At 50.8% G+C, this 57,671-nt stretch carries 48 protein-coding genes; 30 read left to right on the top strand and 18 right to left on the bottom strand.

Annotation, left to right across the window (positions count from 1 at the left end):
* From DZK30_RS24700 to DZK30_RS24690, 3 genes are read left to right on the top strand one after another with little or no spacing between them, the layout of a single operon-like run.
* On the top strand, positions 1-705 hold the full coding sequence (locus DZK30_RS24700) for a hypothetical protein (protein WP_118976880.1): 705 nt from the start codon (positions 1-3) through the stop codon (positions 703-705).
* Positions 702-1,379, top strand: coding sequence for an SIR2 family NAD-dependent protein deacylase (locus DZK30_RS24695; RefSeq protein WP_118976879.1), 678 nt, complete (start codon positions 702-704; stop codon positions 1,377-1,379). The genes DZK30_RS24700 and DZK30_RS24695 overlap by 4 nt, the downstream gene beginning before the upstream one ends.
* A gap of 49 nt (positions 1,380-1,428) precedes the next feature.
* On the top strand, positions 1,429-2,424 hold the full coding sequence (locus DZK30_RS24690; RefSeq protein WP_118976878.1) for an ion channel: 996 nt from the start codon (positions 1,429-1,431) through the stop codon (positions 2,422-2,424).
* Here the strand turns inward: DZK30_RS24690 and DZK30_RS24685 are convergent.
* The 3 genes from DZK30_RS24685 to msrB form a co-directional block, all read right to left on the bottom strand.
* On the bottom strand, positions 2,421-3,029 hold the full coding sequence (locus DZK30_RS24685) for a ribonuclease HII (RefSeq protein WP_118976933.1): 609 nt from the start codon (positions 3,027-3,029) through the stop codon (positions 2,421-2,423). The two genes, DZK30_RS24690 and DZK30_RS24685, sit on opposite strands and share 4 nt — an antisense overlap.
* Before the next feature lie 322 nt (positions 3,030-3,351).
* Entirely contained in the window at positions 3,352-4,422 is a 1,071-nt protein-coding gene (locus DZK30_RS24680; RefSeq protein WP_118976877.1) for a DUF4421 domain-containing protein, read from the bottom strand.
* A gap of 34 nt (positions 4,423-4,456) precedes the next feature.
* Positions 4,457-4,906 carry a peptide-methionine (R)-S-oxide reductase MsrB gene (gene msrB / locus DZK30_RS24675; RefSeq protein WP_240432991.1) on the bottom strand — a complete coding sequence of 150 codons (450 nt, stop codon included), beginning with the start codon at positions 4,904-4,906 and terminating at the stop codon, positions 4,457-4,459.
* Between the two features lie 109 nt (positions 4,907-5,015).
* Here msrB and DZK30_RS24670 point away from each other — a divergent pair, with 109 nt between their 5' ends.
* Complete coding sequence (locus DZK30_RS24670) at positions 5,016-5,744, top strand: porin family protein (protein ID WP_118976876.1); 729 nt, start codon at positions 5,016-5,018, stop codon at positions 5,742-5,744.
* 109 nt (positions 5,745-5,853) lie between these two features.
* Positions 5,854-6,945, top strand: a complete 1,092-nt coding sequence (locus DZK30_RS24665; protein ID WP_240432990.1) for a COX15/CtaA family protein — start codon at positions 5,854-5,856, stop codon at positions 6,943-6,945.
* A 26-nt stretch (positions 6,946-6,971) separates the two neighbouring features.
* On the opposite strand, the gene DZK30_RS24660 is transcribed toward DZK30_RS24665, so the two are convergent.
* The 3 genes from DZK30_RS24660 to DZK30_RS24650 form a co-directional block, all read right to left on the bottom strand.
* Positions 6,972-9,497, bottom strand: coding sequence for a TonB-dependent receptor (locus DZK30_RS24660; protein ID WP_162903444.1), 2,526 nt, complete (start codon positions 9,495-9,497; stop codon positions 6,972-6,974).
* A gap of 136 nt (positions 9,498-9,633) precedes the next feature.
* On the bottom strand, positions 9,634-10,623 hold the full coding sequence (locus tag DZK30_RS24655) for a FecR family protein (protein WP_118976873.1): 990 nt from the start codon (positions 10,621-10,623) through the stop codon (positions 9,634-9,636).
* 79 nt (positions 10,624-10,702) lie between these two features.
* Positions 10,703-11,296 carry an RNA polymerase sigma-70 factor gene (locus DZK30_RS24650; RefSeq protein ID WP_162903443.1) on the bottom strand — a complete coding sequence of 198 codons (594 nt, stop codon included), beginning with the start codon at positions 11,294-11,296 and terminating at the stop codon, positions 10,703-10,705.
* 217 nt (positions 11,297-11,513) lie between these two features.
* Here DZK30_RS24650 and DZK30_RS24645 point away from each other — a divergent pair, with 217 nt between their 5' ends.
* The gene (locus DZK30_RS24645; protein ID WP_118976871.1) at positions 11,514-14,582 is read left to right on the top strand and encodes a gliding motility-associated C-terminal domain-containing protein; all 3,069 of its coding nucleotides are present in this window, start codon (positions 11,514-11,516) and stop codon (positions 14,580-14,582) included.
* Positions 14,583-14,704: 122 nt separating this feature from the next.
* Here the strand turns inward: DZK30_RS24645 and DZK30_RS24640 are convergent, their stop codons facing one another.
* From DZK30_RS24640 to DZK30_RS24625, 4 genes are all read right to left on the bottom strand, one after another.
* Positions 14,705-15,355, bottom strand: coding sequence for a response regulator transcription factor (locus DZK30_RS24640; RefSeq protein WP_118976870.1), 651 nt, complete (start codon positions 15,353-15,355; stop codon positions 14,705-14,707).
* A gap of 22 nt (positions 15,356-15,377) precedes the next feature.
* Positions 15,378-16,154 (bottom strand): sensor histidine kinase, encoded by a 777-nt coding sequence (locus DZK30_RS24635; RefSeq protein ID WP_162903442.1) that lies wholly within the window; start codon positions 16,152-16,154, stop codon positions 15,378-15,380.
* A 3-nt stretch (positions 16,155-16,157) separates the two neighbouring features.
* Positions 16,158-16,664: a hypothetical protein gene (locus tag DZK30_RS24630; RefSeq protein WP_162903441.1), complete on the bottom strand. Its 507-nt coding sequence runs from the start codon at positions 16,662-16,664 to the stop codon at positions 16,158-16,160.
* Between the two features lie 105 nt (positions 16,665-16,769).
* Positions 16,770-17,264, bottom strand: coding sequence for a hypothetical protein (locus DZK30_RS24625; protein ID WP_118976867.1), 495 nt, complete (start codon positions 17,262-17,264; stop codon positions 16,770-16,772).
* Between the two features lie 294 nt (positions 17,265-17,558).
* Here DZK30_RS24625 and DZK30_RS24620 point away from each other — a divergent pair, with 294 nt between their 5' ends.
* From DZK30_RS24620 to DZK30_RS24590, 6 genes are all read left to right on the top strand, one after another.
* Complete coding sequence (locus DZK30_RS24620) at positions 17,559-20,024, top strand: hypothetical protein (RefSeq protein WP_118976866.1); 2,466 nt, start codon at positions 17,559-17,561, stop codon at positions 20,022-20,024.
* A gap of 106 nt (positions 20,025-20,130) precedes the next feature.
* Positions 20,131-20,877 (top strand): hypothetical protein, encoded by a 747-nt coding sequence (locus DZK30_RS24615; protein ID WP_118976865.1) that lies wholly within the window; start codon positions 20,131-20,133, stop codon positions 20,875-20,877.
* Positions 20,878-20,982: 105 nt separating this feature from the next.
* Positions 20,983-22,968: a patatin-like phospholipase family protein gene (locus tag DZK30_RS24610; RefSeq protein ID WP_162903440.1), complete on the top strand. Its 1,986-nt coding sequence runs from the start codon at positions 20,983-20,985 to the stop codon at positions 22,966-22,968.
* The gene (locus DZK30_RS24605) at positions 22,965-23,549 is read left to right on the top strand and encodes a hypothetical protein (protein ID WP_118976863.1); all 585 of its coding nucleotides are present in this window, start codon (positions 22,965-22,967) and stop codon (positions 23,547-23,549) included. Before DZK30_RS24610 ends, DZK30_RS24605 begins: the two co-directional genes overlap by 4 nt.
* 84 nt (positions 23,550-23,633) lie before the next feature.
* Positions 23,634-29,072, top strand: coding sequence for an alpha-2-macroglobulin family protein (locus DZK30_RS24600; RefSeq protein WP_118976862.1), 5,439 nt, complete (start codon positions 23,634-23,636; stop codon positions 29,070-29,072).
* Positions 29,073-29,248: 176 nt separating this feature from the next.
* Positions 29,249-29,824, top strand: coding sequence for a methyltransferase family protein (locus DZK30_RS24590; RefSeq protein ID WP_118976860.1), 576 nt, complete (start codon positions 29,249-29,251; stop codon positions 29,822-29,824).
* Positions 29,825-29,841: 17 nt separating this feature from the next.
* On the opposite strand, the gene DZK30_RS24585 is transcribed toward DZK30_RS24590, so the two are convergent.
* The gene (locus DZK30_RS24585) at positions 29,842-31,311 is read right to left on the bottom strand and encodes an acyl-CoA synthetase (RefSeq protein ID WP_118976859.1); all 1,470 of its coding nucleotides are present in this window, start codon (positions 31,309-31,311) and stop codon (positions 29,842-29,844) included.
* Positions 31,312-31,486: 175 nt separating this feature from the next.
* Here DZK30_RS24585 and DZK30_RS24580 point away from each other — a divergent pair, with 175 nt between their 5' ends.
* The 7 genes from DZK30_RS24580 to DZK30_RS24555 all read left to right on the top strand — a co-directional run bounded on the left by DZK30_RS24580 (position 31,487) and on the right by DZK30_RS24555 (position 37,608).
* Complete coding sequence (locus DZK30_RS24580) at positions 31,487-31,999, top strand: DUF1573 domain-containing protein (protein WP_118976858.1); 513 nt, start codon at positions 31,487-31,489, stop codon at positions 31,997-31,999.
* Between the two features lie 108 nt (positions 32,000-32,107).
* Positions 32,108-32,506: a DUF1573 domain-containing protein gene (locus tag DZK30_RS24575; RefSeq protein ID WP_118976857.1), complete on the top strand. Its 399-nt coding sequence runs from the start codon at positions 32,108-32,110 to the stop codon at positions 32,504-32,506.
* Positions 32,507-32,647: 141 nt separating this feature from the next.
* Positions 32,648-33,937 carry a phosphopyruvate hydratase gene (gene eno / locus DZK30_RS24570; RefSeq protein ID WP_118976856.1) on the top strand — a complete coding sequence of 430 codons (1,290 nt, stop codon included), beginning with the start codon at positions 32,648-32,650 and terminating at the stop codon, positions 33,935-33,937.
* A gap of 449 nt (positions 33,938-34,386) precedes the next feature.
* A complete protein-coding gene (locus tag DZK30_RS24565) occupies positions 34,387-35,655 on the top strand; it encodes a ligand-binding sensor domain-containing protein (protein WP_162903439.1) in 1,269 nt (422 codons plus the stop codon).
* Between the two features lie 322 nt (positions 35,656-35,977).
* Positions 35,978-36,190 carry a class I lanthipeptide gene (locus DZK30_RS24560; protein ID WP_118976854.1) on the top strand — a complete coding sequence of 71 codons (213 nt, stop codon included), beginning with the start codon at positions 35,978-35,980 and terminating at the stop codon, positions 36,188-36,190.
* 149 nt (positions 36,191-36,339) lie between these two features.
* Complete coding sequence (locus DZK30_RS26180; RefSeq protein ID WP_162903438.1) at positions 36,340-36,600, top strand: hypothetical protein; 261 nt, start codon at positions 36,340-36,342, stop codon at positions 36,598-36,600.
* A gap of 138 nt (positions 36,601-36,738) precedes the next feature.
* Positions 36,739-37,608, top strand: coding sequence for an SH3 domain-containing protein (locus DZK30_RS24555; protein ID WP_118976853.1), 870 nt, complete (start codon positions 36,739-36,741; stop codon positions 37,606-37,608).
* Positions 37,609-37,840: 232 nt separating this feature from the next.
* Here the strand turns inward: DZK30_RS24555 and DZK30_RS24550 are convergent, their stop codons facing one another.
* Positions 37,841-40,834, bottom strand: a complete 2,994-nt coding sequence (locus DZK30_RS24550) for a T9SS type A sorting domain-containing protein (RefSeq protein ID WP_118976852.1) — start codon at positions 40,832-40,834, stop codon at positions 37,841-37,843.
* A gap of 227 nt (positions 40,835-41,061) precedes the next feature.
* On the opposite strand from DZK30_RS24550, the gene DZK30_RS24545 reads away from it, so the two are divergent.
* The gene (locus DZK30_RS24545; protein ID WP_118976851.1) at positions 41,062-43,584 is read left to right on the top strand and encodes an XrtN system VIT domain-containing protein; all 2,523 of its coding nucleotides are present in this window, start codon (positions 41,062-41,064) and stop codon (positions 43,582-43,584) included.
* On the top strand, positions 43,569-44,912 hold the full coding sequence (gene xrtN / locus DZK30_RS24540) for an exosortase N (RefSeq protein WP_118976850.1): 1,344 nt from the start codon (positions 43,569-43,571) through the stop codon (positions 44,910-44,912). Before DZK30_RS24545 ends, xrtN begins: the two co-directional genes overlap by 16 nt.
* A gap of 8 nt (positions 44,913-44,920) precedes the next feature.
* Here xrtN and DZK30_RS24535 read toward each other — a convergent pair whose 3' ends face one another.
* Positions 44,921-47,980 (bottom strand): glycosyltransferase family 117 protein, encoded by a 3,060-nt coding sequence (locus tag DZK30_RS24535; RefSeq protein ID WP_162903437.1) that lies wholly within the window; start codon positions 47,978-47,980, stop codon positions 44,921-44,923.
* A 138-nt stretch (positions 47,981-48,118) separates the two neighbouring features.
* On the opposite strand from DZK30_RS24535, the gene DZK30_RS24530 reads away from it, so the two are divergent.
* Together DZK30_RS24530 and DZK30_RS24525 are read left to right on the top strand one after the other, a co-directional pair.
* Complete coding sequence (locus tag DZK30_RS24530) at positions 48,119-49,486, top strand: sensor histidine kinase (RefSeq protein ID WP_118976848.1); 1,368 nt, start codon at positions 48,119-48,121, stop codon at positions 49,484-49,486.
* A gap of 13 nt (positions 49,487-49,499) precedes the next feature.
* Positions 49,500-50,192, top strand: coding sequence for a response regulator transcription factor (locus DZK30_RS24525; protein WP_118976847.1), 693 nt, complete (start codon positions 49,500-49,502; stop codon positions 50,190-50,192).
* Positions 50,193-50,312: 120 nt separating this feature from the next.
* Here DZK30_RS24525 and DZK30_RS24520 read toward each other — a convergent pair whose 3' ends face one another.
* Positions 50,313-50,789, bottom strand: a complete 477-nt coding sequence (locus DZK30_RS24520) for a DinB family protein (protein WP_118976846.1) — start codon at positions 50,787-50,789, stop codon at positions 50,313-50,315.
* A 65-nt stretch (positions 50,790-50,854) separates the two neighbouring features.
* Here DZK30_RS24520 and DZK30_RS24515 point away from each other — a divergent pair, with 65 nt between their 5' ends.
* From DZK30_RS24515 to DZK30_RS24495, 5 genes are read left to right on the top strand one after another with little or no spacing between them, the layout of a single operon-like run.
* Positions 50,855-51,427, top strand: a complete 573-nt coding sequence (locus DZK30_RS24515) for an NUDIX domain-containing protein (protein WP_118976845.1) — start codon at positions 50,855-50,857, stop codon at positions 51,425-51,427.
* A gap of 25 nt (positions 51,428-51,452) precedes the next feature.
* On the top strand, positions 51,453-51,827 hold the full coding sequence (locus DZK30_RS24510) for a VOC family protein (RefSeq protein WP_118976844.1): 375 nt from the start codon (positions 51,453-51,455) through the stop codon (positions 51,825-51,827).
* Between the two features lie 32 nt (positions 51,828-51,859).
* Positions 51,860-52,693 carry a hypothetical protein gene (locus DZK30_RS24505; protein WP_118976843.1) on the top strand — a complete coding sequence of 278 codons (834 nt, stop codon included), beginning with the start codon at positions 51,860-51,862 and terminating at the stop codon, positions 52,691-52,693.
* 60 nt (positions 52,694-52,753) lie between these two features.
* A complete protein-coding gene (locus tag DZK30_RS24500; protein ID WP_118976842.1) occupies positions 52,754-53,659 on the top strand; it encodes a DnaJ C-terminal domain-containing protein in 906 nt (301 codons plus the stop codon).
* An 11-nt stretch (positions 53,660-53,670) separates the two neighbouring features.
* A complete protein-coding gene (locus DZK30_RS24495) occupies positions 53,671-53,967 on the top strand; it encodes a chaperone modulator CbpM (RefSeq protein ID WP_118976841.1) in 297 nt (98 codons plus the stop codon).
* Here DZK30_RS24495 and DZK30_RS24490 read toward each other — a convergent pair.
* From DZK30_RS24490 to DZK30_RS24475, 4 genes are all read right to left on the bottom strand, one after another.
* Positions 53,964-54,308: a TfoX/Sxy family protein gene (locus DZK30_RS24490; RefSeq protein ID WP_118976840.1), complete on the bottom strand. Its 345-nt coding sequence runs from the start codon at positions 54,306-54,308 to the stop codon at positions 53,964-53,966. The two genes, DZK30_RS24495 and DZK30_RS24490, sit on opposite strands and share 4 nt — an antisense overlap.
* Before the next feature lie 21 nt (positions 54,309-54,329).
* Positions 54,330-54,836, bottom strand: a complete 507-nt coding sequence (locus DZK30_RS24485; protein ID WP_118976839.1) for a 2'-5' RNA ligase family protein — start codon at positions 54,834-54,836, stop codon at positions 54,330-54,332.
* 97 nt (positions 54,837-54,933) lie between these two features.
* Positions 54,934-55,530 carry a GTP cyclohydrolase I FolE gene (gene folE, locus DZK30_RS24480; protein WP_118976838.1) on the bottom strand — a complete coding sequence of 199 codons (597 nt, stop codon included), beginning with the start codon at positions 55,528-55,530 and terminating at the stop codon, positions 54,934-54,936.
* 33 nt (positions 55,531-55,563) lie between these two features.
* Positions 55,564-55,974, bottom strand: a complete 411-nt coding sequence (locus DZK30_RS24475; RefSeq protein ID WP_118976837.1) for a 6-pyruvoyl trahydropterin synthase family protein — start codon at positions 55,972-55,974, stop codon at positions 55,564-55,566.
* A gap of 105 nt (positions 55,975-56,079) precedes the next feature.
* Here DZK30_RS24475 and mqnB point away from each other — a divergent pair, with 105 nt between their 5' ends.
* Positions 56,080-56,751: a futalosine hydrolase gene (mqnB, locus tag DZK30_RS24470; RefSeq protein WP_118976836.1), complete on the top strand. Its 672-nt coding sequence runs from the start codon at positions 56,080-56,082 to the stop codon at positions 56,749-56,751.
* A 21-nt stretch (positions 56,752-56,772) separates the two neighbouring features.
* A complete protein-coding gene (locus DZK30_RS24465; RefSeq protein ID WP_118976835.1) occupies positions 56,773-57,195 on the top strand; it encodes a putative signal transducing protein in 423 nt (140 codons plus the stop codon).
* The last annotated feature ends 476 nt before the right edge of the window (positions 57,196-57,671 follow it).

Raw genomic sequence — 57,671 nt, 5'->3', positions numbered from 1 at the left:
ATGGACGAAATGATCGTATTCAGCACCTATCCCACACTGGAAGCGGCGGAGCAGGCCGCAATGCTGCTGCGGAACAATGGCATCACAGCTGAAGCAAAGCATGAGATGAGGTCGCTTGACAGCAATTATCTCGGGCAGCAGTTCGGCGACCCTTACCTGCTTTACCTGCCGGGCAAGGATTTTGACCGGGCGCGTACGATCCTGGAAGATCATACGGTGGTTGATCCCGGTGAAGTCGATCCTGGTTACCAACTGCTGACATTCAGCGACGACGAGCTCATCGATGTTATGATGAACAAGGAAGAGTGGGGTATCTATAACTACAAATTGGCGGCAGCCTTGCTGAAACGCCGTAATGTACCGATACCGGAAGCTCAGATCGGGATCGCCGAAGCCGAACAGCTGCGGGAAAAAGAAAAAGCGGTCTCATCCGGCTTATCGCTGTTGTTGCTCGGCTATAGCTCCCTGCTCTCGGGTGCCGCCCTGGCCTTGGTCAGGCATCCGGCATTTACACTGTTGCCAGGTGGCCTGGCCCTGTTTGTAGGCTGGATACTCAGCTATACAAAACGCACACTATCCAATGGCGTACAGGTACATTATTATAAACCCGCGGCCCGCCTGCATGGATTGATCCTGTTCTGGGGCGCATTGGGTTTTGCGGTCATACGTTACCTCATCTTATGGATACAATATAGCGGAACATGAAACAAAAAATAGTAGTTCTTACCGGCGCCGGCATCAGCGCCGAAAGCGGTTTGAGGACCTTCAGAGACAGCAATGGCTTATGGGAAAATTACCGGGTGCAGGATGTGGCTACGCCCGGGGCCTGGAAAAAGGATATGGACCTGGTGCTGCGCTTTTACAACGAGCGTCGCAGAGATGTACTGGCTGCCCAACCCAATGCGGCGCACCTTGGTCTTGCCGCACTGGAGACAAAATACGAAGTGCATATCGTTACCCAGAATATCGACGATCTGCACGAGCGGGCAGGTAGCAGCAATGTACTGCACCTGCATGGGGAAATACTGACCATGCGCAGCGAGAAAGACCCTTCCATTATTTACGAAATACGTTCCGACATACAACGTGGCGATCTCGCGCCGGATGGCGCGCAGCTGCGGCCCAATATCGTATGGTTCGAGGAAGAGGTGCCTATGATCAATCATGCCATCCCGCTGATGCAGAAGGCCGATATCTTTGTGCTTGTAGGCTCCTCGTTGGCCGTATACCCGGCGGCCGGCCTGCTACAATTTGTAAGTCCCGCTGCACCCAGGTATGTGCTCGACAAAGCGATCCCCGATGTGCAGCACCCCAACATTGTTCCGATCGAAAAACCGGCAACAGAAGGCATAACAGACCTGCTGCAGTTACTGATGTAGCTTTAGTCATCGGTTATGCTTATTTTGAAAAGCTTTTAAACGATAATCCATGAATACCCATAAGCAGGTAAAACGCCCGAAGGAGGTGAACAACTCGGGATTCAGCGGCAACAGCAGCGCCGAAGGAAAGCGGCTGCTGAATAAGGATGGCAGCGCCAACCTGAGCAAAACGGGTATCCCGTTTTACCAGCGGTTCAGTATCTACCATACCTTGCTTAAAATGAGCCGGATGAAATTCCTGATCGTGGTTTTTCTTTTTTATACCACAGTCAATCTTTTCTTTGCCGGCATCTACATGCTTATCGGTACTGATAAACTTTCGGGAGGGCCGGACAATCATCGTTTCATTGACAACTTCCTTCACTCGTTCTTTTTTAGCTCACAAACGCTGACTACCGTGGGCTATGGTCATGTGGCGCCGGTAGGTGTGGTGGCCAATTGCATCGCCTCGATTGAATCTTTCCTGGGTATCATGACCTTTGCGCTGGTAACGGGTATGTTCTATGCCCGCTTTTCCCGTCCCAAGGCCTATATCCGCTTCAGCGACAACTTTATCGTGTCGCCCTACCAGGAAGGAAGGGCCATTATGTTCCGGCTGGCGACTTATAAGAACAATGACCTTACCGATGTCAGCGCCGAAGTGACAGCAGCAGTGCATCATATGGAAAACGGGAAACGGATAACGCGGTTCTATCCCCTGAAGCTGGAGATCAGCCGCATCAACTCCCTTGCCATCAGCTGGACCTGTGTGCATTATATGAATGAGGAGAGTCCCTTCTGGCAAATGAGAGAGGAAGATATGATGGCACGTTCGATAGAGCTGCTGGTAACCATCAAAGGATTTGATGATCATTTCTCCAATACAGTGCAGCAGCGTACCTCTTATGCCAATGAAGAGCTGGTATACGGCGCGCGTTTCGTGCCCATGTATGAGCGCTCCGAATCCGGTGGGCACACAGAAGTTATGCTGGACAGGATCGGCAGTTTTACGCGGCACTCCTTTGTGGAGGAGCCCGACCGGCAGCCGACGGACGAAGCCGGTTAGCCCTCTTCTGTTACAAAGTCCTTTTTGCCCGGCCTTATCTGGAAGGTAAGGCGATGATAAGGCGTATGCCCCAGCTCTCTTACTTTTTGCTTATGATAGGGAGTGGGATAGCCCTTGTTCTCTTTCCAGTTGTAAGGAACAAAAGCGTCGTGCAGGTCGCTCATATAGGCATCCCGGTGTGTCTTTGCAAGAATACTGGCCGCCGCGATGCTGGCATATTTGCCGTCGCCCTTGATCACGCATTCATGAGGGATGCCGAAGTAGGGTGTAAAGCGGTTACCATCGATCAGCAGCAACTCGGGAATAATGCGTAGCTGCTCAATAGCCAGGTGCATGGCCTTAAAGGATGCCTTCAGTATATTGATGCGGTCGATCTCCTGGTTGTCGACAAAAGCGACCGCCCAGGACAAAGCTTTTTCTTCGATCACAGGGCGTAGCAGTTCCCTTTGTTCCTCTGACAGCTGTTTGCTGTCGTTGAGAAAAGGATGGTGGAAGTCTTTGGGCAGAATGACTGCGGCAGCCACTACAGGACCGGCCAGGCATCCTCTCCCGGCCTCGTCGCATCCGGCTTCTACAATATTGTCCTGGAAGAAAGGTAACAGCATCTTCGCAAAAATAATTGAAAAATGCCGGCAGTAGGCGCCCATTTTTCAGATCAAGCGGAAAAGCCGGGGGAGAAGGAACGCTTTGATTTGTTGGGCTTGCTGTTTATGTATTAAAACCCTTACATGTTAGTCGCTCGGGATAGAATGTCTGTAGCGTAAGCAACATGCCATCCACATTGCACTGCAGCGGCAAAATGTCGGTAGACGCAACCAGACAAACCCATTTCTCTTACGCCCCGGGGAGTAAAGAGAAATGGGGACAGATCAGTAGCCGTTCAGGCCGCTTCGCGTCCCGAACGGCGTCCCGATGGAACGGTCTTGCCTATTTGGTCAGGTTTTTGGGCGCTTCAAGCACTTTATCTACCGGCTTGATGGTCTTTCTGGTCTTGCGGTCAAGTGTGAACCGGCGGGCTACCGTGAGCCGGTAATTACCCGTGCTGATCCGGTACATACCTTCATTGTAAGACCCGTCGGCAGTGACGGTGCTGTTGACCAGGGAGGCTGTATAGATCCAGCGCCTGCTGTTGTAGCCTACGGCTACACGCACCATAAAATTGGGTGAGACGCTGATCTTATTTTTTTCCTCGGTAAGCGTAGCCTCGTTTACGAAATCTATGGGAATGTTCACTGTAAGCGAGCCGGTAGCAAACCAATTGCGTTTGTATACAAACGTGTAGGCATAGCCGCCGCCGGGGCCTATATTGAAAAAGCGCATCCGTTTGACATTTCCCTGGGGAAATTGCCCGGCTAGCTCCCTGGGTACCAGCAAGCTGTCGCTATTGATAACACCATAGTAGACATCGCCGCCCAATAGAAAAGTACCTGCCGACTGGGTCTGCCACTCGTTTTGGATCAGGCCGGCGCGATAGGAGAATTTGCGGTTGTTGAAAGCATAATAAGCAGAGCCGCCAACCATTCTTACCCTGATATCGGGCCGTATGTAATAGCCCGGTACGCCGGCGATATAATTTTCGGGCGAAAGGTAATAGCCTTTGTAGAACTGGCCGAAGAGGTCGACGATAACCTTCCGGCCATAGAGATGCGCCTGGAGATCGAGGTAGCGGGTTTTGCCGCGCTCTTTACCGTCGCCGTTCAGGCCGGGAAAGCCATAAGCGAGGTTAAGGGAAAAAGAGCGGTAAGTGGCGCCTATACCCAGGTTAAGCGTGGTGTTGGGGCGATAGCGGAAAGAAGATTCTTTGCTGTTCCCGGGTATGCGTATACCCGTATATTTCTGCGACAGATAGATCCTGGCGGTGATCTCACGGTCGTAGGCTTTAACGTAGGCGGTATCGGTGGGCGACCGCTTCAAAATGCCCTTGAGCAGCTGGGCCTCACTGTAGTTGGGCACAGCACAAAACATCCCTAATGTTGTCAACACTACGATTCCCTTCATGAAAGGTCTTTTTCTATTTCAAAACGTAAGCTTGTTACTTCGATGCAATACCCGGCTCAAAATCGAGCGATATCGAGTTCATGCAAAACCGTTTGTAGCTGGGTGGCGGCCCGTCGTCGAAAATATGCCCCAGGTGCGACTCACAACGGCCGCAAAGCACCTCGGTACGGTGCATCCCATGCGAGTTGTCGTCACGATAGATCACACTATTGGGTCTGATGGCTTCAAAAAAGCTGGGCCAGCCGCAGCTGCTCGCAAATTTGGCATCAGATTTGAAGAGGGTATTTCCGCAGACGGCACAGTAATAAGTTCCTTTTGTATCGGCATCCCAATACTGGCCGGTAAATGCCCTTTCCGTAGCCTGCTCGCGTGCAACGGCATAGAGGTCTGCGGGCAGGATCTTCTTCCATTCGGCATCGGAGACATGGAGGTGAGTTGTGTCCGTGCGGGAATAATGGGGGTTGTTGGTATGGTCGTTTGTCATAGTACGCTCTTGTGAGACTCCTTTACAGGACGGAAATAAAAGCATAACAATAAAAAAGAGTGTTAATCTCATCTTAAATTCTAATTTTGCATTAAATAAACCCTGCTTTATGAACAAAATAGTTCTGCTTATATTCTTAACACTTTTGTCTACAACAACTTTTGCGCAGATAAAGTTCGGACCGGAGGCCGGTTACTACATGGGAATGCAGAGCCGGAAAAAGATAATAACTGCTTCGGAAAAGGTGACTGAAAACAGCAAACCCGCTCCTGGCGCGTCGGCAGGTGTGGTAGCCGACCTTCAGCTGATGAAGAATATGTACCTGCAAGGGGGTGTTTTTTATCTTTTTGAAAATATAAAATATGCAGACCACGTCGATTTTACGCGATTTGGCCTCGGCTCGCCCAGCCAAACGGCTTATTACAGGATTCATAATTTCCGCGTTCCCGTTTATCTTGTCTATAAATCAGGCTTCGAAGGTACGGGTCGTTTTATAGCCGGCGCAGGGCCTTATGTATCCTATCTTTTTTCGGGAAGCTGGAAAGCCGATATCCCTGTAGTTACCTACGGTACCGATCCGCAAAAAGTTTCGGGATACGATTACCTGCACAAAAGCAAAGATCTGCAATTTGGTACAGATAAAACGGATGATCTCAAGAGCTGGGATTATGGCGCCGCTGCTTTCCTGGGTTACGAAGCCAATGTGGGTTTGTACTTCAAAGCCAATTTCTCTTATGGGCTGGGCAACCTGAGCCCTCTGAATACCGACGTTTCCCGGGTAAGGAGCTGGGGAATGGGCATTTCGATCGGCTACCTGTTCGGGAAAGATGGTTGGTAAAGCCACCTGATATGCCAATGGAAATAATAGGTTAACCAGGCATTTACTTCGGTAAATGCCTTCGCCGTTTATCGATGCAAGCTTACCTTTGCGCAAAAATTGCGGCGATTTGAATACCTTCAGCACATTACCCGGTGAAGCATCCGGGCGCAGGCAGAAAAGAGTGGCCCAATGGCTGATCACCGGCGTGGTGATGATCATTATCCAGACCCTGCTGGGCGGCGTGACCCGGCTTACCGGCTCGGGCCTTTCTATTACAGAATGGGATGTGGTGACAGGAGCCTTGCCACCGCTGAACCACGATGCCTGGGTAAAGGAGTTTGCGCGGTACCAACAGTCGCCGCAGTATCATTATCTCAACAGCGACTTTACCTTAAGCGATTTCAAGTCCATCTTTTTCTGGGAATGGTTTCACCGTTTGTGGGCACGCCTGATCGGGTTTGTCTTTGCGATCCCCTTTATTTATTTTCTGGTGAAAAGATATTTCAGCAGGGAAATGGTAATGCCCCTGGTCGCACTGTTTGTCCTGGGAGCACTTCAGGGAGCGGTAGGCTGGATCATGGTAAAGAGCGGGCTTACCGGCGATGCGATCTATGTACGCCCTACGAAGCTGGCGATCCATTTTGTACTCGCCATGATACTGGCCTGCTATGTGCTGTGGTTTGCCTTGCAATTGCTGATACCGGCTACAGAAAAAGTATATCGTCCCGTTTTACGTAACCTGTATATCCTTACCTTCCTGGTGCTGCTGTTGCAGCTGGTATATGGCGCCCTGATGGCTGGCAACAAAGCCGCTACGGCCGCTGCAACCTGGCCCACCATCAATGGTAGCTGGATACCGGGAGGTATGGGTGAAGCCGCCTCTGGCCATCCCTTGCTGGAAAATAAGATCACCATTCATTTTATCCACCGGAGTATCGCCTATTTGCTTGCCCTTCTTGTCTTCTTATCTGCTTTCATCGCTTATCGCAAGCGAGCCTGGAGCAAGGCGTTTGTACGGTACCGCTGGCAGCCGGCAACACTGGTGCTGCTGCAGGTGATCCTGGGTATATGTACTGTGTTGACGAGTGTGTCGATCGTACCCAATCGATGGGGCATCTTCGAAACCCTGGCTGAGCTGCATCAACTCATTGCGATGTTTTTGATGATGGCCCTGGTGGTGCAGCTGTACCTGCTGGGCGGCAGACGGCAGGCAGCATGATCGCTTAAACCTTAAACACCGGGATATCAGAAACTCAGCGTATAGGTCAGGATAACCGATACCGGCAATAGCACGGTCCTGTCGAGCTGATTGTTGTTGTTCCTGGAGAAGTAGTAAAAAGCATTGGCCCTGTTGTATACATTGAGTACACTCAGGTTCCAGGTGCCATGTAGCCGGCTGCTGTACCGGTTAAGCCAACTGATGCCAAGATCCAGCCGGTGATAAGCCCGCTGCTCTGTGGTCGCTGCATATTCCTTTACCAGTTCAGCATCGTAAGACAAATCGGAAGTGCGGATAATAGGTACAGGAGCCTGTGGCTTGCTCTGGAAAGAAAAAACACCCGATAGCTCCAGTGTTTTGCCCAGCTTATATAAGGCCACCAGGTTAAGGTTGTGGCGCCGGTCGTATTTGTAGGGAAAAGTAAGGCCGTTGTTGATCTCGGGCAGCGTACGATTGCTCCAGGACAAGGCATAACTGAACCAGCCGGTAAAATTACCTTTTGTCCTTCTCAGAGAAATTTCAATGCCATAGGCGGCGCCCTTGCCCGTTGCTACCTCCTTGTCCCAACTGGTGTTCTTGGTGACTTCCGCGGAATCGACCAGGCGCAGTAGCAATAGCTCGGCCACATCTTTGATCCCCTTATAGTAAGATTCTACGCTGAAATCGAACAGGCCGTTGACAACGCCAGACACGCCCAGGCTAACCTGATTTGAGACCTGCGGTTTCAGCTTGTCGGTAGAAGGTATCCATGTATCGATGGGCAAGGAGGTCTGGCTGGCCGACAGGCGGTGAACGTTCTGCTGCATCTTTACATAAGCGCCATACAGGAACCAGCCCGGATGCAGCTCATAACGTACATTTATCCTGGGTTGTAGTGACAGGTAAGTCTTGCTGTTCTGCACATAGCGATTGAAATGCAGGCCTGCCGATGCCGTCCAGCGGGAAGCGATATTGAAGTGATCTTCGAGGTACAGTCCGCTTTCGCTGCTGATCGAATCGCGGATGATCTCTTCTTCATTCGGTGGCGGGTTGGCGATCAGAGCCGGGTCCTGCAATGCCCAATCCTTGGTAAAGTGGTAAGGGTCAAATTTGTGATGCGTGTAATAAAGGCCCGCTTCGATATCATGGTTATTGCCCAACTGGTAATGGGCATCCCATTTGCCGCCGATATCGTATACACCGCTGGTGGCCCTTTCTTTCAATCCGTTCCAGTATTGTACATCGGGATCCCTTCTTCCCGGCATCTCCAAAGTAAAATCGGTACCTGCATCAAGGTTGTAGGTAGAATAGAGAATGCTGAGATTAGTAGTCAGACGGGGCGAATAATCGTGGCGCCATCTCAGGCTGGCCGCTTTGTTTGTAGTCCGGAACGAAATGCCGGTCGTCTGGTTGTTCCCTCCGGCGTAGAAGGTATCGCTGTTGAGGTTGAATATATCCTTGGAAGCATAACCGCTGAGGTACAGGTGGTCTTTGTCGGAGAAGCGGTGGTGCAGCTTGATATTCATATCCTGGAATTGCAGCTTGACCCCGGGGGTAAACAGGCGAACGTATATATCGTGGTAACTCTTCCGTGCCGCGATCATAAACGTGGTTTTGTCTTTAATAATAGGCCCCTCCAGCATAATGTCCGAGGCAAAGGTGCCCACCGACAGCGCCCCATGCAGCTGTTGGGGGTCGCCATCCTTCATACCTACATCCCATACCGAGGAAATGCGGCCACTATAACGTGCGGGAAAAGCACCTTTGTAGATCTCCAGATTTTCCACCGCATTGACGTTCACTGTAGAAACCAGGCCGAAAAGATGCGTAGCATTGAATACATTGGCATCGTCGAGCAGCAGCAGGTTCTGGTCAGGCGCTCCGCCACGCACAATGAGCGAGCCGGAGCCGTCGTTGGCTTCCTGTATGCCCGGGGTGATCTTAAGCATACTGATGAGATCGACATCGCCGCAGAAACGGGGCAGGTAAAACAGCCGGTTGATGGGAGGGGATACCCTGCTTAAAGGTGATACCGGAACCACATCGTCGGGGTCGCCGACGAGCACCGAATCAAGGCTGGACGGCGCCACATCCATGCGGATGCGCACGAGGGGGGCGTCTGCTGCCTGCAGTACGACCTCGACAGGCTTATAGCTCAGGTAGCTGAGCCGGAGCTTTAAGGTGTCCGAAGGTGAGGTAAGGCTAAAATAGCCGTCCTGGTTGGTGAAAGTGCCGGATCGCCCTTCTCCCGGCAACGAAATGGCTACGCCTTTCAGCACCTCGCCCGTTTGTTTGTCTTCGATTACCCCATTAAATTGATATAGGGGACGTTTGCCAGGTTGGCGCCCTGCGGCGGGCCCAATAAGGATCACATGGTGCCGTTCTTCAAAGATATAGCCTGATCCCTGGAGTAATTGTTCAAGAACCACTTGCAGTTTTTCCTCTTTGAACGACATGGGCTTTACCTCGTAGGTCTGTAGACCGCTGGTTTCGTAGGCGAAGGAATAGCCGGTGGCCTGCTGTAGCTGCAAAACACATTTATCCAGCCTGCCGGAAGCGAAGTCGATGGTCAACCTGGTATCCAGCAGCTGGGCATATGTATTTATTCCAGCGAAAACAAAAAGAAGAATAAAAGCAACTCTGGAATAAATAAGCCTTGACGATCTCCTACATACCATTCAAAATCTGATAACCGCTTACCGAATGTATCTATTGTTCTGTTACACCGACCTCGTTGCCCTTCTTGTCGAAGTGCAGCCCGCTCGTCACCCGCAGCATATCCAGCACCTGATCGCCTGTAAGCTCCCTTGAGAAGCTCATGCTGAAACGGTACTGTATCATTTGTCCGGGATCATAGACAAGACGAAGCCTGTAAATGGTTTGCAATATAACAGATAATTCATTTAAAGATACATTATTGAGGTAAATTGTGCCATTATTTTTCCATTCACTCACTTCTTCAGGTAAATATTTGCTTTTTTCAAAAGTATGAGAGCGGCAGGAGTAAGAAAGTTTCTCGCCAGGCAACAGTACGCTTAACCCTTTTTTGTCTTCTTCAACCTGTACGCGGCCGGTGATCACACTGACTTTGATGCGTTGGGTATTTTTGCGCACATCGACTACGAATGAGGTACCCAGTACCCGTACCGACAATGCCTCAGGCGTAGTTACGGTAAATGGCGCCTTTTCGTCGTGGTGAACTGAAAAGAAAGCGACGCCATCCAGCCTTACCTTGCGGGATCCGGCCGGAAATTGCTCCGGATAGCGAAGGCTGCTGCCGCCGGCCAGCCACACTACGGAGCTGTCGGGCAGCATCACCGGCAGCTTTTGTATGCCGGCAGGTGCGGTTATAGTGAGCAGTACGGGCTGCGGTTCTTTGGCAAAGAAAAAATAACCCAGCAGGGAAATGCAAAGCAATGCTGCTGCAGCGATGCCCACGGTCCAGCGTTTGCGGCTGCGTAAAGGCTGAACAATGGCAGGTTGTTTTTCCCGGCCTTCCCCTATTTTTTGGAAGATCGCGTCGCGCATGTTGCTTCTGATGTCTTCTTTCTCCTCTTCAGAAGTGAAGGTGATCGCTTCAAGGGTTGGTACCTGGTCGAACCATTGGGTCAACAATGCCTCTTCGGCCTCGGTAGTCGTTCCTTGGCGGTGTTTCTCGATGAGCTGAAGCAATTGTTGCTTGTTTGTTATACTTGTCATGATTGTTGTTAAGGGTACGATAACCCTTCATTTAGGTGTTGGTATCATTGCTTAAAGACAATAGCGCCAACACGGGGTACTATATTAATATTTTGCCAAAAAAACCGGCAATGGTTACAATAAGTGACAGCAGCCGGTAATGTTCCAGCCCGCTACGGATCTTTTTCAAGGCGTTACCAAGCTGATTTTTAACCGTTTGCTCAGAAAGCGCAAGCTGGCCTGCCACCTCGGCGATCGACATCCCCTGCTCCTTGTTCAGCATATAGATCTCCTTCATCCTGGGGGGCAGCTTACCAATTTCTTCCTGGTAGAGCTTCCTCAGCTCGCGCTCATTGTTCAGGTCCTCCGACTGGCTTTCTTTTTCGAGCGTGCTCCTGGCCGCATCGTAATGCCGGCGCTTGGTATTGACCGACCGGATGTGGTTAAGCACCCGGTTGCGCACGGCCACCTTCAGGTAGCCTTCGGCGGTTTCCCTGATGTCTATCTTGTCCCTTTTGTCCCAAAGATCGATAAACAGTTCCTGGACGATGTCCTTGGCTGTGTCCTGGTCCAGGACATGCCAGTAGCACAGGGTATAGAATTTTTCCCAATACCGGTTATACAGCACCTCGAATGCCATGGTATCGCCCTGTCTCACGAGCGTCCAAAGTTCGATGTCGGAAAATGAATGCAATGGTGATGGTAGTATTAATTAGTGATAAGCCTTCGATTTTGCTTGCATGGACACAGCCCGGGAGAGGCTGTACTATCCCGGACCTTCTAATTTACCTGTTAAATTTTTATTATGGTCAGATTTTTGCTAATGTAGATAAAATTGTGAATAAGCATAGTACTCTTTTAAACATTTTGTGTCCTCCAATTGAACTTGCATTCCCCCTGCTTTTGTGCATATGAGAACTTGCCGCCCGCTTCTTATCCTGATGCTGCTGATGCTGCCGGGCTTTGTATCCATAGGTTTTGCGCAATTGCTTCCGCCAAATCAGCCGGAACAGGATGCCTGTAATGCGCTTGTGCTATGCGGCAGCTCTTTCACCTCCCCCTATAGCTACCAGGGTGTAGGTACCCTTAACAATCTTGGCACTACACCCTGCGGATCGGGAGAGGATAATTCGGTTTGGTTGAAGCTTACGGCCAGCACTTCCGGTACCCTGGTCTTTTCCATAGCGCCTGTATCGCCCCAGGACGATTATGATTTTGCTGTATTGGATATCTCCGGCACCACCTGCAGCAGCCTCAGTTCAGCCAATGTGGTCCGCTGCAATTTCAACAACAACCAGCCGGGCAGTAATGTGAACGGCGTGATCGGGCTCAATACCACATCTACCTTGTCTTACGTGGCCGGCGGCACTTTTGGCAGTTCTTTTTGCCAGCAGCTTAATGTAACGGCAGGGCAGGTATTCCTGATCATGATCAACAACTATGGTAATTATGCCAGCGGCGGCCCTTCCTCCGGTTTTACCATCAATTTCGCAGGCTCCACCGCTACCTTCAATACACCGCCACCACCGCAATTGCAAAGCATCCTCGTCCCGGTGTGTAATTATAAGAGCGAGATCACTATCCAGCTAAGTTCGGAAGTGAAGTGCAGCTCTATAGCCGCCAATGGCAGTGATTTTTACCTGAGCCCATCGGGTACCATCACTGCTGCGCAGGGGATCAATTGTTCGGGCAGCTCCGGCTATACCGATAAAGTGAAGCTTACCTTTTCCCCGGCGCTTCCCCCCGGCAACTATACCGTGCATGCGCAGCAGGGAACCGACGGCAACACCTTGCTGGACCTTTGTAACAATCCTCTGGCCCTGCCGGCACAGCTAAGCTTCACCGTAAGGGAGCTGGCCAAAACCGTGACCATGACCCGCTGTACCAGCCAGATGCCCTTTACCTGGAACGGTATTAATGTAACCGCCGGCGGCCCGGCGGCCGCCGTGGCGCACCATACCACTACTTTCGGCTGCGATTCCGTAACCACGCTTAATCTTACCGTAAGCCCCTCGGTGACGGCTACCGTGAATGCCGGCGTATGCAGCAACCAGCTGCCTTACCTGTGGAATGGCATTAACGTGGCCGCCGGCGGACCGGTAGCGGCTACTTTCACTAGCACCAGCTCGGGCGGCTGCGATTCGGTAACCACACTCAACCTTACCGTAAAACCGGTCTATACCGGCGCACAGACGGTCAATATCTGCAGCAGCCAATTGCCTTATACCTGGAACGGGATCGTAGTGCCTGCAGGTGGCACGGGTATTGCTACCTATACCGGTACCAGGGCCAATGGCTGCGACTCGACAGTAACACTCAACCTCGTCGTTCATCCCCCCTATACGGGTACTGTAAACCGTACGATATGTGCCAATCAGCTGCCCTATACCTGGAATGGGATCGTAGTAGCAGCCGGTGGCGCCGGCGCAGCTACTTATCACGGAACCACCACCTGGGGCTGCGATTCGGCAGTGACGCTCAATCTTACAGTTAACCCGCTGTACAGCGACACGGCTGCTGTAACCATATGCAGCAACCAGCTGCCCTACACCTGGAATGGGATCGTAGTGCCGGCCGGCGGCACAGCAGTTGCGACTTATCACGGCACTACCGCCCTGGGCTGCGACTCGGCAGTGAGCCTTAGTCTTACCGTGAAACCTGTGAGCGCCCTTACGGTAAGCCGTACTATATGCAGTAACCAGCTGCCATACCTCTGGAATGGCATCAGTGTAACCGGCGGTGGACCGGCTGCGGCCAGCTATACCACTACGGGTAGCAACGGTTGCGATTCGGTAGTGACGCTTAGTCTTATCGTAACACCGGTGGTGCAGCATACCGTAAGCATGATCAAGTGTGCCGCTGATATGCCCTTTACCTGGAACGGCATAACGGTAAACGCTGGCGGTACCGCCGCGGCGACATTTACCGGCACCTCTGCCGCAAATTGCGATAGCATCGTCAAGCTGAACCTGGTAGTACAGCAGCCTTCGGTAGCGGTATTGTCGGCCCATGGATGTAACCAGGCGATCTTTGAAGGAAATACCTATACCAGTAGCCAGGTAGTGTACGATACATTGCACTATACTACCGGCTGCGATAGCCTGCGCCGGACGATCAACATCACCGTTTATCCCACAAACCCCGTTACCGTGAATAAGGATACTGCTGCCTGCGGCCAGTTAGTATTCAATGGGATAACTTATACTTCCAGCACTTCGGTAACGCAGACCTTCCTTACTGTACAAGGCTGCGATAGCCTGTACCTGGTTACCGCCATCACCATACATCCCAATACGCCGGCCAGCCTGGTGATCGATACCGCTGCCTGTGACGAAGTGGTATTTGAAGGAAGTACCTATACCAGTGACGCGACGCTGACCCGGATGTTCACCAACCATCTGGGCTGCGATAGCCTGCTGCGTACAGTCAATGTGCGGCCGCAGCATTTCAGGCTCAACCTGGTTGCCGATCCGCGGGAGATCGTCAATGGCGAATATGTGCAACTGACAACGAGTGCCAATACTGGTTACCATCCTACGGATTGGTACCCATCGACCTATTTCCCCGATCAGCAGGCGCTTGGCCAGCGGGTACAGCCGCCGCATGATGAAACGTTCTGGGTCATTGCCCGATCCGACCTGGGTTGTATCGATTCGGCGCAGATAGCCGTGCGTGTCGACACATTGGTAGCCGATGCCTTTATGCCCAATGCCTTCAGCCCTAACGGCGACGGGCTGAACGACCGCTTCATCCCCGGGTTCTTTAACCAGCGGGGCTACTCGATCACGATGTTCCGCATATTTAATCGCTGGGGGCAGGAAGTCTATAATGGCTCCGGTAAAAACACGCAGGGCTGGGATGGCACCTATCACAACCAAGGCAAGCCTGCCGATGGCGGTACTTATTATTACGTATTGAAGGTGACCTTCCTCAACGGAAAGGAAAAAATAATGAAGGGCGATGTACAGTTGATACGATAGCAAAGAGATCCGGCTTGGTACTGGCCGGTAATAGCCAGGAAGCAGAATGACAGACAGGAAAAGTTGACCAGGTTCCCGGGCCGGCGCAAGCTGGTCCGGGAATTCATTTTAAAGGGCCGGCATCAGACCACGATCCCGTTCTTCACTGCATACATGACCAGGCCGGCAGTATTGCGCACACCTATTTTTTCCAGCAGGGCAGAGCGGATACCTTCAACCGTACGGGGGCTCAGGAACACCTTCTTGCCGATCTCCGAGGCAGTCAGCTCCTGGCAAATGAGCTGTAGCACCTGCGTTTCGCGCTCATTCAGTCTGATCTCCTGCCGGAAACGGGGCGGCTCTTTTTTTTGTTGTACCACTTTGCGCAGCAGGGTGGTATTGACCAGGTCGTTGAAGTAGTATTCGTTCTCATATACCGAATGAATGGCCGTTTTGATCTCCTGCGGCTCTGCATTCTTGAGCAGATAACCATTGGCGCCGGCCTCCATCATATGAAGAATAAAATGCTCCTCCTCAAACATCGTAAGCACAATGACCTTGAGCGCCGAATGCCGGTCTTTAAGATGTTTCAGCGTTTCCATGCCGTCCATCTCCGGCATCTTCAGGTCCAGCAGCACTACATCTGCTTTACGGGATTGCAGCAAGCTAAGCAGTTCAAGCCCGTTGCTGGCCTCCCCGGCGCATTTGAGTTTGTGATCGTCGATTAAGGTCATTTTAAGACCCTGCCGGAAGATCTTATGATCATCGGCAATAATGTAGGATATGATCGCCATAGTTTACAGGTTATTAAAAAACCTACTTTATAGGTGCTTGGATAGTAATCGTAAACAAACTTACGGATACTTGCTCAAAATAAATAGAGGCCTCTATGCTTTTTAACCTGGTAACGATGTTTTTCAGGCCTATCGCACCTTTTTTATAGATCAGCTCTTCAAACAGGTGCTGGGTAATGCCGGTACCGTTGTGACTAACGACAAGGGTAACCTGTCCCGGCACTGTCGTGCTCTCGATAGTCAACAATTGAGGATGTGCATGTTTGAGGATATTGTGGGTAAGCTCCTGTACCACGCGATAAAGCGACAGCTCTATATTTTCAGGCAGGCGGGGTAGTTTGTTGTGCGCCGCATAGGCAGCGTGTATACTGTCCGATTGACCGATCATATCGGCAAGCGCCTGCAGCGATACATCGAGGCCCAGGTAATACAAGGTTGATGGCTGCAGCTTATGCGCGATATTCCGGATCTTCTGCAGGCTCTCGTCCAGGAGTGCCTTGGATTGCGCGATCAGCGGCGTATCGGTCATTTTCAACGCAGCGGTAGACAGGTAAAGCTTGACGGACGCCAGGGTAGGGGCTATATCATCGTGGAGCTCGGCTGCGATACGCATGCGTTCCTGTTCTTCGCTCTGGATGGATGCGTTAAGCAGTTCCTGCTGCTTTTCACGATTGATGCGTTCGATCTCGATCTGCGACTGGATTACCCGGCGCTGGTACAGGATAACAAACCATACCACGCCGCCGCCCAGGGCAAGCATGACCAAAGTTCCTACGACGACAAGAAAATTAAGATCCAAGGCTTAAGGTTTTTTTCTGGATAAAGATAAAGCCAGCAGTGCCCGGTATCCGATATTGAGCCCGCAATGGATATAGATCCAAAGGGCGGCCTGTCCCTGTTTGAGGTAGGCGATAAAGAGCAGCAGCATAAAGTTGCCGGAGAAGTACAGCATGAATGCAACGCAGGCCCAGAAGAATTCGGATTGATCCAGGAAAAGCTTGTTCAGGTCTTTAAGAATAGAATAAAGCCCCCATATGCCATAGGCAATGAAAACAAGATGCAGCATGCTGGCCCCCAGGGTGTTGGTTTGGTATATGGATACATGTACTGTCAATCCGGTATACAGCATGGCGGTGGCCAGCCAGAACAGATCGTAGTACAGGTTTGCCGTTCCCCTGGCGCGTGGGCGCAGGTAAAGCGAGATGCAGATAAACTCGACCAGGAAATACAAGTTGGCGATCCAGGAACGGTTCAGCTGCAGGGGTTTCAGCACGAACGACAAAGTAAGGTCAATCAGGAACCCTGCCATGATGTACCACCACAGCAGGGTCCGCCGTTTTTTCCAGCCCAGGATCAGGGGGAATAGGGGCGAAAAAAGCGATATATAAGCGATTGCCTTGTCGATGATTCAAAGCTAAGGATATAACTCCGAAAGATCGCCGAAGTAGACGGCTCTTCCGCCATCCACGATCCGGAAAACCACATCGACAAAGTTTTTGCCCCGGATAGTCCTTACTGCTTTAAAGAACTGAAATTCTGCCGTTGACGGAAAACGTTTCAGTAGACCTCTGAAGAGGGAGATCGAGTAGAAAGTAGTAACGGCGCCTACATTCACCCTGAATTTAATATCGGTGTTGGCTGTTGTATCTGTATCGTCAAAGTCGATATAAACTTTGTACCCATCGCAATCCACGTCTTGTCTATTTACTTCGCCCTCAATTATCTGGTAGGAAATGCGTTGAGGCATTAACCCTGCAGGCGTCGCCGGCGAGAATCGCTTGACAGAGGTTTCGAAAGCATTTGGCTGGAGCATATGCGCGACGGTCAGGAATTCCTGGTAAGCAGGATCATCGCAACGGGGGCGTTCTACGCCTGGTTCTACAGGCAGGTCAAAGGGAGGGGGTGGCATGTGAAAGTGCTTTTAGTGTGAAACAATAAGCCAAAATACAAATCCTTCAGACCAGAAGCAAAATAATGATAAATTTATAGTAGAAAAATAGGTTCGAAATGAATTGATTTTTAGTATTTTAATAAAATGATCATACTTTAATTCAGCATTTCTACGTATACTATTGGCGTAATTTTACTGTTGTTCCGCTCACTATTATACGCTTAGAAGTTCAGTATAAACAGGCTTGATAAGACATTCTTTACCTTTTAATTTTACTGCTGCAAAACCAATCATCTTAAATAAAGAAATCCAATGGCTGTAAAATTTGAATCCGGAACCGCTCAAACAACTGATAATGCCGGAAAGCAACGCCTGCTATCTTATAACAGGCTCTATAAGTTCGACATTACTGAAGATAGCGGTATCGTCACTTATAAGGAAGGTTTGGAAACAACTTCATCCCTACCAGATCTATTGTCGCCGGCACGCAAAATAGCAAGACAATACCTGAAAACTGTAGTAGATGAAGATGAAATGACCATCGAGCCGGACAAAGGTCTGTGGGATAGTGCCAGGCCCGGGGCATCGTTAGCTGAACAAGGAGAAGCCTTACCTTATTTCCGCTTTAAGGAAGAAAAGACGGTAGGCAATGTCGCTTCTGTTGCTTATGAGCAGTTAGTGGATGATATTCCTGTATGGGGCGCCGGATTGTTTGTAAGGATAAATCCTGATAAAGGCGGTGTCTCAGGCTTTCACAATGGCGCCCATTATATTGCCGGAATACACCGCGCAAACCCTGAAAAGATAGCTGCTTGGAAAGACTTACAGCAGTTTCCGCTAGAAAAGTTAATGGAGGCACTAGGAGCAACGGAAACGGTTAAAATCACGCATATCACAGATGCCAAGGTGTGGTTCTATCAATATCTGTCAGAGAAACGTATGGACGGGGACGAGCTGGTCTATAAGGTATATGTTCCAGGAAAGAACGGCGAAGCCGGGGTATACCAGAAAAAAATATTCTTTGCGCCGCCGGCGCTTTCGGAAGAAATACGTGATGGAATACATTATGAATCAGTAGAAGTCCTTTTTTCTGTATTGGCTGAAGGAGAAAGTGAGTGTCATTGGAGAGCTTTCATCGAGCCCGATAGTAACCGGGTTCTTTTCCTTGAATCCTTCAGGGCTTATTGCGCTAATGCCGCTGTATTTGAATCAGGCCCGGTTAGCGTGACGAGGGGGGGGGTAAGAGATCTTGCGCTTGTTTCCGGGCTGGATAAGGAATGTGCTATGGTTCCCTTGAAAGAATTGGCGCCTCCCAACTGTTGCGGTATACAGCAACTCGCCGGGAAATGGGTGGTACTGGGAGAGTGTCACGATCCCAGTAAAAAAGCACCCAGGTTAAGCCCTCCTTATAATTTCGTTTATCCTTTTGATAGCTATGAATTTGCCGCATGCAGCGCCTATTATCATTGCGACAGCATGTTCCGTTTGATAGAAGCGCTTGGCTTTAAAAAAGAGCAGTATTTTGAACATACTGATTTCCCTGTTACTGTAGACCCGGTAATGTACGGTGAAGACGCTTGCACAGATCAGGTTGGCAAAGGAAAAGGCATTGCCGGTTTTGCCTTTGGAGTTATTATAAAAGGGGAAGATAGGGGTGTTGGTCTATCTACAGATATTAGAGTAGTGAGACACGAATTCGGACATGCTGCGCTCATCAGTCATATCGGGCTTCGATCCTTTAGTTTCTCTCACGGGATCGGCGACACCTTTGCCGCAGTGTTAGGCGACCCTTTGAACGATGCGCTGGATCGCTTCGAGACCTTTCCTTTTACCTACTGCATCCTGAACCGGCGGCACGACCGTGATCCTGCAAAAGGATGGAACTGGTTTGGCCGGAAATGGAGCAAAGGATACGAAGGAGAGGAGATACTCTCAACTACCTTGTTTCGGGCATATCGAGCTGCAGGAGGCGATTCCAGCCACTTTGCCGAAAAGGAATATGCCTCTCGTTATTTGTTTTATCTGATGCTAAAGGCAATCGGCTCTTTGCTGTTTCATGAAAATAATTCCGTGATCGATGATCTCGACGAACTTGTTGGGGCCCTGGGCGAAGCCGATTTGAATACGGACGATCAGGAAGGACATCCCGGCGGGCTTTGGAGTAAAGTATTCATATGGTCCTTCGGTGTACAAGGCTTATACAATCCTGCAGGGTATCAAGTCCAGCCCGGATTCGAGCAGGTTATGCTCCCTGCCGATTTTGTCGATGTATTTATCGACGACGGCCGCCGGGGCGGTTATCTCCCTTATCTGGAAAACCTTACTACAAGCCCGGGTATCTGGAACCGGCTGGCACCGGACGTTAAGGAAGGAAACCAAAAGCCTGTTCCCGGCGTAATGAACTATGCCTTTGTAATGATACGGAATAAAGGAACGCGCATAGCAAGCAATATCAAGGTGAGTTGCTACCGGGCTATCGATGGAACGCCTGTTTACTGGTCTGAAACAGAATGGGAACCTTTATGGGAAAACGTACAGCAGTGCAGAACGATTGCGCCGGATAAGGAGGATTACCTAATCGCCGGACCTTTCGAATGGATACCAAAGAGCGTAGACGACGTTTTGCTTTTTTCAGTAAGCACACCGGACGATAAAAGCAACCTGGAAGGCGATAATGGTGCACTAAGGGAGTTCAAGACCGATCCTCTTGTGCGCCGGCTGGTGGTCCTGGATAACAATATCGCCATGAGAAAATTTAATGAGACCAACTTTTATTAGCGGACTGCCGGGCCGGAAAAATTCATGCCAAATTCACACCCGCGAATAGGCTACTATCGAAAAAATAACGTTAGTTGCTTTTAAACACACTTAAACCCTCATCAACATGGCACTCATTCAAGTTGGATCCATCAACAGCTTTGCCGTAGCGCCGGCAACTAAAACCTTGCAACAGCAGCCCAGGCTCAGAGGCGTACGCAGCTTCTCCGAACTAAAAGAAGTAGCAGCAGCTACACCATCCGATGCCTTTACGCTGGCCGTATCGGCAGAGGACCGGGGCGTCGGCATCAAAAGCATCAAGCTCACCGAGGGCTTCGAAGGCTTTTTGCAAAACCTGCTCAACCCTGTTAACGAGATCTACTTCATAGCCTGGGCCTGGGACCTTAGCGGGCAACCGGTTAACCATTATCCAGGCGAGCAGGTAGCCCCCGAAGACGTGATCTTCAATATCAAAGCCGGCAAATTGCGCGAGTTCATCGGCGAAGGCATCAACCTGTTCCCCAAACGGAAGGTCACCGGCGGTATTGCGCTACGGATACAGGTATGGGAGTCGGACGCCGATGTCAGGAACTTTGGTAAAGTGATGTCTAAAACTGTAGACACTATACGCAACTCCACGCTCAATAATGTCATCTCGCTCATTACCGCAGCCACTGGTGTTACCGGTGCCACCATTACACTGGTGAAAGATGCCGCGCTGGAGCTGGCCGATGCTATAGGAAAAATATTGCAGGCCAATGCCAACGACTATGTCGATTTCTTCGAAGGCTATTATGCGGCCGATCAGCCATGGACACCGGGACATCAAAGCTACGAAGGCAACGCATCGGTGCTTAGCCTGAATTGCTATTAAGGGGCTTTATGATGTTATGATGCTTATGGCGGATGATTCGTATTATTCTGAGATTTTTACTATTTTACCTCCGCCGGCAACGGCTACCCTAATACCAAACCAACCATGCCTCAGGCCAAAATGAATGTCTCCGATTTCAGCGGCTCGGTAGTACCCCTGCTGGATTTTCTTCATCGCAAGTTTCCCAACGGGCTGGGTATTTCCGATATAGTCGACAACCCTGCGATCACCGAACAAGCGCTTAAAGACAAGGGCGTGGCCGATACCGCGCCCCGTCGTTACGTGGACCTGGTGCTGGAGGGCGGAGGCGTACATGGCATTGCACTGGCAGGCTATACCTATGTGCTGGAAAAGATGGGCAATTCCTTCATGAGCACGGCAGGTACCAGCGCGGGCGCCATCAACAGCATGCTGCTGCATTGTGTCTATACCAAAAGGGAAGCGGTGATCATGGACCAGGACCCTTCGAAATATTACGAAACGCGTTCGGAAAAGCTGCTCGAATACCTTTCCAACAAAGATCTGTCCGATCTGGTAGATGGTCATAAATGGTGGCGCAGCCTTATCCTCAATGCCTTTACCGGAACGGTCCGGTTTTCCAACCTGAAAAAGTATTTCAAAAAATTCCGTTTTTATGCGGTGCTGTTCGTGGTAAACCTGCTGCTGCTCCTGCTGTTCATGGCCGGTAACTTTTTCCTCGATGGCACGCATTGCCTGTCGCATACCATCAGCAAATGGGGCGCCGTTGTTTCGGGCGTTCTGTTGTTCTCCGCCATCTGTTTTATCACGGCGCAACTGGTGCGGGGCAGGATGCTTTATTTTTTTGCTGAAAGACTGGGCATTAACCCCGGCGATGATTTTGAACAATGGGTATCGCAATGTATGGCCGATAATGGCATTCAAAGTGTAACGGACCTGAAGAGCAAGCTGGACAAGGAAGGAGAGCTGATGCGCTACCGTTACGAAAAATGCGGCGGCGACGATGCCGGCGATGCTGCTACAGAGTCCCGGCCACTGACCCGCTCGGCTGGCACCGCCGACAAGCTGCAACAAAAGATAGAGGACCCTAAATACAGCATTTCGGCCGTTAAGGAAGAGCTGAAGGGCTATGTAGAGGAGACCGGTCGCCTGAGATCAGCGGCACCTATGCCGGAAGCGGCGGCAGCACCGGAATCGATGCAGGTGGTACTGAGAAGCCTGGAGCGGCGCGTGGAAAACTACTATCATGAACAGCCTGTTAAGCAACTGGTGATCGTGGCGGCCGATATTACCAATGAGACCAAGGTAGAGTTCCCGGCCATGCACCCGATGTACTGGGGCTCCGACTATTCGATCTCGCCTGCTCAATATGTAAGGGCTTCCATGTCGATCCCCTTTTTCTTCAAGCCGCTCAAAGTATCCTTTGCCGCTTCCCAGCTTAAGCTCATCCAGGAAGAATGGTACAAGCGCATGGGCGTGCACAAGCAGTTTACGGAAGAGAATAACTACTCGCTTTTTGTCGACGGCGGCCTTATCTCTAATTTTCCGGTCAACGTGTTCTACAATCCCGAAATACCGGTACCGGCGAAGCCTACGATAGGCGTGAAGCTCGAATATGAAGATGATGGCGTGTACAAGAACATACGCTCCGAGCTGGGCCTGGTAGGATCGATGGTATCGACCATGCGTTATTTCTACGACCGCGATTTCATCAACAAGCACAATATCTATCGCAAAACAGTGCGCAGCATCGATACGGGCAATATCAACTGGCTTAATTTCAACCTGAGCGAAAGGGAAAAGATCGAGTTGTTCTTCCGTGGCGCGCTCACCGCAACCATATTCTTAAGCCGGCATTGCATGACCGGCCAGGAAGAGCAGGAATTGCTCAGCTATGGCAAATCGGTAAAAGGAACAGATGGCGTCTTTTCGATCTATGAAGGCGATGAGATGGTATTCCATACCGAGGATTTTTCCCTGGACAACATCACCTTTGAATGGGAGCAGTACAAGTTTGACCGTATGCTAGCCGACGATTTCTTCAGGCCAACGACCACCGAGCTGCTGAAAAAAGATGCTGCCCTGGTTGACCCTAAAATCCAGAATCCATGAGAACAGAGCAATGGTGCCTCGACCTGGTATGCGCCGATCCCGTACTGCGTTGGCTGATCCTGTTCCTGGCTGCGGGAACGGTATTCTGGTATATTATGCTGTACATTCTTTCCCGGGGTTTTCTGGGACATGCTACAGCTGCCAACCCCGGCGGCAGGCGCTTTTCTATTTTTCGTATCCAGCTGCCCTTTTCTCATACCGCCTTTCGCCGGTCCCTGGACACGCTACCGGCCAAGTCGGTAAAGCCCCTCCAATGGTCGTTGAAACTGGACTTTGTTTTCATGGCCTTCGCGTATCCTTTGCTGACCGCCATCGCCTGGTATTTGCAGCGGAATACAAATCCGGCCGGAGCAAACCAGGGATGGCAGCAACCGGTTTTGCAGGCTGCTGTATGGCTGCCCTTCGTAGCCTGGGCGCTGGATATCCTGGAAAACATCCTGTCTTTTGCCTGTCTGAGGAAAGTAAGCTGGTTACGGTCGCGGATGCTCCTGTTGACGGCCTTGCTGAAGTGGATCGTCATCCTGGCTGTCGTCACCGGGATGATCGCCGCTGCAGCAGCAAGTCACTGCTGCCATACCTGAGCTTATTTTTTATGAAATATTTTTTTCCTTTGATCTTACAATCTCTGAACTTTCGTTAGGTTTGTGTAGAGAAATAACAAACCTATGAAAACCCCTTCCCTGGCTACGGAGCCGCGCAGCGCGAAAGGCCCTGTGGGGCTTGCTGCCATTATCCTGCTTTCTCTTGTTTTTTTCCTGTGTTCCTGTGGCAACCGCAACGTGGTGCAAGTGGTCGATAAGAATTTCGACGCCGAGGTGGAGCAGCAGCAAAACCTGGTGTTCCGGTTCAACAAGGATCTGTATCCCGATAGCATGCTGAATCGTTGGGATACGACAAGATACATCGATTTTGAGCCGAAAGTAGCGGGTTCCTTCCGTTGGAACAGCTCCAGCGAGCTGGTATTTTCACCGGCCAGTGGGTTCCGTCCCGGGGTGGAGTATAAAGCCATGCTGACGCGGCATATTCTTGGTAAAGGGAAGAAAGAATATCATTTTGCCGAAAGCCAGGTGCTGCGCTTTCATACGGCGCCCCTGCGGGTGCAGCAAGCGCATACTTCATGGATGAGGGGCCGGGAATCGGGCAATGTGATGATACAGCTCGACCTGGAATTCAATTATGAGACCAATATCACCGAAGCTGCCGCCCGGCTGAAGCTGAGCGCCAATGGTAATCCCGTTAGCTATAATGCCGTAAACAGCGGTACCGGTAAAACCTTGTCGGTGCAGCTCCTGCCTCTGAATGATAAAGACGAAGAGGTAAAGCTGGACGTATCCCTGGCCAAGGGTATTCCCATCGCGCACAGCAAGGTGACATCCGTTGCCGATACCAGCTTTAGTACACCCGTTGCTTCTCGCTTTACGCTTGCCGTCACCGATGTGCAGTCCCAGCATACCGGTGTGGAAGGTATTATAGACGTCAGCCTGTCGCAGCCGGTGATGGAGGAAGGACTGAAAGAAAAGATCAGGATCGAACCTTCGGTAGCTTTTGACTTGGTGGCGAATGAAAATGGGTTCACGATCACCAGTAAAGAATTTGATCCTAAAAAGACCTACCAGGTGACGCTGAATGCCGCTTTGGAAGGCACTTTCGGCGGTAAGCTGAAAGAAGAGACCACCAAAGAGATCGTCTTCGGCGAGCTGGATCCGGCCATTAATTTCATCAATAGCAAGGGCCTTTACCTTTCTTCAAAAGGATACCGCAACCTGGCACTGAATATTGTCAATGTGCCGAAGGTAGAAGTGACCGTGGTCAAGGTGTATGAGAACAATATGCTGCAGCTCTTCCGCAGTGGTACCAGCTATGGTTATTCCTATGATGACGAGGACGATTATCACAACTTTGAATACTATAACACGCAAAACCTGGGCGATACGGTATTTTCAACCAGCTACGAAGTGTCGAAATTGCCCAAAAATAACGCAGCTCATTTGCTGCACCTGGATTTCAGCGATAAGCTGAAAGGCTATAACGGCGTCTATGTGATCACCATAGCTTCTTCCGAGCAGAAATGGCTGCAGCAAAGCAAGATACTCTCCCTTTCCGACATCGGCCTTATCCTGAAGCAGGAGCAGGATAAGATGTATGTTTTTGCCAATTCGATACGGAATGCTACTCCGTTGAAAAATGTAAAGATCAATTTTATTTCCACCACCAATCAGCAGGTGTATAGTACCGAGACCAATGGTGACGGAGAGGCCGTTTTTGACAATATAAAAGGAAAGGCGCCGGGTTTCAATATCGGTATGGTATCGGCAAAAATGGGAGAGGAATATAGTTTTATCTGGCTCGACCAAAGTAGGGTAGAGACCTCCCGTTTTGATGTGGGGGGCAGAAGCACCAATGCCACCGGACTCAATGCCTGGATCTATGCCGAACGGAACCTGTACCGGCCCGGAGAGACCATCCATGCCAGTACAATCGTGCGCGACGAAAGCTGGGGGCTACCTGGCGAAATGCCGGTGAAGCTACGCCTGCTGATGCCCAATGGCAAAGAGTTTGCCACGCGCAGAAAGATACTGGACGAGCAGGGGAGCACCGAGACCGATTTTGAGATACCACATACCGCCCTTACAGGTACTTATGTGCTGCAGGCCTTTACCGGCAACGATGTGTTGCTGGCTACCTACAACTTCAGCATCGAGGATTTTATGCCCGACCGCATCAAAAGCGATCTGAAGCTGAATAAGGAGGACTACGCCGTAGGGGAAGAAGTATCGACCTCCTTGCAGGCCGATAACCTGTTTGGTACACCCGCCACCGGCCGTAACTACGAATGGGAGCTAAACCTGGATAAGACTGCTTTTGATCCCAAGGGCTTTGAAGACTATCAATTCGATGTGGTAAAGAAATTCAGCTTCAACACCGTTTTCCGTACCGGCAAAACCGATGCTTCGGGCCATGTTACGGAAACGATGCCACTTGGCAGCGAGCTGTCGGAAACCGGGTTGCTGCAGGGCAATGTACGGGCAACCGTATTTGATGAAACAGGCCGGCCGGTACACCGTTATGCCCGGTTCCGGGTGTATACGCAGCCTGTCTTCGCAGGTATCCTCAACTTCAATGATTATGTAGGAACGCGCGTCCCGTTGAAGATAGGGCTTATCGCCCTCGATCGCAGCGGTAAGCCGCAAACGCAGCAACTTACCGTTTCGGTGATCCGCAGGGAATGGCAAAATGTGATCCAGGAAAACGGCGGAAAGTATAAGTATGTCGCCCAATGGACAGAGAAAGTACTGCAGACCCAGCAGGTAAGCTGTTCCGGCGCCAATACGGTATTCACGTTCGTTCCCGATGTGAGCGGACAGTATGAGGTAAGGGTGGCTATCGCCGGCCGGGAAAGCTATGTGGCGCAATCGTTCTACGCCTACGGCCATGGCGATACCCAATATGCTTCCTTTGAGGTCAACAACGAAGGTAATGTGACGATCAAAGCCGATAAGGAAAGCTATGCACCGGGCGAGGCGGTCAATCTGCTATTTACGACGCCCTTTGAAGGGCGCATGCTGGTGAGTATTGAGCGGGATAAAGTAATTGAGCATGTTTTCCTGCAAACCGAAAATAAATCGGCTTCGCTGAAGCTAAAGGCCACCGATGCCTACCTGCCCAATGTCTATGTATCCGCTACGCTTTTCCGGCCTATGGATGCCAGCGATATGCCGCTTACCGTAGCGCACGGCTTCCGCAACATCAAAGTAGAAGCGCCGCAGCGTAAACTGCCGGTAGCAGTATCCCTCAGCGAGAAATCACGCTCGAAGACCAAACAGGTGATCACAGTAAAGACCGTACCCAACGCCTTCGTGACCATTGCGGCTGTAGACGAAGGTATCCTTCAGGTGAAAAATTATAAGACACCCGACCCTTACGGCTATTTCTACCAGAAGGTCGCTTTAGGCGTTAATAGTTTCGACATTTATCCCCTGTTGTTGCCGGAATACAAAGCAACCTTGTCCAGTACGGGCGGCGATGCGGGTGACGACGGTCAGAATGCGCGGGTCAACCCGTTGTTTGTAAACCGGGTGAAGAACGTTTCTTTCTGGAGCGGCATTCGTAAAGCCGATGGGAACGGTACAGTACGCTACGAGATCGATGTGCCGCAATTCTCGGGCGATATCCGCGTAGTGGCGGTGGCTTATAAGGATAAAGGTTTCGGCAGCTTCGACAATCATATGAAAGTGGCCGACCCCATCGTGATCAGCACGGCCTTACCGCGCTTCCTGAGCCCCAAGGACGAAGTGGTGATGCCGGTAACCATGAGCAATACGACAGCCAAAGACGCACATGCAGAAGTGACCGTAACGGTAAAAGGTGCACTGGGCGTGACCGGCAGCAGCACCCGGTCGGTCGATATTAAACCCAACAGCGAAGGCCGTGCAGTATTCAATATTGCTGCTGCCACGCAGATTGGCGCCGGTACCGTAACCGTAACCGTGAAGGCCATGAACGAGACCTTCACCAATGAGACCGAGATCGCGGTGCGTCCGGCAACATCCCTGCAAAAGCAATACCAGAGCGGTACGGTGGCCGCAGGCACCACGGCAGCGATACCGCTCACAGCCAATTTTATCCCCGGTACCATTTCCGGTAACCTTCTTGTTGCTACTTCGCCGCTGGCACAGTTCACCAAGAACCTTTCTTACCTGGTCAATTATCCCTATGGTTGCGTGGAGCAAACCACTTCGGCCGCTTTCCCGCAACTATACTATACCGACCTGGTGAAGGCCCTGGGCGGCCGCGACAACAGCGATCAAAGCCCGAACTACAACGTACAGCAGGCCATATGGAAGCTGCAATCCATGCAATTGCCCAATGGTGCGCTCAGCTACTGGCCCGGCGGCAATTATGAAAGCTGGTGGGGCAGCGTCTATGCGGCGCACTTCCTGCTGGAAGCGCAAAAGGCCGGCTTTGATGTGAATGGCAATACCCTGAACCGTTTGCTGGAGTATGTCAAGTTCCGGCTGAAGAAGAGAGAGATGATCGAGTACTATTTCAATGGCAAAGAAAGAAAGAGCATCGCTGCCAAAGAAATCCCTTATTCCTTATATGTGCTTGCTCTTGGCCGGCAGCCGCAGCAAAGCACGATGAATTACTACAAGGGCAACCTGTCGATGTTGAGCCTGGACGGCCGCTACCTGCTGTCTGCCGCCTACGCCCTGGCCGGTCTTAAAGAACAGGCCCGCCAGGTAGTACCGCCTGCATTCGCCGGCGAAAAGGCCAATACCGTATTCGGCGGTAGCTTCTATTCTTATACCCGCGACCGTGCCCTGGCCCTGAATGCCTTGCTGGATGTAGATCCTGCCAATCCGCAGGTACCGGAACTGGCCCGCCAGCTTTCAGAAGAGCTGCGTGGCAATAGCTATCTTAATACCCAGGAAAGCGTATTCAGTTTGCTGGCCTTGGGCAAGATCGCGCGGCAAAGCGCCGGTACCGACGCCGAAGCACAGGTTATCGTAGGTGGCAAAAATATAGGCGCTACGAAAGGAACAGCATTGAAGATCGACCTGAAACCTTATCTCAACCAGCCCATGCAGCTTAAGGTGACCGGCAAAGGGCAATATTATTTCTTCCGCGAGCTGGCCGGCATTACCGCCGATGGCAAGATAACAGAGGAAGATAAGTACATGAAGGTGCGCCGGAGCTATTATGACCGGAACGGTAGCCCGATACAGGGGACCACCTTTAAACAGAACGACCTGGTGGTGGTCAAGCTGGTGATCGCAGCAGAGTACAGCGGCGAGATCGAAAATGTGGTGATCACCGATATGCTGCCGGCCGGCTTGGAGATCGAAAATACCCGCCTCAATGCCATGCCCAATATGAAATGGATTACCGAAGCCAAGGACAAGGACGAACCTGACTACCTGGATGTGCGCGATGATCGCCTGAATCTCTTTACTTCGGTCAACAGCACACCCAAGACCTTCTATTATATGGTAAGGGCGGTATCGCCGGGTACGTACCAATTGGGTCCGGTGCAGGCCGATGCCATGTACAATGGCATGTACCATTCCTACAATGGGGCAGGGGTAATTAAGATCACGGAATAAAAGCAGGCAAGCGGAAATGCCGGTATAAGGTTCATGGTATGATTATAGATCAGCAGTAAGGGCTGCCGTGAGCCGGTGCTCGCGGCAAGGCTTACAGGGGGCGAGGCCTGTGTTTGCACCGCGATATCATACAGGTGGAATTGTAGCATGCATTACCCATCAAAAAAGCTAAGATCATGACTTTTCTTGTGCAACATTTTATTCATGTGTTCGGCTTCCTGTTCCTGTTGATGGAACTCTATCTGAACGTTCGTTTCCGCAATAAAGCGGAGCGGAAGACGGCGGCTGACAGGAACAGTCTCCGGCTACTCTGGATCACGATAGCTGTGGCCTTGGTGCTGGGTGGCTATTGCAGCCATTTTAACGACGCGTCGATCACACAAGGGCAACCTTATGTATACTATGGTGGCATGATCCTGGCCGTTGCCGGCTTATTGCTGCGTATTCTCGCCATCAGCCAGCTGGGCAAGAGCTTTACGGTCGATGTGCAGATCGCCGAAGGGCAGCAGCTCCGCACCACGGGCCTGTATGCCTATATGAGGCATCCCTCTTATACCGGCATTTTGATGGCCTTTTCCGGATTGGCCATCACCTTTTCCAATTGGATCAGCCTGGCAGTGATCCTGGTGCCCATATTTTGGGTCTTTATGTACCGCATCAGGGTTGAGGAAGAAGCACTGCTGGCCGAATTCGGTCCGGCATATGCCGCCTATTGTAAACGTACCCGAAGGCTTGTTCCTTATTTGTTTTGAAAAGGCAGGGACATTTGCTAGGGGAATAGTTTTTTGATCTCCTGCTTCAACAGCTTGCCCATCGCGTTGCGTGGTAAGGTCTCTGTATTCAGAAAATGACGCGGTATCTTGTACGGGGCGAGCCTGTCCTTCAGCCATTCTTTTAGTGATGCCGGATTGGCTTCGCCGGTAATGGCAGCAGCGATCGTCTCGCCCCATTCTTCGCTGGGCAATGCTACCACAGCGCATTCACGGATACCGGGATGCTCCAGCAGCACATTCTCGATCTCCAGCGCCGATATTTTGTAGCCGCCCGATTTAATGATATCGCTCGAATTGCGACCCAATATACGGTAGGCCCCTTCCGCATCACGTTCGGCTATATCGCCGGTGCGAAACCAGTCGCCGCTGAACGACCTGGCCGTTTCTTCGGGCCGGTTCCAGTAACGTTGAAATACAGTATCACCTTTTACGTATAGCTCCCCTGGCACACTGGCCTCGTCGATTACCTGTTGCTGCTCATCAACCAGCTGTACAGATACATAGGGCAGGGGAACGCCTACATAGCCGGGCTTTCGCCCGCCATGCAACGGGTTAGAAAGGGCCATGCCGATCTCTGTCATACCATAACGCTCCAGCAAGGTATGGCCGCTGATGGTACGCCACTGCTCCAGCACGCTTACCGGTAAGGCAGCCGAGCCGCTTACCATCAGCCGCATGCCGCGCATACCGGCCTGCCATGCTTGTTGCGTTTCGGGTGCGAGCTGCTGAAAGTGCTGGATCAGTTTATGGTAAATGGTCGGTACCGCCATGAATAAAGTCAGTTCGCCCGATGTCATCCTGGCGGCAACGTGGGCGGGATCAAATGTTGGCTGCATTTCCAGCACGGCGCCATTATACAGCGCGCAGCAGGTAATGTTGACTAGCCCATGCACATGATGCATGGGCAATACATTCAGGATGCGGTCGCCGGTGCACCACTCCCAGGCCTCGGAGAGTGAGCGTAGCTGGGTATCGAGTTGCCGGTGGCTGATCACCACGCCTTTTGGCTTGCCCGTAGTGCCGCTGGTATAGATCATCATAGCATCATCCGCTTCCGTCACCTCCGGAAGCGTTACCGTCGCCGCATGATCCAGCTGCTGAAGTGTCAGTGCGATAGAAAAGTCGCTGCAGGCGGCTTCTACCTTCCCCGTAAAGGAATCGTCATATAAAAAAAGCCGGGCGCCGGTATCCTGTACCAGGTAGGCGATCTCCTCGGCCGGGTGGGCCGTATGGACGGGAACTGCAATACCTCCGGCCAGCCATATGCCCCATTGTACCGTCACATAAGAAAAGCCTGATGGTACCAGGAACAATACGGGACCGGGCCGGGGGCCTGCATGCTGTATGATAGCGGCTGCCACCGAACGGGCTTTTTCCAGCAACTGCCGGTAGGTATAGCTGCCGGTAGCATCGACCACGGCAACACGATGCTGGTACGCTTTACTTTTTTCTATAATCGCTAACATAATCTTCAATAAAGTTTCATGCCCTATATTGTGGCAAAGATAGTGCCTGGCTTATCTGTTTGTTAAACCCCGACATATGGTTATTTTAACCTATAACCTTAACCTGCGATTAACAGGCCTAAATAGCCCCCCGGTATAACTTTGTAGACAACAAAAAATAAAAACAACATCTGTTATGAAAAAGACTTTCCTTGCCGTTGCCTTCGTTACGCTTGCCACTGCCGGTGCTTTTGCACAGGGTAAAAAATTGCAGCCGGCGAAAGCGACTGTTGCTGAAAAAGCTGCTATTGCTACAACTCCGACCGCTACGACTGCTGCGACTCCAGCCGAACCTACCACCACCATTAAGTTCAAGACAGAAACACATGATTTCGGCACTTTACAGGAAGGCGATCCTGCTGAAGCTGAATTTACCTTTACCAATACCGGCAGCAAACCCCTGATCATCCAGAATGTTCAGCCTGGTTGCGGTTGCACTACGCCGTTCTGGTCTAAAGATCCCGTGGCTCCCGGTAAAACAGGCGTGATCAAAGCGGCTTACGGCACCAAAGGCCGCGTAGGCGCTTTCAACAAGAACATCACTGTTACCTCTACAGCAGGTACCAATGTGATCTATATCAAAGGTACCGTGGAAAAAGCGCCTGAAGGTTCTGTTCCCCAGAACGGTTCTATGATGAAGACCAACTAAGATCATCTAAGCAGGTATGAAGTCCTGAGACAATAGCTCAACACCGGGAACACAAGGCAAAGCCTTCCTGGTGTTGGGTTTTTTTAACGCAAAAAATGAACGTATACAATGAAAAGAATACTAACTGCCTTTATGATCGTTGCTGCCTCTACAGCGGTGGTGCATGCCCAAAAAGGAGCTAAATTTGAGTTTAAGGATAAGAATGATGCTTACGACTTCGGAACGGTAAAAGAGGGCGAGAAAGTCGTGCACGTTTTTGAATTTAAAAATGCTGGGGATCAGCCCTTGCAGATACTTAAAGTAGAGGCCGGCTGTGGTTGCACAACGCCCGAATGGCCCAAAACGCCGGTAATGCCAGGTAAAAGCAGCTCGATCAAAGTTACTTTCAATACAGCCGGTAAGGTAGGCCCTGCCTATAAAGATGTAACCATCAAGTCTAATGCGGTACTGGCCGACAAGTCCAAAGAACGCTACACGCTTATTCTCAAAGGAAGCGTGATCAAATAAGTTGAATCTTTTCTGAAAGGCAGCTCCGGAGCACTTCCGGGGCTTTCTTTTTGCCTTTAGTGCCTTGAGACTGACGCCGGAAATACCGAGTTAGCCGGATATCTCCTATCTTTGCGCTCAAATTCAAAATCTTTACAATTCATGAGCTTTATTACTGACGTTTATGCCCGCCAGATATTGGATTCACGCGGCAATCCCACTGTAGAAGTAGATATTTATACCGACAACGGCGCATTTGGCCGTGCGGCAGTCCCTTCCGGCGCATCGACCGGTATTCACGAGGCGGTAGAGCTGCGTGACGGGGATAAAAAGAAGTTTCTGGGCAAAGGGGTATTAAAGGCAGTAAAAAATGTAAGTGAAACCATCGCCGAAGAGCTGTATGGTCTTAATGTAATGGACCAGGCCGGTATCGATAAGATGTTGCTGGCGCTGGACGGCACGCCCAATAAATCCAAGCTGGGCGCCAATGCCATGCTGGCCGTAAGTATGGCGGTAGCCAAGGCGGCAGCCGAAGAGGCTGGTATGCCCCTGTACCGCTATATCGGTGGTACCAATGCCAAGACACTACCTGTGCCGATGATGAATATCCTCAACGGCGGTGCGCATGCCGACAACAAGATCGATTTTCAGGAATTCATGATCATGCCCATAGGCGCCGCTACCTTCAGCGAAGGCCTGCGCTGGGGCGTGGAGATCTTCCACCACCTGAAGACTGTATTGAAAGATAAAGGCTACAGCACCAATGTAGGTGATGAAGGCGGCTTTGCTCCCGATATCCAGAGCAATGAAGAAGCTATTGAAACCGTGCTGAAAGCCATCGAAAAAGCAGGATACAAGCCTGGCGACCAGGTGGCCATCGCTATGGACGCCGCCAATAGCGAGTTGTTTGATGCGAAAAGCAAGAAGTACGCTTTCCACAAATCTGACGGCAAAAAGCTCAGCAGCGAAGAGATGGTAGAGTATTGGGTAAAATGGTGCAAGAAATATCCGATCATCAGCATCGAAGACGGCATGGCCGAAGACGACTGGAAAGGCTGGAAGCTGCTGACCGAAGCCCTGGGCAACAAAGTGCAGCTGGTGGGCGACGACCTGTTCGTGACCAATGTACTGCGCCTCGAAAAAGGGTTGAAAGAGCATGTAGCCAACGGCCTACTGGTAAAAGTAAACCAAATAGGAACGCTTACCGAAACCATCGATGCCGTGACCATGGCGCAATACAACCGCTACAATACCATCATGAGCCATCGCAGCGGCGAGACCGAAGATACTACTATCGCTGATCTTGCGGTAGCGCTTAACTGCGGCCAGATCAAGACTGGCTCTGCTTCCCGCAGCGACCGTATGGCCAAGTACAACCAGCTGATCCGTATAGAAGAAGAGCTGGGCAGCCTGGCTTACTATCCCGGCAAGAAGCTGGTATTCGGAAAATAAACATACTGAAAGAGTTGGACGAGGCTGCCTGAAAAGGCGGCCTCTTTTTTTGATTCCATACATTTTCCAGCTTCTTAGGCCGAAGTGATCTCAAAACGATCCGGCTTATCTGCCTCACCCGGATGCCAAAAAATCCGATACATTAATAATAAAACATGTTTAGCGTCGTTTGAAGATGAGGAGGTCTTGGTAATCGATATCTCCTTTAAAGCCATAAACCATGCTATGCCGTATCCCTGTCAAGCCACGCCTGTCGTGCACTGCTTCTCAACTGTATATATCCGCCTTCGCCGTATTGGTCTTTTCCTCATTTGTCTGGGATAGAGACAGTGCGCTCTGGCATATTTCCCGGCGCTTTAATTGATTTCAGGCTTTTTGTTATCTGCCAACGGCCCCTGTTGGCTGTGCAATCTAACTATCAAATGCGGTATCGTTCCTTTAATTCCTGTATGCGCAGGCTATCATATTTTCTCGTGCTGCTGCCGGCCCTATGTCTGCCGCGGGCAAAGGTCTGGAGCCGGGAAAAAAATTATATTCATTACCGTTGGGAGCAAGGGTTTACGGCGATCAACGGGTACGCCCTGTGCCACGACTGGAATGGCTATATCTGGATCGGCACCGAAAATGGCGTGATGCGTTTTAACGGTTACGATTTCAGGCTGTATACTTCCCGCGACGGTCTTCCCGACAACGAGGTATTCGGCTTCATTGAAAATAACGATGGCCGCTTATGGTTGTTGCCTTTTGCCAATACCCTGGCTTATATCCGGACCGATGTGATCTATAATGAAGCGACAGATACTTCCCTGCGCAAATATAAACTGGCGAGTTGCCCTTTATTTATCTATTTCGACGCGGAAGGTACTTCCTGGATCTATGAGCAAGGCATATTGACCCGTCATACGGCTAAAGGACAAGTGCAAAAGATACGATCGATCGATGGCATTCCGCTGGCTAACAAGTGGGTAAAATACTGGCTGGGACCGGGACAGGAATTAATGGCGCTTGTGGACGACCGGATATATCGCTGGGGCAATAAAGCTTTTCACCAGGTGAGCACATTGCCTTTCGAGGTTAAGGGATATACTTATGCCGATTCCAGCCTGATCTGCGACTTTCAGTCAGGCAAGCAGATCCAATACCGGGATACTGCCGGAAGCCTGGTCATGGACATAAAGAATACTTCTGTACTCAAATCAGCCGGCACTTTACGCATCGTGCGTTTATCCCGCGAAGAGCTGGGCATTGGCACCGATGCAGGCTTCTATATTTATAATACCGGTTCCCTTCATATTACTGATAGCTTTCTGACCGGTTGCCGTGTAAACGCGATTTTAAGTGCCCGCGATGGCGCCATCTGGCTGGGCACTACCGGAAAAGGGATATACCGGTTTATGACAACACCGGTAAAATCTGTAAAAGGTATTCCGGAGCAGGCACCCATTCTTTATATCAGGGGTACGGACAAAGGTATGTATGGCACTACGGACCGGTCGGAGCTGATACAAGCCGTCTGGAGCAGCCGAGGACTGATGGAAAAGCTGAGGAACGATATCATTAACCCCAATCCTTCTTACCGGCAATATGTGTTCATCGCCCGTAACCGTCGCGGGCAATGGCTCAGCTTTGGCCAAAATACGAAATGTGATCTACGCCGGCACCCTCAACGGACTGATGGCCTGCTACAGCGACAGGCGACGCGTCCGGGTGCCGGATAGCAAGCTGCTGCAGGGACATACCGGCGGTCGCCTGGCAGGTACCCGGAAGCTGCTGATCCGGTAAGATTATAAGGTCTGCCAGTCGGGAAGTAAGTGCTTCCCGGCTTTTTTAATTATACCCCTATCAGCACAGATATACACACAGCGTCATGAATATACATTGGCTGATTGCACCTGCCGTTTTTATTGGCAAATTGTGCACGATTGATTGGCGCAACAATTACGGGTGTTTACTGCTGGTTACCCCGGTAAAAAATAACCGGCACGCCGAACATGCTACCCAAGGTGCGACAGGGCAGCGCAACTTTTATTTTCAAAAACGATGAAAAAGGCCAAAATAAATATTGCCAAACTGCAACTGAACAAAACAGCAATTGCACCACTCGAAGATACGGCACAAGTAAAAGGTGGTCTGCCCATTTTTTCGGTGCAAGGGTATACCTGTCAGAAGACTTACCAGGATAATTGTATAAAGCATTCAAGAGATACTGATGTCTCCATCTGCTTATGCCTGGCCACACAAATTGCATGCTAGGCTGCGGCTGCGCTGCTGCTCTATTAAGCTCAGGATAAGATTGATGTACAACAATTGCGGGCGTTCCTGCTGGTTAGCCGGAAAAATAACCGGCACGCCGAACATGCTGCCCAGGGTGCGACAGGGCAGGTCATTTTAATAAAGCATTCATGAAAAAGAACAAGATCAAATACGCAAAGCTTACGTTGAAGAAGCAGATGATAACCCCTTTGCCAGCTGGTAAAATTTATGGTGGTGACAATAATGGCGCCACGGGTAATACCGTAAATACAACACCAACTACGATACAAAACACGACTCCCGGGTACGGCGCCTGTGATCCGATAACCATGTCTTGCCCGCCACCGTTCGCTACTTCAAATACGGTATGTGCTTGTAATGCCACATTTCCCGGGCAAAAAGGTTGCTGATCATTTACTTTGCACCGCAAGGCATCCCGCCGTATGGTGTAAAAGGTATGGATAGGCCATTTTCCATAATAAAGGCTGCTCTTATGAGCAGTCTTTTCTTTTTCCCCACCTTTTTATCCAATATCCTATTTTTACAGCATGAATAAAGTATCCGTCTGCTGCTTCCTGGCTTTGCTCTTCAGTCTCGGTCATATTACCGTATGGGGGCAGCGGGAAGACAATATTGAGTTCAATCTCTGGAATGCCCAGCCCGGCGATACCTTCAGGGTTTATGGCAAAATGGCCAATGTGCGTTCCCGGCCTGGTAAAATGGAATCCATCACCGATTCACTCCCTTGTGGCACACCGGTCGTTATCCGCGCACAAGCAGGGCATATAGAACAGCTCAAAGGCATCTATGCACCCTGGGTACAGGTGCGTTATGGCGCCGGTAAAGAGGGGTACATATGGCTGGGTATGATGGCCCTGGGCAGCCATACCAACGCCGCACGGCAAACCTTTATCTATGGCCTGGATTGGATCAGCCCTTCCCGCGAAACAGGCGATGACTACAAGCCCGCCGCCTGGCATGTCAAGGCCAAAGCGCTTGATGCCAACCTGCAGCAACTGGACGAAAAGGAATTTATAGTCAAAGCGCTGGAGACCTCGGTGACCGAAGCAAAACTGTTGGGCGATATGGGGTTGGAGGGAACCAGTGATATCTGGCGTATCCAGTTTGGCGGTGAGGCCTGTGGCATCCCTACCGATTACGTTTACTTTGGCTGGACCGGTCGCCAGTTGTTGCCTTTGCCCGGTAAATCGGAAGTAGGAGATGCCGGCGTCTTTTATCATTCGGAAACGCTGTTGTTTCCCAAAGAAGCCGGTGGACAGCCCGGTCGTATCATTCGCCTGGCCGAAGAAGGCGAGGCCGACGAGGAGAAAACTGACCCCAATGGCGAGCCCGTTTTTAAGGTAAAAAGAACACGGGAAGCCTATACCTGGGACGGCCGCCAGGCAAAGAAACTGTAGTTTTCTTCCGCAACTGCACAGAGAAACTTTTATCTCTTGCCAAAGCCGCAAGGCACATCAGCACTTATCTCCTGGTCCGTATTTCCCCTGTTTTTATCATACCGGCATAGACTATTTTTCGCCTTCTCTGTTTGAGGCAAGAGCTACAACAGGTTCTCAATCCGGGTATGCAATAAACGCCCCATTGTTTGTCCTGAACGAAGTCAAATACAAATAAGCTTTTGTAAACAAGCTATTGCTTTACAATCTTAGTACGATGGTGTCCTCTTCCCGTTTCAAGGTCAAGGATATACACGCCAGCTCTTATTTGATTTAAGTCCAGTTCAAATCTATTCCGGTCAACAGTTATCTTTTGCTGCAGCACATGTACCCCATTTACATCAGTAAGAGTTAGGCTCCCGTTTGAAAAGTGCCCGTTACACCATACCTGTACTTTCGATGTTGTCGGATTGGGATATACTTGTAAGAAGATATTCTCCTGCAGTGCAGTAATACCTGTGCCCTGGTCGGTTATCAATACTTGTATTGAATCAGAAAGGTTGCTATTCGCTACCGATACGGCTTTTACCCATACTATACCATTAGATGCAGCAGTTACCAGCCCGCTGTTGTCTACAGTAGCAATACCCGCACCATTTCCTGTAGACCAGGTTACAGCCTGATTGCTTAGGAAGGGCAACAGTTCTGCTTGCAACTGCAATGTACCAGCGGGCTGATTAATGACTGCAGGCACATTATTCAGGGTAGATACAGTAAGGCTTAATGGCACGAAGTCAGCAGCATTGTTTAGTCGTGCTATCCCTCCTTTAACCACTTTATTACAATCCGGAAACCGGCCGCCGATCACCACTTGATTGTTGGGGAGGGCAACGATTTTACGCACAGTATAAGGCGAATAGTCATCATTATACTCATAGCTGCTATTATTGCCTGCTTCCGGTGTAAATATGGGATCCATCGATCCGTCCGTATGTAGCCGAATTATATTCTGAGCAGCTGTACCGTTGTACTTCTGGAACTGTCCTACTGCAATAATCTTATCGTCGGGTTGTATATAAAGATCCGATACATATCCCCAATTGTACCAGAAAAGCGTTTCTGGCATCATAAAGAAGCCGCTGCCACTATTGTTAAAAGTCATATCACGGCTGCCGTTTGCATTCAGGCGTACCAGGTCATTTACCAGACTGTTATTATAGGCCAAAAAGCTTCCTCCTACCAGGATTTTGCCATCAGTCTGTACTTTGATTACAGACACGCTCGAGCCGTAAGTAATGTTCGTACCCGGAGGAGTATAATACTGGAAAGCGACACCAGACTGGTTAAACGCCGGATCCGCAGTTCCGTCAGCATTGAGCCGGATAATCCCCTCGGCTTGTTGTCCGTTATAGGTCATAAAACTGCCACCTGCCAGTATCTTTCCATCATTCTGAACCGCTATGGTGGTTATGATGGCATTATTAATGTCAAAACCATTAAAGAAGGAATTATCCATACTACCGTCTGCATTCAGACGCACCATACTCCTGACAGGTGTGCCGTTATAGGCCTTAAAATCGCCTCCCACCAATATTTGTCCATTGGGAAGCAGGGCCAGCGCATAGATTTCACTATGAAAATCGTCGAATGAATTGGCATAAAAGCCCGATCCTATATTGAAACTGTTATCAAGATTTCCGTCTGGGTTCAGTCGCACAAGTGCACTTCGGGTCGTATCATGATAAGCCGTAAAGCCGCCGCCGACAATAATTTTACCATCCGACTGTATTGCTATACAGGAAGCCTTACTGTTGAAGCCGGCGCCTACGTGGAAACTTGTATCCCTTTTCCCATCTGTATTCAGGCGCACAATACGGGGAGAGGCATAGTTGTTGTAAAAATAAGAAGGGCCTACAGCAACCACTTTTTGGTCTTGCTGCGTTGCCATTGCCAGCACCTCTTCACTGAAGGCGGCCTGCCTTATAAAGGCAGTGGTGTCTGTACTACCGTTTGTCCGCAAACGGGCTATAGCCATCAAACGGTTTTCCTGGTGCAGCTTTTTAAAGCGACCAGCTGCAAGCACCATACTGTCACCTTGCAACATTAAAGTCTTGACTATTCCTGTAGCCGTCACATCATATTGAAAACCTGTTCGGATATTCAGTGTCGTATCCGCCACACCAGCACTATCCAGTCGTATCAGCCCGTAGGCATTATCGCCATGTGCAGTATACAGGAAATTTCCGGCGCAATACACCTTATTTCCGTCAGGCTTTATATCATAAACCTCGCTGTAGAAAAATTCATTTGTACCGTTCAGCAAATTGCCCGCGGTATCCAGCTTCAGGTAGCTTTGCCAATAAGCATTGTTATAATTAATAAAATTACCACCTATATGCAGATGGCCAAGGTTGTCGGTGGCCAACACATGGACCGTTACGTTGCCAGCCATTGCGCTAAATCCTGTACCGGCTTGATTAAAGGTAGGATCTTGTGTGCCATCTGTATTTAGCCGCAACAGCATTTTCTTTGCCATTCCATTGTAACTTGTAAAGTTTCCTCCCACTATGATCTTTCCGTTGTCCTGCATTACCAAGGTTTCGATCGTTCCACTCCCGCTCCCGTACCCGAATCCTGTGCCGCCGGCATTAAAAGTAGCGTCTGCGGTTCCATCAGCATTCAATCTTACCAGGCCTCTTGCCGGTAGCATGTTATACTTGTCAAAATCGCCTCCCACTAATATTTTGCCATCAGGCTGTACCAAAATGCTATATACGGTGCCGGCGCTGTTCCCTTTCAGAAAAGCCACACCATTGGCATTAAAGGAAGTATCCAGCGACCCATCTGTATGCAAGCGGGCGATACTCAGCACTAACCTTGAGCCATAGAAATTAAAGCGGCCTCCCACCAGCAGCTTTCCACCCGGTAACAATGCCATAGTATGCAGCGATGCCGTCAGACCTTCAGCATTATTATAGTAAAACCCATTAGCTGTACTGTAGAAATTCATATCCAGGTTGCCCTGTCCATCTGTGCGGGCCAGCATAGCACGTGGCCGGCCATCGTAAGAAGTGAAATCGCCGCAAAGTAATAATTTGCCATCTGGTTGCCGTAGCAGTTTATGTACTGAGCCCGAATCCACAAAATTGTTTACATAAGCATAAGGAGTGTCAATATCCCCTGGTTGCTGTTGCGCATACAGCAATACAGGACACAGTAGTGTCAGGAATAGCAATATTTTTTTCATAGTAAGAGTTTAGAAATTACTTTTTCTACATAAATGATAGACGATAAAGGTAAGGAACTACAAGTAGATTGACCCGGTTGCTCCGGCTAATCCTATAATGATGTCATCGTACAGTCCTGTAGGATATTTTTTTAGCTACTTTGTAATTAAAAGTACTTTTTAAAAAATAAACACTTTATTTTTGCGTTTTTACTTTGTAATTAAAAGTGCTTTTAAATATAAAAATCATGATCGACGAAACAACAAAGCCGCTTCCTCTTCGCCGGCCGTTCCATTCAGCTGGTCTTTTCTCCATTCTCATCTCTTTTATGGCGTATGCTGCTGGTGTCGGCTCAGGGCTTAAGGATGATGCATTCCTGGGTATCTTCGTATTCAATTATCTGTTGTCTGGCGCCTACTTTCTGTGCCTGTGGATCGGCGGGCGATTCAAAGCCGGCAAAGGAGGCCTTGATCTTTTTTTCCTTTCGCTGGTACTCTTCCTCATCAGCGCTTATTCGCTCAACCGCGTTCTGCCGGTATTCCAGCAATCGGTAGCCTGGCTTAATGTGGCGCTGGTGCTTACGGGTATACTTTATTGCAGCCTGTTGTATTTTGATCGCATAGGTATCTGGGGCCGCCGCCTGGTCGCCCTTGGTATGGGCATCAGCTGGAGCCTGTTCCTTTACCTGGGCATTTATCTGCTACCCTTGTATCCGCTCAGTGTTCCGGCGGCCCTGGCTTTAGGTGTTTCACTGCATACCTTTTGTCCCTTACTTTTCGTGATCTTCACCCTCGTATGGCTATTCCGGAAAGCACCGCTGTACCGGAACGTTACGCGGGCTTTTTGCTGTGGGGTGGGGATATCCCTGGTAGTAGTGGTCACCTTTTGCCTGCAATGGCGGCAGCTCGATCAGCAGGCCGCTTCGTACTATCAGCGGACCCTGATCAGCCAGGACCAGGCATTGCCCTCATGGATAAGGCTGGCCCAGGAGCTGCCGCACAATTGGTTTACCGAGAGGTACCTGAAGACCGGGCTGGTATACAGTGAAGCGGAGCTCTCCGGCAATGGCCTGGACTGGGGGCTTCCCTCCCGGCGGTTCGATGAAGTACGCAAGCATGATCCGCTGATCATGATCGCAACCTTCTTTCACAAAGGTGGCGCCATAAACGAAGAAGAGCGGATCAAAATACTGGAATCGCAGTTCAATGCCCGGTATCAGACCGAGGAACGTCTTTGGAGCGGCCGGGACCTGCGTACTACCGATGTGATCTCCAATATCCGCATCTGGCCGCAGTTCCGCATGGCTTATACCGAAAAGACCATTACAGTAGCGCAGGGGAAAACGGATGCCGGCCGCAACGGTAACGAGGAGGCGCTGTACACCTTCCACCTGCCTGAAGGCGGTGTGCTTACATCGCTTTCCCTATGGATCAATGGCGTGGAAGCCAGGGGAATACTGACAACCAAAGGCAAGGCTAACGAGGCTTACCGGCAGATCGTAGGCGTCGAAAACCGCGATCCGTCTGTCGTGCACTGGCGCGAAGGCAATCGCGTGACCGTAAGGGTATTTCCGGTACCGGCCGGCGGCAACCGTATTTTTAAGATCGGTGTCACCGCGCCTTTGGCTTTCAGGCAAGGCCAGCTCGCCTACGACAATATCTATTTCGAAGGACCGGATGCTTCGGATGCGCGGGAGATCGTGCAGGTCGACTGGCAACAAGGGCCGCCGGCAGCAGCGATGGCCGGTTTTGGCTCAAAAGGCGACGGGCGCTTCCTGAAGGAGCGTGATTATATTAAAGACTGGCACTGGCAATTTCCGGCGGTGGCCCTATCCCCTGATGTGTTCTCCTTCTCTGGATACACCTATCATATCGGCTTATACCAGGCGCAACGAACAGCTACCATCTTTAGCAAGATTTACCTGGACGTTAATGCCAGCTGGACCGAAAAGGAGTTCCTGGCTTTGGTACGGGCCTGGAAAACAGTGCCGGTATATGTGTACGACGATGAACTGATACGGGTAACGGAAGCAGAGGCTGCCGGTTTGTTCCGTCAATTGCATCGTAAGCACTTCAGCCTTTTCCCGATGCAGGCGATCATTGACCCGGGAACGGCATTGCTGGTGACAAAAAGCGGTAAGGTATCGCCCAACACCGGCGACCTGAAGGAAACCCCTTTTGCCGCAGCGCTGGAAGCCTGGCTGGATCAGGGACAAAAACTATGCTTGTTCAACATGGGTACAGAAATGACCCCCTACCTCCGCAGCCTGAAAGAGCACCGGGCTTTCCGCTATGAGCAGGGCAATGTAGCTGCTGCCCTGACCCGTGTGAGGCAGCAGGACTTTGCTGTCGATGTAGAGCATGACGATTGCATCGTGATCGATAATGCCGGCATCATGCTTCGCCGTACAGCCGGTACATCGCGGGGTAAGGCGCCGGATCATTTTCAGCGGCTTTTCGCTTATAATCATCTGATGCGGCAGCTGGGCAGCGGTATTTATCATAACCGTGAGACGGATACGGCATTGGTAGCGGAAGCGCAGCAGGCGAATATTGTGAGCCCGCTGTCGAGCCTTGTGGTGCTGGAAACACAGGCCGATTACGACCGCTTCGATATCAAAGCCAGTGAAAACAGCCTGCAGAATGCCAGCCTGCAGTCCAAAGGCGCCGTGCCGGAGCCTGAAGAATGGGCTTTGATCGCGGTGGCACTGCTGCTGACTGTGGGCGCCTTATACCAGCATAAACTGAAGTCATTATGGAAACACTCTTAGTACCGCCACGCCGGCTCCCATGGATAGCTATCCTGTTGGCTGCGGGCTACCTCATTGCCGGTTGTGCTGTGCTGGGAAGTTACCCGGACTGGCGCTCGGCCAATGGTATTACCGGTATGGTTGCCCTGCCGTTAACACTGTTGCCGGTGAGGGTACGCAAGCCCCGGCCGCATATGGCATTACTATCGGTGGTATTGCTGCTGCTTAGCTTGCTGGCGCCGGTAAAGGCGATCTTATTTTTTGCCTGGTGCAGCCTGCTGCTTTTCTTGTATGAAAGCAGTGGAAGGCAAGCAAGGCTGCCTACCTTATTGACCTTGTTTTTTATGTCGCCGGTATGCCAGTATTTTGCGCATATATTCAGCTTCCCTATCCGGCTACAGCTTACCGAAGCTGCTGGATCGCTGCTGCGGCTGGCAGATCAGAAGGTGAGCATTGCCGGTAACATGATCCTATGCCATGGAAGCGAATTCTCGGTTGATCCGGCTTGCATGGGCTTGCATATGGTGATCACCTCATCGCTCTGCGGCCTTATCCTTCTGGCGGTGCAGCAACGGCGCAGCGGTCTGTACCTGCCGGGTTATTGGATCTTTGCTGTGCTGTTGGTCTTGCTGTTGCTGAACGTCGTGGCGAATCTCCTGCGCATTTTATTGCTGGTTTATTTCCGTATACTACCCGGCGATCCCCTGCACGATATCTGTGGTTTGCTTTGCCTGCTGGTGTATGTATTGCTGCCTGCTTTCTTCCTGGTCAGGAAGCTGGTGGTCCGCGCCGGGAAGCCTTTCCCCGTAACAGATCATGTGCCTGACCCTTATCCACTGGCAGCGCATAGCGCTCATTGGCTGCTGCTGCCGCTGTTCTTGTTTGCCCTCCATTATAGTCGCCAGCAAGGGGAAGCGATGCCCGGTGGCGTGTTGCCGAAGCTGGAAGGATATGCCGTGTCCTGGTATGATAAAGAAGTGATCAAGATCGCCGGCGAACATGCGCTGGTCTATGTCAAGCCGGCAAGAGGTGTTGTGTATACCGATCATAACCCTCTTGTATGTTGGACAGGCTGCGGGTATAGTTTCCGCAACATACAAGAGCAGCAATGGAACAGCATACCCGTTTTTACCGGTATACTGGAGAAAGGGAACGAGCGGCTTTATACCGCCTGGTGGTACGACAACGGGCAACGGTCCACACTGAGCCAATGGACCTGGCGCTGGGATATGCTGCGGGGTAAGCCGGTGTATAGCATCTTTAATGTTACGGCAGGCAGTCCGCAGGCGCTACACGACGAAGTGGCCAGGATCTATGCCTTACGGCGACAGATCCTGGGCCGGGAATAGTAAGTCGCTTAGTGCAGGCTGGGCTTGTATTGGATCGCCGGCATGGCTTCGCCGGAGGTGCCCTGTACATGCCGGGCAGTATCTTCGTCTCCCGCTTCACGGGCGGCAGCAGCCAGTCGCTGGAGCAGGGCAGTGTCACGTTGCAGATCATAAGCCGTACTTTCCTGTTGTGCCGGGGCCAGGTCATTGATCCAGGCCATATCCCGACGGAGATTGGCTGCCAGCAGCAGCGACAGGCGGGCCGCTTTTGTATGGGCGCCGGCATGATAGTAAGCTTCGGCCATATAAACGGAAAGCTCATCATGAGGGTAGGCGGCTGCTGTAATATTCCGTTCCATTTTATCCAGCAGCCGGATAGCCTCCGCTTTCCGGCCCGTAGTGCTAAGGCGCTCGGCCAGCGTTACACTATTGATCCGGTAGGACATGAGCATGACCCTGTTCTTTTCGTCAAAATAAGTATCGCTCCTTTCAGCACCGCCGTACCGGTACAGCGATGTGAAACAATGCAGACTTTTTTCAACGTCGATATTATCTACCTGGCGGGCGGCTGCATTGTAATCGCCGGCTGTAAAGGGCGCCAGGCGATAAACGATCCCTTCCATGCGCAGGTAAGGACTAAGGCCCAGCACATCTTCCTTGTTGGGATAGCTGCCATTAAAGTATATGGGTCTTTTCCAGCCTGAGCGGGCATTGGCAGCGAGTATATTCATCACCGCCAGCTCTTTTTTCTGTACCCCTTCGCCCGGTATGCTGAAATAGAGCCGGGAGCTGTCTTCGGCCATTACAGCAGGTTGCTGTTGCACACCGGGCGGAAGGGGCAATGAAAAATGCTTCGAAGGCAGGTAGCTGACGGCTTCCCCGGCACGGTTGCGCAGCTGGCTCTGCTTGCTGCCGATAAAGCTGCATACTTCGTACAGGTCAAAAAAACGGTCTTCGGCAAGCTGTGGATGATGGTAATAGGAGGTGTAGTTATGCGCGTCGCCCATATAATCTTCCCGGCGCCATACCATCGGCGCTGCATCCGCATCATTTAGCTTATAGTTTAGCTGGTCGATATACCAGTCTGCGTTGAGCAGCTCCATGATCACCACCCGTACATCGGGCCTTACGCCTTCTACTTCCTGCAGGTACCATAGCGGATAAGTATCGTTGTCGCCCTGGGTAAACAGGATGGCATTGGGCGCACAGGAGAGCAGGGTATTGCGGGCTGTAGCCTGAGCCAGCGTTTTGCCGGATCGGTTATGATCGTCCCAGCCTTCCTTCAGCATCAGCACGGGAACTGCGAGCAGGCAGATACTGAAGGCCGGTATCAGGCTGAAGCGGGGCAGCACCTTTCGTAAAACCTGTTCTATGGCCAGCACGCCCATACCGATCCAGACTGCGAAAGCATAGGTGCAGCCGGCAAAGGCATAGTCGCGCTCCCTGGGTTGCAGCGGCGACATATTGAGATAAAGCGCTATGGCAATGCCGGTAAAGAAAAACAGGAGCAGTATGATAAAGGCGTCTTTGCCCTGCCGGCGGAAATGCCATATCATACCTGCAAGACCCAGCAACAACGGCAGGCAATAAAATTCATTACGGGCGGCATTGTACCGGTACGGATCACTCATCAGGTCGATATGACCGGTGCGGGGGTAATCCAGGAAGGGAATGCCGCTGATCCAATTCCCATTGCGGGGCTCGCCCTGGCCTTCCGCATCATTTTGCCGGCCGGCATAATTCCACATAAAATAGCGCCACCACAGCCAGTTCATCTGGTAGCCGGAAAAGAAGGAGAGATTATCTTTTGCCGAAGGCGATTCGTCTTTACCCAAACCCAGGTACCGTCTGTAAAAAGCCTGGTGAGACGCTTCAAAATTGTCCCAGATGCGGGGGAAGAACCGCAGGGAACCCTCTTCGAAAGTATATTCGTTACGTGCGCCGGCGGGTATATAGCGATGGTTTTTACCGTCTTGTTGCCGGTAATAAAAAGGCTTTCCCTCCTTCACCCCGGTGACCGGGCTATCGAAATCCTGGCCATATAGCAGCGGCGGATGCACGTATTGTTCGCGCTGAACATAAGGCACCAGGCTTACGGCATTATCGGGATTGTTGACATCCACCGGCGTGTTGGCCAGGGAGCGAATGACAGGTACGATATAGCAGGAGAAACCTATGATAATAAAAATGAGACCAAGCACTGCGGTATGCAGCGCATAACAGCGCTTCCTTTGCGTCAGCCGTAGCAGTACGGTCAGTCCGGCAGCCAGCAGCAGTACAAAAAAGATCGCGCCGGATTGAAAAGGCAGGTCCAGGCTGTTTACAAAGAAGAGCTCCACGACTGAAGCCAGGATGGGCAAATACTGGATTACGCCAAATTGAACAATGCCCAGCAACAGACATCCCGTCAGCAGCGCCAGCAATACACCCTGTGGGCTCGTCTTTTTCCGTCGGAAATACCACACCATTGCTATTGCCGGTATCGTAAGCAGGTTAAGCAGGTGTACACCAATAGACATACCCACCAGGTAAGCGATCAGCAGCAACCAGCGATCGGCATAGGGCTCATCGGCTATGGCTTCCCACCGGAGGGCCGCCCAGAACACCAGGGCGGTGAACAGGGAGGAGGTCGCATAGACTTCTGCTTCTACAGCAGAGAACCAGAAGGTGTCAGAACAGGTATAGGCCAGCGCGCCTATGATCCCGGCTGCCAGGATCAGTAGTGTTTGCCTCCGGTCCGGCATCGACCGGGGGCTGATGATCTTGCGGGCAAGACGGGTTATGGTCCAAAAGAGGAACATTATCGTGAGCGCGCTGCTGAGCACCGACAGCAGGTTGATTGCATAGGCCGCCCGGGTGGAAGGACGGGCCAGCCAGGCATCGGGGCCTGCGAACAAGGCAAACAGGCGTTGCAGCAGCATGAACAAAGGTGCTCCCGGCGAATGGCCCACCTCCAGCTTATAGGCGCAGGCAAGGAACTCGCCACAATCCCAGAAGCTGGCGGTACGCTCCATAGTGAGCCAGTAAAGGATGAAGGCCAGCAGTGCGAGCAGCCAGCCTGCCAGGTTATTGAGCTTGCGGTAGGTCATAGATTTGAATGAGGTGTCGTATAGGGGCAAAGCTATGTGGCGCGCACACTGCCCCGGGTTAATCCAAAGGGAACTAAGGTTAAAAAAGGTTAATGGATCGCGGTGCTGCATATGAAATCGTAATTTGCAGGTACGTTTATGCAATCAGTCAAAGGAAAAAATAAGCTGCGTCGCACCCGTCTCATTATGATCGCCGGTTATATCCTGCTGGTGGGATTCACCGCGCAGTGGCTATATACCCAATATGAGCGGGAAGAGCATAACCTGCAGAAAGAGCTGAGCAAATTGTTCGACCGTGTGCAGCAGGGCATCACCGATTCCCTGTTGCTGGTATCTGTGATCGATCCGCAGGCAACAGGGCAGGCCCGGGTAACGGAAGCCCCGCCGGTAAACGGACAGATCTCTCTTAGCGATGATACGTTGAAGAAGCTTTCCTCCCTGCTGTTCCGCGACAGCGGCCGGGATGCCTCCATACAAGGCTTAAAGATGGCTGTTCGCAGGGTACGACAGCTTAGCCCTACCGAGAAACAATACCTCTTCCATATCGATACCTCTGTGTTCCACAACGAATTTGCCGATCGCATGCGGCGTATGGGCTGGACATTCCCGGTACAGTGGATCGCCGCTTCAGGAAAGCCTTTTGGTGAAGAGTCTATTTTTATTCCCAATCATTACCTCCAGCCGGGATATGGTGTGGTCATTACTCGGTACCGCGGCTATATCCTGCAAAAGCTATGGCCGCAGTCCATCTTTGTGCTCGTGTTACTGGGTGTAATCCTGCTGGCCTTTTACACCACGTATAAAAGCCTGCTGCGCCAGATACAGCTGGGCGCGATGAAAGACGATTTTGTGAGCAATATGTCGCATGAGCTCAAAACACCTATCGCTACGATGAAAGTAGCCCTGGAAGCGATCCGCCATTTTGATGAGGCCGGGCAAAAGACATTGACGGCAGAATATATGGAGATGGCCACACTGGAGCTGGAACGGCTGGAGCTCCTGGTCAACCGCTCGCTGCACACTTCATTGCTGGAATCGGGTAAACTGGCCATACAGCCGGAGCTATGCGATCTGAAAGTGATCACCGAAGAGGTGCTGCAAGCTTACCAGGTGAAGTTATTGACCTATGATGCCGAAGTGAATTTCGAAGCTAGGGGAATCCATTTCCTGACGATGGCCGATAAGCTCCACTTCCAGGGTGTACTCATCAACCTGCTCGATAATAGTCTTAAATATGGCCAGGATCAGATCCGGATCCAGGTATTGCTGGAGCAGGAAGGCGAACAGCTGATGGTATCCGTAACCGATAATGGCCCCGGTATTCCTGAAGACTACCACCGCAAAATATTCGAAAAATTCTTCCGTGTACCTTCTGATTCGGGCCACCGGGTAAAAGGCTATGGCCTGGGGTTAAGCTACGCCCGGCAGGTGATGCAGCAGCACCAGGGCAGCATTGCCGTGGCCAATATGCCTGAAGGTGGTTGTCGCTTTACCCTTTGCCTGTGATCCTTTATTCCTTATGAAAAAGAAGATTCTTTATATAGAAGACGAGCCTTACCTGGGCCGTATCGTACGGGAAACCCTTACCCTGAAAGGATACGAGGTGCTGCACAAAAAGGATGGTACCCGCCTGGCCGATGTCATTCGCCAATTTAACCCGGATGTCTGCCTGCTGGATGTCATGCTGCCTCATATCGATGGGTTCACCCTGGGCAATCTTGCCCGTAACCTATTCCCGCAGTTGCCGGTGATCTTTCTTACCGCCAAAAGCCAGACGGAAGACCTGGTACAGGGTTTCGCCAGCGGTGGTACCGATTATATTCGTAAACCCTTTAGCATGGACGAGCTGATGGCGCGTATCGAAAACCAGCTCCGGTTGCAGCAACAGAAAAAAGACAATCAGCCGGAGCTACCGGAGGAAGTGTCCCTGAACGCCTGGCGCTTTTATCCAGGGAAGCTTGAGCTGCATTTTGGCGCAGAAGTAAAGCGCCTGTCGCAGAGAGAAAGCCAGATACTCAGCATGCTATGCCTGCATAGGGATAAAGCGCTTGACCGCCGTTTGCTCCTGCAAACGGTATGGGGCGACGATTCTTTCTTCAACTCCCGAAACCTTGATGTCTATATCCGCAAACTGCGGGCTTTTTTCGCTGCCGACGACCGTATTCAGATCATAACGCTCAAGGGGCAGGGTTATCTTTTCATATGCGGGTAAAAGGCAGTTGTTTTTACTTGATGCTATGTATATCCGGCTCGTGCAGGGCGGCCATCGCCGTTCCGGCCGATCCGGTGTATCTGGCCGGAGACGCATAGCGGCCTGAATACATTGCCGCGGTTAATCCCAGCAGCCCAATAGCCGCCGTACGACGAGAATCTGTCCGGTATGGTATGCCGTATGGTCGGCGATAAGCAAGGCTTCGCGCAACAGGTTTTGTCCATCGCCATGAGCGAAAGGCGTATAGAGATCGGCTTCCTTTGCCTGTAATAGGGCGACGAAGCGCTCCCTGTCTTTTGTTACCTGTTGTCCCGTTTTTTCCCAATCCTCATCGCTGATCTTCTCTTTGGCGCCGGGCCAGTATTCGTCGGGCCATTTGGGTGATTGGTGCTTGTCCGACAGGCAAAATTCGACGATATCCCATTGCGTAATACGGATATGTTCGGCCAGTTCCCAGATACTATAAGGCAAAGTATCGGGACGTACCGATCTGAGCTCAGCGGGTACGCCGGCGATGGCGTCTTCAAACGAGGCGTGCGCATTACCTTTTTCCAGCAGGAAGACTAGTTCCCGGATCAGTGTATTTCTTTGTTCCATTACTTTATTAACTATTTGCACAGAGAATTGTTCTTATTCCTGTAAAAGTAAATACCGTCGTCGTTATGGAACATCATCAGGCCATCATTTTGGACACAGACATCCTTTCCGACCAAAAATATACGCTGAAGCAGGTCCGCTTCCGGGCTGATGGCCGGGAGCAGCAGCGCGAAGTCTATGTACGGCCCAACAGCGCCACAGTATTGCCTTACGATCCGGCGCGGCAAACGGTGCTGCTGATCCGGCAGTTCCGCCTGCCCACTTTTCTCAATGGTAACGGCGACGGGTATCTTACAGAATGTTGCGCCGGTGTGCTGGAAGAGGGAGAAACGCCTGAAGCCTGTATCCGCAGGGAAGCCATCGAAGAGCTGGGCTATTGCCTGGAGCAGCTCGAAAAGGTAATGGAAAGCTATATGTCGCCTGCCTCGGTTACCGAGCTGGTGCATTACTTCATTGCACCTTACGATACCAGCATGAAAGTAAGCGAAGGCGGCGGCCTGGCAGCAGAGAACGAATTCATAGAAGTGCTGGAGCTGTCCATGGCCGAAGCATTGGATGGTGTGGCGCAGGGAACGATACGCGATGCGAAGACAATACTGCTGCTACAGCACCTCAGTATAAAGCATCCATTGTCGTAACTTGCATCAGTAGCTATCGCGACCTATGAACCTGAACCAGGTAACCCTGCCTTCGCTCGACCTGCAACAGTCGGTCTCTTTTTACCAACAGCTGGGCATGCGCCTGATCGTTGATGCCTTGCCGCGATACGCCCGTTTTGAATGTCCTGATGGTCAAAGCACCTTTTCATTGCATCTCGTCGATCGCTTGCCGGATGGGGAAGGGATATGGATATACTTGGAATGCGAAGACCTGGACAACAGGGTTGCCGCACTGGTAGCCGGGGGCCTGAAGATGGAGACGATGCCGGAAGATAAGCCCTGGTTTTGGCGGGAAGCGAGACTCCGCGATCCCGATGGCAACCAACTGATCCTGTATTATGCCGGGGAAAATCGTCTGAATCCGCCCTGGCGTATCTGATTTTTCTTATCTTTAGTTTTCAGCCAATACCTATGCCTGCAACCCACCACAAACACCTTTTATACAACCCTTATTTTTTGTTGAGCCTGGCGGTGCTGGTACTCAACGATCATCTTTTGAAGGGATTATGGCACAATGGTTTGACCGGCAAGCTTTCCGATGTCGCCGGTCTCATCGTGCTTTCGCTGTTCCTGGCTTATCTTTTCCCCCGCTTAAGGCAGTATGCCATCTTGCCTGCAGCGCTTTTCTTCGTCTTCTGGAAGCTACCGGTTTCCGATGGTTTTATCCGGGTATATAACCAGGTGGCGCCAATTTCCATCACGAGAGTAGTGGATAGCACCGACTTGTGGGCGCTGCTGGTACTGCCATTGGCCGGCTGGCTGATCGCCCGTCTCCAGGCAAGCCACACTGAGGAGCAAAGAGTGCCGAAACCACACGCCGCGTGGATATTGCTGCCTACCGTCTTTGCTTTGATGGCGACTTCGCCTCCCAAGTCCTATTATTATTCAGGAAAAGAGGGTATAACCATCGGTAAATATTACAAGTTCAGCATGAGCAGCGGACAATTGCTGGAAGCCTTAAGGCGGCAAGGTTACCAGGTGTATCCCGATACCATCGCTATGCAGGGTAATCCCTGGCACGTGAGGAACTACTACATCAAAGACGCGGTACTGGGAATGAAGGATACGATCCGGCTCATTAGTTTTTCCCTGGAGTACGGACACGACAGTACGAAAACGAAACTCTATCTCAACAGCGTGGTACCTGCCAACTTTGATCCGGGTGATGAAGTAGCGATGAAACGCTATCAAGAATATTATAAGCAACTGTTGCGTTCCGAATGGGTGCGGAAGATAGGGCCCTGAGCCGGTCTTCAACCTTTGCCGCGGTTGTTTGTTTTAACCCCTAAATATTGCTTTGTTTTTATGGCTTTTATCGATTACTACCAAGTGTTGGGCATCAAAAAAGATGCGACTACCGAAGAGGTCAAAAAAGCCTACCGGAAGCTGGCCCGAAAGTACCATCCCGATCTTAACCCCGACGACCAGGAAGCCAAAGCAAAATTCCAGCAGCTGAATGAAGCACAGGAGGTGCTTACCGATCCGGAAAAACGCAAGCAATACGACAAGTATGGCGAAAACTGGAAACACGGCGAGCAATACGAGCAGGCCCAACGGGCACAAGAGGCGCAGGGACAGCAGTACCAATATGGTGGTGGCGGTGGTAACTGGCAGGATTATTCCGGCAACTTTGACGATGGTCAGTTTTCTGATTTTTTTGAATCCATGTTCGGCAGCCGTAGCGGCGGTGGGCGGCAGTCTGTATTTAAAGGCCAGGATTATAATGCTGAGCTGAGCCTTTCGCTGCGGGAAGCTTATACAACGCACCAGCAATCGTTTACCATCAACGGCAAAAACGTAAGGATCACAGTTAATGCCGGCATTGCCCAGGGGCAGAAGATCAAGCTGAAGGGCTATGGCGCACCAGGCATGAACGGTGGACCCGCCGGCGACCTCTACCTCACCTTCCATATCAAAGAAGACCCTTTGTTCCGGCGCGAAGGCGATAACCTGTACCTGCACATGGATATTGACCTATATACGGCGGTGCTGGGCGGAGAAGTTACCGTAGATACTCTGGCGGGACAAATAAAGCTTAAGGTAAAGCCGGAAACGCAGAACGGCACGAAACTGCGCCTGAAGGCAAAGGGTTTCCCGGTCTATAAAAAGGAAGGCCAATTCGGCGATCTCTATATCACTTTCAATGTCAAACTGCCCACGCAACTCAGCGATAAGCAAAAAGAATTGTTTGCGCAGTTGGCTGCATCCTAAAATGTTTTCTTATGGCAACGGAGCTAATCACCATAACAGAATATTGTATCCACCATCGTACTGAGGTGTCCTTCATCGACGAACTCGAGCAAAGCGGTCTGATCCATATTATACAACAGGATGAAGAGCGCTGCATCGACTACGACCAGCTGGATCAGCTGGAAAGTTATACCCGTTGGTACCAGGACCTCGACATCAATGTAGCCGGTATCGAAACCATTCATCACCTGTTACAGAAGATCGGGGCGCTGCAGCAGCAGGTACGGACATTGGAAGCCGGCCTCAGCCATTATGAGGCCGGGGCCTAAGCTTTCTTTTTTGAAGCCTTGGCTTGTCCATTGAAGGCCATGGCGGCTGCGATCCAGCCGTCGAAGTCTTTCCTGCTCTTGTAGCCTTCCGGCGCCACATACACATAGTCGTTCAGGCTACGGCCGCCATGGATCATCGGCCGGCAATCGTTGCGCTCGAGGGCGGTTGCGGTGGCTTCGGGGCCTATACGGCACATAAGCTCGTCTTTGCTGATGCAGACGCACATCTTCCCCTTTACCATGAAACAAAGACCGCTGAACATTTTTTTCTCTTCGATCTCTGTAGTATAAATTAATAAGGCTTCCCTGACCCGGTTGGCCAGCTGTTCGTCGTAGGACATATGGATAGTTGTGTGATCATATTAAGAAGCCTTCAGTAACGGGATTTCTCTGAACGGCTGCCAGCCGCTATGTTCAAAGCGTAGCAGCCAATAGCTGGTTACTGCAAAAGTAGCTTCGAAGGGCCTGTTCTCAAAGGCTTGCCATGCCAGGGGAAAAGCCTTGCGATTCTTGTTCCTGTAGCCGATGGTCATATGAGGATGAGCGGATCCGCGCGCCAGGTTGCTGAAAAGGCGGCTAAGGGCAATCGTTTCTCCCACGCTTGCATAGATCGTGTGGGAGCCGAAATGCTGAAAACCCGATAACGTAAGCAGGAACGGTGGACAATCGCTGCACAGCTCCGTAAGATCATGCACCAGGAAACCGGCACTGCCGCTGTCTTCTTTGAAGGGAGGAATAAGCGTAATATGTGGCAATACCGTGGCGCTTTTGAATGTGGGAAAACGTTCGGCAAACTCCTGTTTGAATTGCCTTATCTGCATATCTACTGGCTCGGGCGGCAATATCGCCACCAGGTACAGCGCTTCCATAGTCTGCGGTCGTTGGTTCAACCTAAAGGTACAAAAAAGAGCGGTCCTGTTGAACGGACCGCTCTGGCATATTTTGACGTTTATGATCTTACCGGTATCAGCTTAATTCCGAAGAGATCAGCTTGAGGAACTCGGTACGGGTCTCGTTCACATGGAACTGGCCGCTAAAGGCCGAGGTAGTGGTTACGCTGTTCTGTTTGCCCACTCCCCGCATCATCATACACATGTGCTTGGCTTCAATGACTACGGCCACGCCCTGGGGCTGCAGCGCATCCTGGATGGCATGCAATATCTGCTCCGTAAGCCTTTCCTGTACCTGCAGACGGCGCGAAAAGCAATCTACCACACGGGCAAGCTTGCTGAGTCCGGTAATATAGCCGTTAGGAATATAAGCGATATGCGCTTTGCCGATAAAAGGCAGCATATGGTGCTCGCAAAGAGAGTACAGCTCGATATCTTTCACGATCACCATTTCGCTGTAGTCTTCCTTGAATTTGGCCGAATTCAGGATCTCGGCCGCATCCATCTGGTAGCCCTGTGTGAGGTATTGCATGGCCTTCGCTACTCTTTCGGGGGTCTTCTCCAGGCCATCGCGTTGCAAATCTTCGCCCAGCAGGCCTATCACATTGGTATAGTGATCCTTGAGGGAGGAAGTGATCTCTTCGTCGTAATGCTCAATCTTCTTATACGCCATTAAAATGCTTGAATTGGTAAGTGAACGGTAGTCCTAGCCGAAATACTCCACATAGATCTTCGGCGTTTCGTAGAGGCGGATGCCGTGTAAGGTAGCGCCTTCCCGGGCGACATGCGGTTCCAGCTCGTTCCATATGCCTATGGCGAGGTTCTCGGCGCTGGTGAACTTATCTTTCATGAAATCCACATCCAGGTTCAGGTTCTTGTGGTCTATTTTTTCAATTATAATGTCTTTTACCAAGGTACCCAATGTCTTGGCATTGAAAATAAATCCCGTTTCAGGATGAGGCTCGCCCTTCACAGTTACATGCAGTTCGTAGTTGTGGCCATGCCAGTTGGCATTGGAACATTTGCCGAATACTTCACGGTTCTGCTCCTCGTTCCACGCCGGGTTATACAATTTGTGCGCAGCATTAAAATGCTCTACACGTGTAAGGTATACCATAAAAATTTAATGATTTCTGCAAAGGTACTACCTTACAGAGGTTTGGCAAAAAACATTACCCATAAAGCTATAAACAGATTAAATTTGCCGGAATAAAAACAGGCTATGAGATTACTGGTTGCAGCGGCAACTACATTTGAGCTGGAGCCATTACAGCAATTCCTGGAGCAGCATTGTCAACGTATTGCGGAAAACCATTACCGGCGGGAACAGCTGGATGTCCTCATCTGTATCACGGGCATAGGCAGTATGCAAACGGTATTTAACCTTTCAGAAAGTATCGCGGCTTTTGATCCGCATTTTTGCCTGCAAGCCGGTGTGGCGGGCGCTTTCGACCGCAATCTGCCGCTGGGTGGGTTGGTCATCGTCCAGGAAGAAGTGCTGGGAGACCTTGGTGTGGAAGACAACGGGCGCTTCAGGGATATGTTTGATATCGGGTTGATGGATGCGCAGGAACGCCCCTTCATCAATAAAAAGCTGATCAATACATTCAGTGATTTTCCCATTAAGCTCAACCTTCCTTTCGTATCGGCCCTTACGGTCAATACGGTAAGCGGTACGGAAACCACCATCAGCAGCAGGGCTGAGCATTATGCCTGCGCCCTGGAAAGCATGGAAGGCGCCGCTTTTCATTATGTATGCCTGAGGAAGAAGATCCCTTTCCTGCAGGTACGTAGTATTTCCAATTATGTAGAACCCCGCGACAAGAGCCGCTGGAAAATGAAAGAGGCGATCGAAAAGCTGAACGGCTGGCTGATCGCCAATATCCCGGAGTAGCAAAGCGTCAGATGTATTTATATGGCAAGACTAATTACCCTGCGTACCTTTGATAACTATGTAACGGCACACATCGTCAAGTCGAGGCTGGAAGCCGAAGGCATGGCCTGTGTGCTGCAAAACGAGCATACGATCGCTATGCAATGGCACATGGCCGAAGCCAACGGGCGCATCAGGCTGCAGGTGGCCGAGTGTGATAAAGCGATGGCCGAGCATGTGCTTGCGGTGATCGAGCAGGAGGCGCTGGCGGTACAGTCGACTATCGGTTTCTGGGACGAAGAGGACATTGACCAGCTGGATCCCAATAACCGTATCTGTATCCATTGCGGCAGTAAAAATACCCGAAAGGAAGACTACAGCAAGCGGCCTGCAATGCTGCGCTGGCTGCTCCAGGGTTTTGCCTCCGATAAATGGCATTGTTTCCATTGCGGTGCCGACTTTTGATCGGAAAATTCCAAGTGGCAAATTCTAATACTTAGTACGCGATGAAATAGTTGGCAATTGGCAGTGGGCAAAATTGAAATCCAATGTTAATAGAATAGTTGGCAATTGGCAATCTTCAAAGCTTGAATTCCAAGCGACAATTTACAAATATTAAATTCCAAGGTCCAAATCTCAATACCCAATACCCAATACCTAATACCTAATACCTAATACCCAATACCCAATACCTAATACCTAATACCTAATACCTAATACCTAATACCTAATACCTAATACCTAATACCTAATACCTAATACCTAATACCTAATACCTAATACCTAATACCTAATACCCAATACCCAATACCCAATACCCAATACCTAATACCTAATACCTAATACCTAATACCTAATACCTAATACCTAATACCTAATACCTAATACCTAATACCTAATACCTAATACCTAATACCTAATACCTAATACCTAATACCTAA

This window comes from Taibaiella koreensis, assembly GCF_003545715.1.
Classification (GTDB): domain Bacteria; phylum Bacteroidota; class Bacteroidia; order Chitinophagales; family Chitinophagaceae; genus Taibaiella; species Taibaiella koreensis.
The sequence above is the reverse complement of the archived record's forward strand: the minus strand, read 5'-3'. Positions and strand labels throughout refer to the sequence as shown.

Excerpts from the sequence above, each read along its gene's own strand:
- mqnB (WP_118976836.1), top strand. The coding sequence starts at position 56,080 with ATGAGATTACTGGTTGCAGCGGCAACTACATTTGAGCTGGAGCCATTA.
- DZK30_RS24615 (WP_118976865.1), top strand. The coding sequence starts at position 20,131 with ATGGCACTCATTCAAGTTGGATCCATCAACAGCTTTGCCGTAGCGCCG.
- DZK30_RS24485 (WP_118976839.1), bottom strand. The coding sequence starts at position 54,836 with ATGGAAGCGCTGTACCTGGTGGCGATATTGCCGCCCGAGCCAGTAGAT.
- DZK30_RS24510 (WP_118976844.1), top strand. The coding sequence starts at position 51,453 with ATGAACCTGAACCAGGTAACCCTGCCTTCGCTCGACCTGCAACAGTCG.
- DZK30_RS24585 (WP_118976859.1), bottom strand. The coding sequence starts at position 31,311 with ATGTTAGCGATTATAGAAAAAAGTAAAGCGTACCAGCATCGTGTTGCC.
- DZK30_RS24500 (WP_118976842.1), top strand. The coding sequence starts at position 52,754 with ATGGCTTTTATCGATTACTACCAAGTGTTGGGCATCAAAAAAGATGCG.
- DZK30_RS24575 (WP_118976857.1), top strand. The coding sequence starts at position 32,108 with ATGAAAAGAATACTAACTGCCTTTATGATCGTTGCTGCCTCTACAGCG.
- DZK30_RS24610 (WP_162903440.1), top strand. The coding sequence starts at position 20,983 with ATGCCTCAGGCCAAAATGAATGTCTCCGATTTCAGCGGCTCGGTAGTA.
- DZK30_RS24515 (WP_118976845.1), top strand. The coding sequence starts at position 50,855 with ATGGAACATCATCAGGCCATCATTTTGGACACAGACATCCTTTCCGAC.
- DZK30_RS24565 (WP_162903439.1), top strand. The coding sequence starts at position 34,387 with ATGCGCAGGCTATCATATTTTCTCGTGCTGCTGCCGGCCCTATGTCTG.
- DZK30_RS24620 (WP_118976866.1), top strand. The coding sequence starts at position 17,559 with ATGGCTGTAAAATTTGAATCCGGAACCGCTCAAACAACTGATAATGCC.
- DZK30_RS24625 (WP_118976867.1), bottom strand. The coding sequence starts at position 17,264 with ATGCCACCCCCTCCCTTTGACCTGCCTGTAGAACCAGGCGTAGAACGC.
- DZK30_RS24530 (WP_118976848.1), top strand. The coding sequence starts at position 48,119 with ATGCAATCAGTCAAAGGAAAAAATAAGCTGCGTCGCACCCGTCTCATT.
- DZK30_RS24560 (WP_118976854.1), top strand. The coding sequence starts at position 35,978 with ATGAAAAAGGCCAAAATAAATATTGCCAAACTGCAACTGAACAAAACA.
- DZK30_RS24670 (WP_118976876.1), top strand. The coding sequence starts at position 5,016 with ATGAACAAAATAGTTCTGCTTATATTCTTAACACTTTTGTCTACAACA.
- DZK30_RS24645 (WP_118976871.1), top strand. The coding sequence starts at position 11,514 with ATGAGAACTTGCCGCCCGCTTCTTATCCTGATGCTGCTGATGCTGCCG.
- DZK30_RS24525 (WP_118976847.1), top strand. The coding sequence starts at position 49,500 with ATGAAAAAGAAGATTCTTTATATAGAAGACGAGCCTTACCTGGGCCGT.
- msrB (WP_240432991.1), bottom strand. The coding sequence starts at position 4,906 with ATGACAAACGACCATACCAACAACCCCCATTATTCCCGCACGGACACA.
- DZK30_RS24695 (WP_118976879.1), top strand. The coding sequence starts at position 702 with ATGAAACAAAAAATAGTAGTTCTTACCGGCGCCGGCATCAGCGCCGAA.
- DZK30_RS24680 (WP_118976877.1), bottom strand. The coding sequence starts at position 4,422 with ATGAAGGGAATCGTAGTGTTGACAACATTAGGGATGTTTTGTGCTGTG.
- DZK30_RS24640 (WP_118976870.1), bottom strand. The coding sequence starts at position 15,355 with ATGGCGATCATATCCTACATTATTGCCGATGATCATAAGATCTTCCGG.
- DZK30_RS24550 (WP_118976852.1), bottom strand. The coding sequence starts at position 40,834 with ATGAAAAAAATATTGCTATTCCTGACACTACTGTGTCCTGTATTGCTG.
- DZK30_RS24545 (WP_118976851.1), top strand. The coding sequence starts at position 41,062 with ATGATCGACGAAACAACAAAGCCGCTTCCTCTTCGCCGGCCGTTCCAT.
- DZK30_RS26180 (WP_162903438.1), top strand. The coding sequence starts at position 36,340 with ATGAAAAAGAACAAGATCAAATACGCAAAGCTTACGTTGAAGAAGCAG.
- DZK30_RS24685 (WP_118976933.1), bottom strand. The coding sequence starts at position 3,029 with ATGCTGTTACCTTTCTTCCAGGACAATATTGTAGAAGCCGGATGCGAC.
- DZK30_RS24505 (WP_118976843.1), top strand. The coding sequence starts at position 51,860 with ATGCCTGCAACCCACCACAAACACCTTTTATACAACCCTTATTTTTTG.
- DZK30_RS24475 (WP_118976837.1), bottom strand. The coding sequence starts at position 55,974 with ATGGTATACCTTACACGTGTAGAGCATTTTAATGCTGCGCACAAATTG.
- DZK30_RS24490 (WP_118976840.1), bottom strand. The coding sequence starts at position 54,308 with ATGTCCTACGACGAACAGCTGGCCAACCGGGTCAGGGAAGCCTTATTA.
- DZK30_RS24605 (WP_118976863.1), top strand. The coding sequence starts at position 22,965 with ATGAGAACAGAGCAATGGTGCCTCGACCTGGTATGCGCCGATCCCGTA.
- DZK30_RS24520 (WP_118976846.1), bottom strand. The coding sequence starts at position 50,789 with ATGGAACAAAGAAATACACTGATCCGGGAACTAGTCTTCCTGCTGGAA.
- DZK30_RS24580 (WP_118976858.1), top strand. The coding sequence starts at position 31,487 with ATGAAAAAGACTTTCCTTGCCGTTGCCTTCGTTACGCTTGCCACTGCC.
- eno (WP_118976856.1), top strand. The coding sequence starts at position 32,648 with ATGAGCTTTATTACTGACGTTTATGCCCGCCAGATATTGGATTCACGC.
- DZK30_RS24600 (WP_118976862.1), top strand. The coding sequence starts at position 23,634 with ATGAAAACCCCTTCCCTGGCTACGGAGCCGCGCAGCGCGAAAGGCCCT.
- DZK30_RS24655 (WP_118976873.1), bottom strand. The coding sequence starts at position 10,623 with ATGACAAGTATAACAAACAAGCAACAATTGCTTCAGCTCATCGAGAAA.
- DZK30_RS24630 (WP_162903441.1), bottom strand. The coding sequence starts at position 16,664 with ATGGCAGGGTTCCTGATTGACCTTACTTTGTCGTTCGTGCTGAAACCC.
- DZK30_RS24465 (WP_118976835.1), top strand. The coding sequence starts at position 56,773 with ATGGCAAGACTAATTACCCTGCGTACCTTTGATAACTATGTAACGGCA.
- DZK30_RS24555 (WP_118976853.1), top strand. The coding sequence starts at position 36,739 with ATGAATAAAGTATCCGTCTGCTGCTTCCTGGCTTTGCTCTTCAGTCTC.
- DZK30_RS24590 (WP_118976860.1), top strand. The coding sequence starts at position 29,249 with ATGACTTTTCTTGTGCAACATTTTATTCATGTGTTCGGCTTCCTGTTC.
- DZK30_RS24535 (WP_162903437.1), bottom strand. The coding sequence starts at position 47,980 with ATGACCTACCGCAAGCTCAATAACCTGGCAGGCTGGCTGCTCGCACTG.
- DZK30_RS24700 (WP_118976880.1), top strand. The coding sequence starts at position 1 with ATGGACGAAATGATCGTATTCAGCACCTATCCCACACTGGAAGCGGCG.
- xrtN (WP_118976850.1), top strand. The coding sequence starts at position 43,569 with ATGGAAACACTCTTAGTACCGCCACGCCGGCTCCCATGGATAGCTATC.
- DZK30_RS24495 (WP_118976841.1), top strand. The coding sequence starts at position 53,671 with ATGGCAACGGAGCTAATCACCATAACAGAATATTGTATCCACCATCGT.
- DZK30_RS24690 (WP_118976878.1), top strand. The coding sequence starts at position 1,429 with ATGAATACCCATAAGCAGGTAAAACGCCCGAAGGAGGTGAACAACTCG.
- folE (WP_118976838.1), bottom strand. The coding sequence starts at position 55,530 with ATGGCGTATAAGAAGATTGAGCATTACGACGAAGAGATCACTTCCTCC.